Source organism: Shinella pollutisoli (genome assembly GCF_024609765.1).
In the GTDB taxonomy this organism is placed as follows: Bacteria; Pseudomonadota; Alphaproteobacteria; order Rhizobiales; family Rhizobiaceae; genus Shinella; species Shinella pollutisoli.
In genome coordinates this window covers 1-46,590 of record NZ_JANFDG010000036.1, presented here as the reverse complement: position 1 = coordinate 46,590, position 46,590 = coordinate 1, and the positions used below count along the sequence as shown (strand labels likewise).

At 65.4% G+C, this 46,590-nt stretch carries 45 protein-coding genes and 1 tRNA gene; 21 read left to right on the top strand and 25 right to left on the bottom strand.

Features of this window, described 5'->3' with window-relative positions:
• Positions 1-185: 185 nt before the first annotated feature.
• Positions 186-1,190, bottom strand: a complete 1,005-nt coding sequence (locus NNZ72_RS22760; RefSeq protein ID WP_257317976.1) for a 2-hydroxyacid dehydrogenase — start codon at positions 1,188-1,190, stop codon at positions 186-188.
• 169 nt (positions 1,191-1,359) lie between these two features.
• Between NNZ72_RS22760 and NNZ72_RS22755 the strand changes: the two genes are divergently transcribed.
• On the top strand, positions 1,360-1,887 hold the full coding sequence (locus NNZ72_RS22755; protein ID WP_371747811.1) for an SH3 domain-containing protein: 528 nt from the start codon (positions 1,360-1,362) through the stop codon (positions 1,885-1,887).
• Between the two features lie 134 nt (positions 1,888-2,021).
• On the opposite strand, the gene NNZ72_RS22750 is transcribed toward NNZ72_RS22755, so the two are convergent.
• Positions 2,022-3,014, bottom strand: a complete 993-nt coding sequence (locus NNZ72_RS22750; RefSeq protein WP_257317975.1) for an adenosine kinase — start codon at positions 3,012-3,014, stop codon at positions 2,022-2,024.
• 134 nt (positions 3,015-3,148) lie between these two features.
• Complete coding sequence (efp, locus tag NNZ72_RS22745) at positions 3,149-3,718, bottom strand: elongation factor P (protein ID WP_257317974.1); 570 nt, start codon at positions 3,716-3,718, stop codon at positions 3,149-3,151.
• Positions 3,719-3,894: 176 nt separating this feature from the next.
• Between efp and epmA the strand changes: the two genes are divergently transcribed.
• Positions 3,895-4,959, top strand: a complete 1,065-nt coding sequence (gene epmA / locus NNZ72_RS22740) for an EF-P lysine aminoacylase EpmA (protein WP_257317973.1) — start codon at positions 3,895-3,897, stop codon at positions 4,957-4,959.
• Positions 4,956-6,005: a lysine-2,3-aminomutase-like protein gene (locus NNZ72_RS22735; RefSeq protein ID WP_257317972.1), complete on the top strand. Its 1,050-nt coding sequence runs from the start codon at positions 4,956-4,958 to the stop codon at positions 6,003-6,005. Before epmA ends, NNZ72_RS22735 begins: the two co-directional genes overlap by 4 nt.
• Before the next feature lie 191 nt (positions 6,006-6,196).
• On the opposite strand, the gene NNZ72_RS22725 is transcribed toward NNZ72_RS22735, so the two are convergent.
• The gene (locus NNZ72_RS22725) at positions 6,197-8,218 is read right to left on the bottom strand and encodes a HAMP domain-containing methyl-accepting chemotaxis protein (RefSeq protein ID WP_257317970.1); all 2,022 of its coding nucleotides are present in this window, start codon (positions 8,216-8,218) and stop codon (positions 6,197-6,199) included.
• Positions 8,219-8,478: 260 nt separating this feature from the next.
• On the opposite strand from NNZ72_RS22725, the gene NNZ72_RS22720 reads away from it, so the two are divergent.
• Positions 8,479-9,198 (top strand): sulfate transporter family protein, encoded by a 720-nt coding sequence (locus NNZ72_RS22720; RefSeq protein WP_257317969.1) that lies wholly within the window; start codon positions 8,479-8,481, stop codon positions 9,196-9,198.
• On the opposite strand, the gene NNZ72_RS22715 is transcribed toward NNZ72_RS22720, so the two are convergent.
• Entirely contained in the window at positions 9,187-9,612 is a 426-nt protein-coding gene (locus tag NNZ72_RS22715; RefSeq protein WP_257317968.1) for a VOC family protein, read from the bottom strand. The two genes, NNZ72_RS22720 and NNZ72_RS22715, sit on opposite strands and share 12 nt — an antisense overlap.
• Positions 9,613-9,697: 85 nt before the next feature.
• Between NNZ72_RS22715 and NNZ72_RS22710 the strand changes: the two genes are divergently transcribed.
• Entirely contained in the window at positions 9,698-10,273 is a 576-nt protein-coding gene (locus tag NNZ72_RS22710; RefSeq protein ID WP_257317967.1) for a TetR family transcriptional regulator, read from the top strand.
• Here NNZ72_RS22710 and nth read toward each other — a convergent pair.
• Positions 10,263-11,006, bottom strand: a complete 744-nt coding sequence (gene nth, locus NNZ72_RS22705) for an endonuclease III (RefSeq protein ID WP_371747810.1) — start codon at positions 11,004-11,006, stop codon at positions 10,263-10,265. The two genes, NNZ72_RS22710 and nth, sit on opposite strands and share 11 nt — an antisense overlap.
• Before the next feature lie 22 nt (positions 11,007-11,028).
• Between nth and NNZ72_RS22700 the strand changes: the two genes are divergently transcribed.
• Positions 11,029-11,529 (top strand): DUF2244 domain-containing protein, encoded by a 501-nt coding sequence (locus NNZ72_RS22700; protein WP_257317965.1) that lies wholly within the window; start codon positions 11,029-11,031, stop codon positions 11,527-11,529.
• A gap of 61 nt (positions 11,530-11,590) precedes the next feature.
• Positions 11,591-12,463 (top strand): methylated-DNA--[protein]-cysteine S-methyltransferase, encoded by an 873-nt coding sequence (locus tag NNZ72_RS22695; protein WP_257317964.1) that lies wholly within the window; start codon positions 11,591-11,593, stop codon positions 12,461-12,463.
• A 593-nt stretch (positions 12,464-13,056) separates the two neighbouring features.
• On the opposite strand, the gene NNZ72_RS22690 is transcribed toward NNZ72_RS22695, so the two are convergent.
• On the bottom strand, positions 13,057-13,773 hold the full coding sequence (locus tag NNZ72_RS22690) for a pyridoxamine 5'-phosphate oxidase family protein (RefSeq protein WP_257317963.1): 717 nt from the start codon (positions 13,771-13,773) through the stop codon (positions 13,057-13,059).
• A gap of 39 nt (positions 13,774-13,812) precedes the next feature.
• Between NNZ72_RS22690 and pdxR the strand changes: the two genes are divergently transcribed.
• Positions 13,813-15,246: a MocR-like pyridoxine biosynthesis transcription factor PdxR gene (gene pdxR, locus NNZ72_RS22685; protein ID WP_257317962.1), complete on the top strand. Its 1,434-nt coding sequence runs from the start codon at positions 13,813-13,815 to the stop codon at positions 15,244-15,246.
• Here pdxR and NNZ72_RS22680 read toward each other — a convergent pair.
• The 4 genes from NNZ72_RS22680 to NNZ72_RS22665 all read right to left on the bottom strand — a co-directional run bounded on the left by NNZ72_RS22680 (position 15,243) and on the right by NNZ72_RS22665 (position 18,000).
• Positions 15,243-15,944, bottom strand: coding sequence for a type 1 glutamine amidotransferase (locus NNZ72_RS22680; protein WP_257317961.1), 702 nt, complete (start codon positions 15,942-15,944; stop codon positions 15,243-15,245). The genes pdxR and NNZ72_RS22680 overlap by 4 nt on opposite strands.
• A gap of 122 nt (positions 15,945-16,066) precedes the next feature.
• Positions 16,067-16,243 carry a hypothetical protein gene (locus NNZ72_RS22675; RefSeq protein ID WP_257317960.1) on the bottom strand — a complete coding sequence of 59 codons (177 nt, stop codon included), beginning with the start codon at positions 16,241-16,243 and terminating at the stop codon, positions 16,067-16,069.
• Positions 16,244-16,342: 99 nt separating this feature from the next.
• On the bottom strand, positions 16,343-16,771 hold the full coding sequence (locus NNZ72_RS22670; protein ID WP_257317959.1) for an RbsD/FucU family protein: 429 nt from the start codon (positions 16,769-16,771) through the stop codon (positions 16,343-16,345).
• Positions 16,771-18,000 carry an ROK family transcriptional regulator gene (locus NNZ72_RS22665; RefSeq protein WP_257317958.1) on the bottom strand — a complete coding sequence of 410 codons (1,230 nt, stop codon included), beginning with the start codon at positions 17,998-18,000 and terminating at the stop codon, positions 16,771-16,773. The genes NNZ72_RS22670 and NNZ72_RS22665 overlap by 1 nt, the downstream gene beginning before the upstream one ends.
• 297 nt (positions 18,001-18,297) lie before the next feature.
• Between NNZ72_RS22665 and NNZ72_RS22660 the strand changes: the two genes are divergently transcribed.
• The 5 genes from NNZ72_RS22660 (at position 18,298) to pyrC (ending at position 23,124) form a co-directional block, all read left to right on the top strand.
• Positions 18,298-19,323 carry a sugar ABC transporter substrate-binding protein gene (locus tag NNZ72_RS22660; RefSeq protein WP_257317957.1) on the top strand — a complete coding sequence of 342 codons (1,026 nt, stop codon included), beginning with the start codon at positions 18,298-18,300 and terminating at the stop codon, positions 19,321-19,323.
• Between the two features lie 192 nt (positions 19,324-19,515).
• Positions 19,516-20,616 carry an ABC transporter permease gene (locus NNZ72_RS22655; RefSeq protein ID WP_257317956.1) on the top strand — a complete coding sequence of 367 codons (1,101 nt, stop codon included), beginning with the start codon at positions 19,516-19,518 and terminating at the stop codon, positions 20,614-20,616.
• The gene (locus NNZ72_RS22650) at positions 20,616-21,395 is read left to right on the top strand and encodes an ATP-binding cassette domain-containing protein (protein WP_257317955.1); all 780 of its coding nucleotides are present in this window, start codon (positions 20,616-20,618) and stop codon (positions 21,393-21,395) included. The genes NNZ72_RS22655 and NNZ72_RS22650 overlap by 1 nt, the downstream gene beginning before the upstream one ends.
• Entirely contained in the window at positions 21,392-22,021 is a 630-nt protein-coding gene (locus NNZ72_RS22645; protein ID WP_257317954.1) for a nucleoside triphosphate hydrolase, read from the top strand. Before NNZ72_RS22650 ends, NNZ72_RS22645 begins: the two co-directional genes overlap by 4 nt.
• 56 nt (positions 22,022-22,077) lie before the next feature.
• A complete protein-coding gene (gene pyrC / locus NNZ72_RS22640; protein WP_257317953.1) occupies positions 22,078-23,124 on the top strand; it encodes a dihydroorotase in 1,047 nt (348 codons plus the stop codon).
• Positions 23,125-23,182: 58 nt separating this feature from the next.
• Here the strand turns inward: pyrC and NNZ72_RS22635 are convergent, their stop codons facing one another.
• On the bottom strand, positions 23,183-23,632 hold the full coding sequence (locus NNZ72_RS22635) for a DoxX family protein (protein ID WP_257317952.1): 450 nt from the start codon (positions 23,630-23,632) through the stop codon (positions 23,183-23,185).
• 192 nt (positions 23,633-23,824) lie between these two features.
• On the opposite strand from NNZ72_RS22635, the gene NNZ72_RS22630 reads away from it, so the two are divergent.
• Complete coding sequence (locus NNZ72_RS22630) at positions 23,825-24,124, top strand: Rdx family protein (RefSeq protein WP_257317951.1); 300 nt, start codon at positions 23,825-23,827, stop codon at positions 24,122-24,124.
• Between the two features lie 52 nt (positions 24,125-24,176).
• On the opposite strand, the gene NNZ72_RS22625 is transcribed toward NNZ72_RS22630, so the two are convergent.
• Positions 24,177-24,491 carry a BA14K family protein gene (locus NNZ72_RS22625; RefSeq protein ID WP_257317950.1) on the bottom strand — a complete coding sequence of 105 codons (315 nt, stop codon included), beginning with the start codon at positions 24,489-24,491 and terminating at the stop codon, positions 24,177-24,179.
• 186 nt (positions 24,492-24,677) lie between these two features.
• Here NNZ72_RS22625 and NNZ72_RS22620 point away from each other — a divergent pair, with 186 nt between their 5' ends.
• From NNZ72_RS22620 to NNZ72_RS22610, 3 genes are all read left to right on the top strand, one after another.
• Positions 24,678-26,105 (top strand): phosphohexomutase domain-containing protein, encoded by a 1,428-nt coding sequence (locus tag NNZ72_RS22620; RefSeq protein WP_257317949.1) that lies wholly within the window; start codon positions 24,678-24,680, stop codon positions 26,103-26,105.
• A gap of 81 nt (positions 26,106-26,186) precedes the next feature.
• Positions 26,187-26,271, top strand: a tRNA-Leu gene (locus tag NNZ72_RS22615).
• A gap of 162 nt (positions 26,272-26,433) precedes the next feature.
• Positions 26,434-27,693, top strand: a complete 1,260-nt coding sequence (locus NNZ72_RS22610) for a tyrosine-type recombinase/integrase (protein WP_257317948.1) — start codon at positions 26,434-26,436, stop codon at positions 27,691-27,693.
• A gap of 284 nt (positions 27,694-27,977) precedes the next feature.
• Here NNZ72_RS22610 and NNZ72_RS22605 read toward each other — a convergent pair whose 3' ends face one another.
• The 3 genes from NNZ72_RS22605 to NNZ72_RS22595 all read right to left on the bottom strand — a co-directional run bounded on the left by NNZ72_RS22605 (position 27,978) and on the right by NNZ72_RS22595 (position 30,473).
• Positions 27,978-28,709 carry a helix-turn-helix domain-containing protein gene (locus NNZ72_RS22605; protein WP_257317947.1) on the bottom strand — a complete coding sequence of 244 codons (732 nt, stop codon included), beginning with the start codon at positions 28,707-28,709 and terminating at the stop codon, positions 27,978-27,980.
• A 901-nt stretch (positions 28,710-29,610) separates the two neighbouring features.
• The gene (locus tag NNZ72_RS22600) at positions 29,611-29,808 is read right to left on the bottom strand and encodes a hypothetical protein (RefSeq protein WP_257317946.1); all 198 of its coding nucleotides are present in this window, start codon (positions 29,806-29,808) and stop codon (positions 29,611-29,613) included.
• A 74-nt stretch (positions 29,809-29,882) separates the two neighbouring features.
• Positions 29,883-30,473: a phage integrase N-terminal domain-containing protein gene (locus tag NNZ72_RS22595; RefSeq protein WP_257317945.1), complete on the bottom strand. Its 591-nt coding sequence runs from the start codon at positions 30,471-30,473 to the stop codon at positions 29,883-29,885.
• A 240-nt stretch (positions 30,474-30,713) separates the two neighbouring features.
• Here NNZ72_RS22595 and NNZ72_RS22590 point away from each other — a divergent pair, with 240 nt between their 5' ends.
• Positions 30,714-30,995 carry a hypothetical protein gene (locus NNZ72_RS22590; RefSeq protein WP_257317944.1) on the top strand — a complete coding sequence of 94 codons (282 nt, stop codon included), beginning with the start codon at positions 30,714-30,716 and terminating at the stop codon, positions 30,993-30,995.
• A gap of 426 nt (positions 30,996-31,421) precedes the next feature.
• On the opposite strand, the gene NNZ72_RS22585 is transcribed toward NNZ72_RS22590, so the two are convergent.
• The 9 genes from NNZ72_RS22585 to NNZ72_RS22545 form a co-directional block, all read right to left on the bottom strand.
• Complete coding sequence (locus NNZ72_RS22585) at positions 31,422-32,348, bottom strand: LysR family transcriptional regulator (protein ID WP_257317943.1); 927 nt, start codon at positions 32,346-32,348, stop codon at positions 31,422-31,424.
• Positions 32,349-32,504: 156 nt separating this feature from the next.
• Complete coding sequence (locus NNZ72_RS22580) at positions 32,505-33,104, bottom strand: invasion associated locus B family protein (protein ID WP_257317942.1); 600 nt, start codon at positions 33,102-33,104, stop codon at positions 32,505-32,507.
• Positions 33,085-33,648, bottom strand: a complete 564-nt coding sequence (locus NNZ72_RS22575) for an RrF2 family transcriptional regulator (RefSeq protein WP_257317941.1) — start codon at positions 33,646-33,648, stop codon at positions 33,085-33,087. The genes NNZ72_RS22580 and NNZ72_RS22575 overlap by 20 nt, the downstream gene beginning before the upstream one ends.
• 73 nt (positions 33,649-33,721) lie before the next feature.
• A complete protein-coding gene (locus NNZ72_RS22570) occupies positions 33,722-35,077 on the bottom strand; it encodes a serine hydrolase (RefSeq protein WP_257317940.1) in 1,356 nt (451 codons plus the stop codon).
• Positions 35,078-35,158: 81 nt separating this feature from the next.
• The gene (locus NNZ72_RS22565; RefSeq protein ID WP_257317939.1) at positions 35,159-36,265 is read right to left on the bottom strand and encodes a siderophore-interacting protein; all 1,107 of its coding nucleotides are present in this window, start codon (positions 36,263-36,265) and stop codon (positions 35,159-35,161) included.
• On the bottom strand, positions 36,262-38,040 hold the full coding sequence (locus tag NNZ72_RS22560) for an ABC transporter ATP-binding protein/permease (protein ID WP_257317938.1): 1,779 nt from the start codon (positions 38,038-38,040) through the stop codon (positions 36,262-36,264). Before NNZ72_RS22560 ends, NNZ72_RS22565 begins: the two co-directional genes overlap by 4 nt.
• Positions 38,041-38,072: 32 nt before the next feature.
• Positions 38,073-40,562 carry a TonB-dependent receptor gene (locus NNZ72_RS22555; RefSeq protein ID WP_257317937.1) on the bottom strand — a complete coding sequence of 830 codons (2,490 nt, stop codon included), beginning with the start codon at positions 40,560-40,562 and terminating at the stop codon, positions 38,073-38,075.
• A gap of 172 nt (positions 40,563-40,734) precedes the next feature.
• Complete coding sequence (locus tag NNZ72_RS22550; RefSeq protein WP_257317936.1) at positions 40,735-41,796, bottom strand: FecR family protein; 1,062 nt, start codon at positions 41,794-41,796, stop codon at positions 40,735-40,737.
• Between the two features lie 48 nt (positions 41,797-41,844).
• A complete protein-coding gene (locus NNZ72_RS22545; RefSeq protein WP_257317935.1) occupies positions 41,845-42,333 on the bottom strand; it encodes an RNA polymerase sigma factor in 489 nt (162 codons plus the stop codon).
• Positions 42,334-42,894: 561 nt separating this feature from the next.
• Between NNZ72_RS22545 and NNZ72_RS22540 the strand changes: the two genes are divergently transcribed.
• From NNZ72_RS22540 to NNZ72_RS22530, 3 genes are read left to right on the top strand one after another with little or no spacing between them, the layout of a single operon-like run.
• Complete coding sequence (locus NNZ72_RS22540; RefSeq protein WP_257317934.1) at positions 42,895-44,115, top strand: SIR2 family NAD-dependent protein deacylase; 1,221 nt, start codon at positions 42,895-42,897, stop codon at positions 44,113-44,115.
• Positions 44,115-45,899, top strand: a complete 1,785-nt coding sequence (locus NNZ72_RS22535) for an ATP-binding protein (RefSeq protein WP_257317933.1) — start codon at positions 44,115-44,117, stop codon at positions 45,897-45,899. Before NNZ72_RS22540 ends, NNZ72_RS22535 begins: the two co-directional genes overlap by 1 nt.
• Positions 45,900-46,112 carry a KTSC domain-containing protein gene (locus NNZ72_RS22530; RefSeq protein ID WP_257317932.1) on the top strand — a complete coding sequence of 71 codons (213 nt, stop codon included), beginning with the start codon at positions 45,900-45,902 and terminating at the stop codon, positions 46,110-46,112.
• Positions 46,113-46,590: the final 478 nt, after the last annotated feature.

The window sequence follows — 46,590 nt, the reverse complement described above, 5'->3', positions numbered from 1 at the left end:
GCAATCATCCGAGACGGAAAACCATGGCAAAACGCTTGACGGCTAAGACAGTCGCTCTCCCCGTAAACGGGGAGAGGGGACTTGCCCGACGGAACGTGATTGATCGAGGAAACCGGTGCGGCATATTCCTTCGCCCCGTTTACGGGGAGAAGGTGGCCGGCAGGCCGGATGAGGGGCTGGCGGCGCTAGACCCGCCCCGGCAGCACCCGGTCCGGCGGGCGGTGGCCGTCGAAGAAGGTGCGGATGTTGATAACCACCTTCTCGCCCATGTCGATGCGGCCCTCCAGCGTCGCCGAGCTCATGTGCGGCAGCAGCACGACCTTGCCCTCGGAGGCGAGCTTGACGAGCTTCGGGTTGACGGCCGGCTCGTGCTCGAAGACGTCGAGGCCGGCGCCGGCGATGCGGCCCTCCTTCAGGCACTTGATCAGCGCCGCCTCGTCGATGATGCCGCCGCGCGCGGTGTTGACGATGTAGCTCGTCGGCTGCATCAGCTCCAGCCGCCGGGCCGAGAGCAGATGGTAGGTCGCCGGCGTCGAGGGGCAGTTGACGGAGACGATGTCGACGCGGGCGAGCATCTGGTCGAGGCTGTCCCAGTAGGTCGCCTCCAGCGCGTCCTCGGTGTCGGGGCGCACGCGGTTGCGGTTGTGGTAGTGGATGGAGAGGCCGAAGGCCTTGGCGCGGCGGGCGACGGCGGTGCCGATGCGGCCCATGCCGACGATGCCGAGCCGCTTGCCCCAGATGCGCCGCCCGAGCATCCAGGTCGGCGACCAGCCGGCCCACTCGCCCTTGCGGTCGGTGATGATGCGCGCGCCCTCGGCGAGCCGGCGCGGCACGGCGAGGATCAGCGCCATGGTCATGTCGGCGGTGTCCTCGGTCAAGACGTTCGGCGTGTTGGTGACGGTGATGCCGCGCTTCGCCGCCGCCTCGACGTCGATGTTGTCGACGCCGTTGGAGAAGCAGGCGATCAGCTTCAGTTGCGGCCCCGCCTGCTCGATCAGCGCGGCGTCGATCCGGTCGGTCAGCGTCGGCACGATGACGTCCGCCGTCCTCACCGCGGCGACCAGCTCCGGCTGGGTGCGCGGCGTGTCGTCGATGTTGAGCTCGGCGTCGAACAGCTCGCGCATCCGGGTCTCGACCACGTCGGGCAGGCGGCGGGTGATGTAGACCTTCGGCTTTTTCTTCTGTGTCATGGGATGTTCCGGCGTCCTGTTGACGGGTCCTTAACCAAGTTGGGCAAGGATTGCTTCATCAGGGGCATTTTCTACCAGACCCGGTCGCGAAGACAATCCGCCCTCGCGATCCGTGATGCCTGCGGCCGGTACGGCAGTCCATGCCCGCCCTGCGTTAACGGATATTGCCATGTCCCATTCCGTCCTCCGTCTCGGCCTCGCGGGCCTCGTCCTCGTCATGGGAACCGGGCTCGCCCATGCGCAGGCCGCCAAGGGGCCGAGCGGCCTGCCGCTGCCCCGCTTCGTCAGCCTCAAGGCCAAGAGCGTCAACCTCCGCATCGGCCCGAGCGTCGACTATGCGGTCGCCTGGCGCTATCTCAAGTCCGGCGTGCCGGTGGAGATCATCCAGGAATACGACAACTGGCGCCGGGTGCGCGACGCCGACGGCACCGAGGGCTGGGTGAACCAGGCGCTGCTGTCCGGCGACCGCACCGCCGTCACCGCGCCGTGGATGCGCGGCAAGGGCGACGACGTCTTCGTCAACATGCGCCGCGAGGCGCTGGCGAACAGCACCGTCGTCGCGAAGCTCCAGCCGGGCGTCGTCGTCAAGGTCGGCGAATGCAACGGCGACTGGTGCCGCGCCGAGGTGGAGGGCGTCTCCGGCTGGGTCTCGCAGAACGAGATCTGGGGTGCCTATCCGGGCGAGGCGTTCAAGTAAGGGAACCCCCCTCATCCGGCCCTTCGGGCCACCTTCTCCCCAGCGAGAGAAGGAATATGTCGCGACGTCTCGTTCTTCCCCCTTCTCCCCGTCGGGGAGGAGGTGCCGGCAAGCCGATGAGGGGGCTTGCCGCTTTACAGAAGCCCCGCCTTCCTCGCCTCGTCGGCGAGCGACAGCATCGGGCGCGGGCCGACCTGCTGGATGACGAGGCCGGCGGCGAGGCTGCCGAGCCGGCCGCAATCGGCAAGCGAGCGTCCCGCGGTGTAGCCGTGGAGGAAGCCCGACGCATAGAGGTCGCCCGCCCCGGTCGTGTCGACGACGCGCGGAATCTCCAGCGCCTCCACCTTCGTGCGCTCGCCCTGGTGGAGGACGACCGAGCCCTTCTCGCTCATCGTCACCACGGCGAGCCGGCAGTCCTGCGCGATGCGCGCGAGCGCCTCCTCGAAATCCTCCGTCTCGTAGAGCGACAGCGCCTCCGCCCGGTTGGCGAAGACGATGTCGACCGTGCCGGAGCGCATCAGCTCGAGGAACTCGCCGCGGTAGCGGGCGACGCAGAAGCTGTCGGAGAGCGTGATCGCCGTCTCGCGGCCGTTGGCATGCGCGATGCGCGCGCATTCGCGGATCGCGTCCTTGGCGCGCGGCGGGTCCCAGAGATAGCCCTCGAAATAGGTGACCCTGGCGGCGGCCACCACGTCGGGCTCGACGTCCTCGGGCCCAAGCTCGACGCAGGCGCCGAGATAGGTGTTCATCGAGCGCTCGCCGTCCGGCGTCACGAAGATCATCGAGCGGGCCGTTGGCGGCGGGCCGGCGAGCGGCCGCGTCTCGAAATGCACGCCCTGGGCGCGGATGTCGTGGGAAAAGATCTCGCCGAGCTGGTCGTCGGCGACCTTGCCGAAATAGGCGGCGCGCGCGCCGAAGCTCGCAACCCCTGCCGCCGTGTTGCCGGCGCTGCCGCCGGAGGCTTCGAGCGCCGGGCCCATGCGCTCGTAGAGCAGCTCGGCCCGCTCGGCGTCGATGAGGTTCATCGCCCCCTTGATGATGCCGTTGTCGGTGATGAAGGCGTCGTCGCAGCGCGCGATGATGTCGACGATGGCGTTGCCGACCGTCAGCACGTCGAATGTGGTCATGCGGATGTCCCGTCCCCAGTCATGAGAGCCGGAAACCGGTCATAACGGATTTTGCCGCAGATGGAAGGAAGGGAGGCAAGAAAAAGGCCGCCCGGCCGTTTCCGGCGGGGCGGCCCGTGCGTCCGGAGGCGGGATCAGTCCTTGGCGCGCTCGACGTAGGAGCCGTCTTCCGTCGCGATGACGACGCGGGTGCCGGCGGAGACGTGCGGCGGCACCATGGTGCGGATGCCGTTCGAGAGGATCGCCGGCTTGTAGGAGGACGACGCCGTCTGGCCCTTGACGACCGGCTCGGTCTCGACGATCTCCAGCGTCACGTGGCGCGGCAGGTCGATGGCGATGGCCACGCCCTCGTGCACCGAGAGCACCACCGTCATGCCTTCCTGGAGATAGGCCTTGAGGTCGCCGATGTCCTCCGCCGACATGGTGAGCTGGTCGTAGGTCTCCGGGTTCATGAAGTGGAAGCCGTCGCCGTCCTCGTAGAGGAAGTTGTGCTCGCGGTCCTCGACGAAGGCGCGCTCGACCTGCTCGGTCGTGCGGTAGCGCTCGGAGACCTTCGTGCCGTCGGAGATGCGGCGCATGTCGATCTGCGTGACCGGCGTGCCCTTGCCGGGGTGGAAGTTCTGCGCCGTCAGCACGACATAGAGCTTGCCGTCGACGTCGAGCACATTGCCCTTGCGGACGGAAGAGGCGATGATCTTTACCATAGGTGTTCCCTGTAACTGGCCTGAAACTGGGTTGTAACCGGGCCTGCCGCGTCGTAGAGGACGACCCCGACGGGTTTCCCCCCGGACGCCAAAAATGCGTTTTCGGGGCGCAACTACCCTATATTCCGGCAAAACGCCAGTCCGTCCGCCGGAACGGCCGAAGAAACCTTTTAGAGATGAACCGACCTGCCCCCCGACCCTCGCCCTGGTGGACGCCCGACGTCCATGCCGACCGCCGGCCGTTTCTCCTGGCGCGCAACCGCGTCCAGGCGGCGCTGAGGGCCTGGCTTTCCGCGCGCGATTTCGTCGAGGTGGACACGGCGACGCTGCAGGTCTCGCCCGGCAACGAGGCGCACCTGCATGCCTTCGCGACCGCCGCCGTCGGCCATTCGGGCGAGGAGACGCCGCTCTACCTGCACACCTCGCCGGAATTCGCCTGCAAGAAGCTGCTGGCCGCCGGTGAAACCCGCATCGCCTGCTTCGCCCATGTCTACCGCAACCGCGAGCGCGGGCCCCTGCACCATCCGGAGTTCACCATGCTCGAATGGTACCGCGCGGGCGAGCCCTACACGGCGCTGATGGCGGATTGCGCGGCGATGCTGCGGCTTGCGGCGGAGGCGGCGGGCGCCTCCGTGCTGACCTATCGCGGCGCCGTCTGCGATCCGGCGCTGGAGCCCGAGCGGCTGACGGTGGCGGATGCCTTCGCCCGCTTCGCCGGCATCGACCTTCTCGCCTCCGTCGACGCGGACGGGGCGACGGACCGCGGGCGGCTCGCCGCCGCCCTCGCGCAGGCGGGACTGCGCGTGGCGGCGGACGACACCTGGGCCGATCTCTTCAGCCGGGTTCTGGTGGAGAAGGTCGAGCCGGCGCTCGGCTTCGGCCGGGCGACGATCCTCTGCGAATATCCGGTGGCGGAGGCGGCACTCGCCCGTCCCGCGCCGCACGACCGGCGCGTCGCCGAGCGCTTCGAGCTCTATGCCTGCGGCGTCGAGCTCGCCAATGCCTTCGGCGAGCTCACCGACCCGGCCGAGCAGCGCCGCCGTTTCGCGCTGGAGATGGCGGAGAAGGCGCGTATCTACGGCGAGACCTATCCGCTCGACGAGGACTTCCTCGCGGCGCTCGCGGTCATGCCGGAGGCGAGCGGCATCGCGCTCGGCTTCGACCGGCTGGCGATGCTGGCGACGGGAGCGGGCCGCATCGAGCAGGTGCTCTGGGCGCCCGTGGCGGAGACGGCGCCGTGACGGCGGAAAAAAGCCTCAGGACGGCGGACGAGCTCGTGGCCGCGGGCCTCGTTCCCGAGGCGCGCCGTGCGGATGCCGCGGCGGTCGCCGGGCGCTATGCGGTCGCGGTGACGCCGGCGATCGCCGCGCTGATCGATCCGGCGGACGCGGAGGATCCCGTCGCCCGGCAGTTCCTGCCCGACGCGGCGGAGCTCGTGACGCTGCCGGAGGAGCGGGCCGACCCGATCGGCGACCTCGCGCACAGTCCCGTGGAGGGCATCGTCCATCGCTATCCGGACCGGGTGCTGCTCAAGGCCGTGCATGTCTGCCCGGTCTATTGCCGCTTCTGCTTCCGCCGTGAGATGGTCGGGCCGGAGGGTCTCGGCACGCTTTCCTCCGAGGCGCTGGACGCGGCCGTCGCCTATGTCGCCGAGCGGCCGGAGATCTGGGAGGTGATCCTGACCGGCGGCGATCCGCTGGTGCTGTCGCCCCGCCGCCTGCGCGAGATCCTCGAGCGGCTCGCGGCGATCGCCCATGTCAAGGTCGTCCGCGTCCACACCCGCGTGCCGGTGGTCGATCCGGAGCGCGTGGATGCGGATCTGACCGCGGCGCTGAAGGCCTCGGGCAAGACCGTCTACGTGGCGCTCCACGCCAACCATCCGCGCGAGTTCACCGATGCGGCGCGCGCGGCGATCGCCTGCCTCGCCGATGCCGGCTTCGCGCTCGTCAGCCAGACGGTACTGCTGAAGGGCGTCAACGACGACGCGGGCGTGCTCGCCGCGCTGATGCGCACCTTCGTCGAGAACCGGGTGAAGCCCTATTACCTGCACCATCCGGACCTCGCGCCCGGAACGGCGCATTTCCGCCTGACGCTTGCCGAGGGCCGGGCGCTGGTGGCGGCCTTGCGCGGCCGCGTCTCCGGCCTCTGCCAGCCCGCCTACATCCTCGACATCCCCGGCGGCCACGGCAAGGTCCGCGCGGATTCCGCGGCCGTCGAGGAAGCGGGCGACGGCCGTTTCCGCGTGCGCGATTTCCGGGGTGGGACGCATATCTATCCGCCGAAGTAGGCGGTAGCCGCACCCCCCTCTGGCCTGCCGGGCATCTCCCCCTCAAGGGGGGAGATTGGATGGGGCGCCATTTCGCCTATCTCCGACGTCGCTGTTTGAGCAAGGTTTCTGCTTCTTGCCGATCTCCCCCCTTGAGGGGGAGATGCCCGGCAGGGCAGAGGGGGGTGTAGAGGCGGATGCGAAAAACCGTCTCAGAACTCCTCCCAGTCGCCGTCATTACCCTTGTCCTGGCGCACGCCGAGCGCGCCGGCGAGCTTTTCGCCGAGCGCCAGCGCCGGCGAGGTGACGGGACGCGAGGCCGCGGTGGCGGACTTGACGGTCCACTGGCCGGGGGATTTCCGCGCCGGCCTCGCGGCGGGGGCCGCCGGCGGCGTGGCGACGACGTGGAGATGCGGCGGCGCGTGCGCGGCGCGGGTCTGGCCGGTGCCGGCGCCGACGTTGAAGCGGGCGATCAGCGCGTTCAGCGCCTGCACCTCGGAGGCGAGCCCGTGGCTCGCGGCGGTCGTCTCCTCGACCATGGCGGCGTTCTGCTGCGTGCCCTGGTCCATCTGGTTGACGGCCGTGTTGATCTCCGTGAGGCCGCTCGACTGCTCGCGCGCGGCCTCGACGATCGCCTGGACGTGGCCGTTGATCTCCTGCACCTCGACGACGATGGTGCGAAGCGCCCGGCCGGTCTCGCCGACGAGCGACACGCCGCTCTTGACCTGCTCGCCGGAGGTGGTGATCAGCGCCTTGATCTCGCGCGCCGCCTTGGCCGAACGCTGGGCGAGCTCGCGCACCTCCTGCGCCACGACCGCGAAGCCCTTGCCCGCCTCGCCGGCGCGCGCCGCCTCGACGCCGGCGTTGAGCGCCAGGAGGTTGGTCTGGAAGGCGATGTCGTCGATGACGCCGATGATGCTGGTGATCTCCTGCGAGGACTTCTCGATCGCCTGCATGGCGGTGACGGCGCGCTCGACGACCGCGCCGGATTTCTCCGCGCCGTCGCGCGTGCGGGTGACGAGCACGCCGGCCTCCTCCGCGCGCTTCGTCGAATCGCGCACCGTCGTGGTGATCTCCTCCAGGGCCGCGGCCGTCTCCTCGACGGAGGCCGCCTGCTGCTCGGTGCGGCGCGACAGGTCGTCGGCGGCGGCGCGGATCTGGCTGGCGCCGGCGTCGATGGCGCGCGCGTTCTCGCCGACCTCGCGCAGCGCGTCGGCAAGGTGCTGGACGGAGGCGTTGAAGTCCTCGCGCAGCCGGTCGAGGTCGCCGTCGAACGGCTTGTCGATGCGGCAGGTCATGTCGCCGGCCGCGAGCCTGCCGAGCGCCTCGCCGAGGTGGGAGACGGCCTCCTGCACGCGGCCGCTGTCGCGGGTGCGCTCGGCCTCGCGGGCCTGGCGCTCGCCCTCGGCGCGGCGGCGGTCGTCCTCGCCCTGGCGCTCCAGCCGCTGGCGCTCGGCCGCGTTGTCGCGGAAGACGGCGACGGTGGCGGCCATCTCGCCGATCTCGTCCTTCCGCTCGGCATGCGGGATCGTCACGGCCGTGTCGCCGCCGGCAAGCCGCTTCATCGCCCCGGCGAGCGCGTCGATCGGCCTCACCACGCGGCGGTTGACGAGGACGATCGCGGCGAGCGCCAGGCCCGTCGAGACGGCGAGCGAGGCCCAGGTCAGCGCGAAGGCGAAGCCCTCCTCCGCCCGCGCGGTGCCGATCGTCTCCTCCGTGACCTTCTGGTTGCGGGCGACGAGGTCGTTGAGCGAGGCGGCGATGGCGTCGGCGCTTGCCTGCATCGGTCCCTTGTAGACCTCCAGCGCCGGCCCCTTGGCGGCGATCGCCGAGAACTGGATGAGCTTTTCCGAGTCCGCGGCATAGGTCGCAAGCGTCGCCCTGATGCCGTCGACCTCGGCCACCGTCGCCGCATCGCCGCCGTTCGCCGCGCCGTAGGCGTCGATCATGCCGGAGAAGGCGTCGGCGCGTGCCTTGATGCGCGCCTCGATGCGGCCGATCTCGTCGGGGTCCATCGACAGCAGGTGCTCGGAATAGGTGGCGTGCAGCTCGGAGAAGGCGTGGCTGAGCTGCAGGATGGCGCTCATTTGCGGCATGCGCTCGGCGCCGATCCGCTCGATATGGCCGGTCATGGCCGAGAGCGAGCGGAAGGCGACCGCCCCCTGCAGCCCGCCCAGCACCACCATCAGGACGAAGAGCGCAGGCAGGAGCCTGCTGATCCGGAAATTACGCATGACGGTTCCTGACTTCCTCTGGCGATACGTTTCGCGCGTGGCGCGGAGTCTAGGCCGCCTCGTTTAACGGCGGCTTAATGGCGCCGTCTTGCCGCCCGCCCGGCGGCACCCTACATGCCGGCCATCCGCACAGGGCGGTCGCGCGTCCGGCCCGCCCCTCACCCCCTCTTCCCGCCTGCGGGGAGACGGCGGCCGGCAGGCCGGATGAGGGGCAGGGCCGCCGAGGCGATCGTCCCGTCACCGACAGGGAGCGCCCCCGCATGATCCTCGACGCCGCACGGCTTTCGCTCGCAAACCTCTTCGCGCCCGAGACGCGCGGCGTGTTCTGGAAGGTGATCGGCCTCACGCTGCTGGCGCTGGTGGTGCTGTGGTTCGCGCTGCGCGAGAGCTTCGTCGCCTTCGCGCTGCCCTTCCTCGAAGGGCTGGTGCCGGCCGGGATGCCGGACTGGGCGGGCCTCCTCGCCGTCGTCTTCGGCATGGCGGCGAGCATCGGGCTCGCGCTCGTGCTGGCGCTCCTGCTCGCCCCGGTGACGGCGATCATCGCCGGCTTCTTCCTCGACGACGTGGCGGAGGTGATCGAGACGCGCGACTATCCGGCCGAGCCGCCGGGCACCGCCCTGCCGCTCGGCGCGGCGATCCTCGGCTCGCTCAAGTTCCTCGGCATCGTCGTCCTCGGCAACCTCGTGGCGCTGGCGCTGCTCCTCGTGCCGGGCGTCAACCTCGTCGCCTTCTTCCTGGTCAACGGCTACCTGCTCGGCCGCGAGTTCTTCGAGTTCGCGGCGATGCGCCACCGCCCGCCGGCCGAGGCGCGGCTGTTCCGCGCCAAGCACGCCTCGACGGTGCTCATCGCCGGCCTGCTGATCGCCGCTTTCCTCGCCGTGCCCGTCGTCAACCTCTTGACGCCGCTCTTCGCCGCCGGGCTGATGGTGCATCTGCACAAGGCGCTGTCGCGCCGCGACCCGGCCTTCTCAGCCGGGTAGGGCGGCCGCGTCGTAGAGGGCCGCGAATTCGGGCGAGGGGGCGATCGGCGTGATCACGTCGATCAGCACGCCGTTCGGGTCGGCCGTGATGAAATGGCGCTGGCCGAAATCCTCGTCGCGGATGTCGAGCAGCAGGGGCAGGCCGGCGGCGCGCAGCTCCCGGTAGACCGCGTCGACGTCCTCCACCTCGAAATTGAGGATCAGCCCGCCGACCCGGCCCCGCGCGGCCGCGGGGATCGTCTCGTGGCCGCCGTCGAGGATCGCGAGCGTCGCCTTCCCGTCCTCGGCCGATTGCAGGTGCACGTACCAGTCGGCGGCGAAAAGTGGCTCGAAGCGGAAATGGGTCCGGTAGAAGGCCGCGGTGCCGGCGACGTCGCCGGTCATGATCACGGGATAGTAGCCGGTCGTGCGCATGCTCTTCTCCTTCGGTCTCGGTTGACATACAATCTGCATGTATCCGCTCATTAACATACATACTGAATGTATGTAAAGGAGAGAAATGGCGCGCAGCAACCGGGAACGCACGCAGGCGACGCGCCTTGCGCTGATCGACGCCGCACGGCGGCTCTTCGTGGAGAGGGGCTATGCGGAGACGGCGACGCCGGACATCGTCGCGGCGGCCGGCGTCACGCGCGGCGCGCTCTATCACCATTTCGAGGACAAGAAGGCGCTGTTCCGCGCCGTGCTGGAAGGGGAGGCGGCGGCCGTCGCCGCGGATATCGAGGCAAGGGCGGCGCCGGCGGCCTCGCCGCGCGCGGCGCTGCTGCTCGGTGCGGCCGCCTATTTCGACGCCATGGCCGTGCCCGGCCGCACCCGCCTGCTGCTCCTCGAGGCGCCGGCGGTTCTCGGCGTCGAGGCGCTCGGCGCGATCGACCGGGACCATGCGGAGGGCGCGTTGCGGGCGGGCCTTGCGGCCCTGCTCGGCGGGCGGGCGGAGAGCGGGCGGCTCGACGCGCTCGCGGCCCTGCTCTCGGCCGCCTTCGACCGCGCGGCGCTCGCCATAGAGGCGGGCGCGGACCGCGCGGCCTACGAGGCCGCCATCGCCGCCCTCCTCGACGGCCTCGTCAGGCCGTAGCGCCGATGACCTGCGGCGGCAGCTCGACGAGCGGTGCGGGGATGTCGCAGGTCTTCTCCGGCGATTTGCACAGGTCGGCGATGATACAGTGCTCGCATTCCGGCCGGCGCGCCTTGCAGACGTAGCGCCCGTGCAGGATCAGCCAGTGATGGGCGTGGTAGAGGTACTCGTCCGGGATGATGCGGATCAGCTTTTCCTCGACCTCGTCGGGCGTCTTCCCGGGCGCCAGGCGAATCCTGTTGGCGATGCGGAAGATATGCGTGTCGACGGCGAGCGTCGCCTGGCCGAAGGCCATGGAGAGCACCACGTTCGCCGTCTTGCGGCCGACGCCGGGAAGCGTCACCAGCGCGTCGCGCGTGCGCGGCACCTCCCCGCCGAAATTCTCCACCAGCATGCGGCTGAGCGCGATGACGTTCTTCGCCTTGTTGCGGTAGAGGCCGATGGTCTTGATGTAGTCGCGCAGCCGTTCCTCGCCGAGCTCCAGCATCTTCTCCGGCGTGTCGGCCACCTTGAAGAGCGCCCGCGTCGCCTTGTTGACGCCGGCGTCCGTCGCCTGCGCGGAGAGCGCCACGGCCACCAGCAGCGTGAACGGGTTGATGTGCTCCAGCTCGCCCTTCGGCTCCGGCCGCTGCACGCAGAAGCGGCGGAAGATCTCGCGGAGCTCCTCCTGCGAATAGAGGCTTTTCGGGCGTCTCGGCGCGGATTTGCGCTTTTTCAGTTTCGCGTTTTCCATCTTGCTTCTATAGTCGGCGGCCATGATGCAAGGCAACGCCGACATGACGATGAACGAGCTGCCGCTGTTCTCGGCGGAGCTCCATCCGCATCGCTCGCTCGGCCGCAACGGCCACCGCGTCTTCTTCCTGATCGCCGGTGCCCTGAGCGTCGCCCACATGGCGGTGTTCCTGATCTCCGGCGCCTGGCCGATCGTGCTGTTCTTCGGCCTCGACTTCGCCGCGCTCTACGGCGCCTTCTGGCTCAACAACCGCGCGGCCAGGGCGCGCGAGATCGTCTCGCTCTCGCGCACCAATATCCTGATCCGCAAGATCAGCCCGTCGGGCCGCGAGACGGACTATGCCTTCAATCCGTTCTGGGCGCGCTTCAACGTCGCGCGCAAGCCGAAGATCGGCATCACCGCGATGCATGTCGCGGGGCAGGGCCGCCGCACCGACGTCGGCACCTTCCTGCCGCTCGACGACCGCGAGCGCTTCGCCACCGCCTTCTCCGGCGCGCTCGCCCGGGTGAAGCGCGGCTACTGATCGTGAATCGGGTGGCGGCCCTGCCGCGGGCGTGCTTTGCTTGCGGCAAAGGAGAAGAACGATGAACATTGCCGCGACACTTGAGACCGACGTCACGCCGGACGGCGACGACTACGAGACCGTGCGCCGGATCATCGAGATGATCACCGAGGACTATCGCGACCAGCCGGGGCTGGAGGCGCTCGCCGCCCGGCTCGGCCGCACGCCGGCGCAATTGCAGAAGACCTTCACCCGCTGGGCCGGGCTTTCGCCGAAGGCCTTCCTGCAGGCGGTGACCCTCGACCACGCCAAGCGCCTGCTCCGTCAGGAGGCCCTGCCGCTCCTGGAGACGAGCCTCGAGCTCGGCCTGTCCGGGCCCGGCCGGCTGCACGACCTCTTCGTCACGCACGAGGCGATGTCGCCCGGCGAATGGAAGGCGCGCGGCGAGGGCCTGACGATCCGCTACGGCCTGCATCCCTCGCCCTTCGGCGGCGCGCTGGTGATGGTTACCGACCGCGGGCTCGCCGGCCTTGCCTTCACCGACGCGCCGGACGGGCGCGACGCCTTCGAGGACATGTCGGCGCGCTGGCCGAACGCGACCTATGTGGAGGATCGGGCGGCGACGGCGGCCTATGCGGCGCGCATCTTCGATCCCGCCCGCTGGCGGCCGGAGGAGCCGCTGCGCGTGGTGCTGATCGGCTCGGATTTCCAGGTCCGGGTCTGGGAGGCGCTGCTCCGCATCCCGATGGGCCGCGCCGTCACCTATTCCGCCATCGCCGAGGGGCTCGGCCAGCCCGCCGCCTCGCGCGCCGTCGGCGCCGCCGTCGGCCGCAATCCCATCTCCTTCGTCGTGCCCTGCCACCGCGCGCTCGGCAAGAGCGGCGCGCTCACGGGCTATCACTGGGGGCTGACGCGCAAGCGCGCGATGCTCGGCTGGGAGGCGGGCCGGGCCTGAGCGGCGGCGGATTTCCGCCGCGATTTTCCCCGCCCCCCGGATCTGTGCCTACAATCCAACCATCCCGCCGCGGATACACCGCAAGGCGTTGCGGCGAGGCGGGGTCGGCGCGGGCCGTGGGGAAGGGACGCAGAGCCCCCCGGTCCGGGTCCGCGGAAAATGGTCTCCCTCCGGCGACACGGGGGAAGCGGCGGGGATGTCGGACCGGCCCCGCGGCTTCATCCCCGAACGGCGCGCCGGGCGTGCCTGTGCGGCACACAGGGTGGCGGGACGGCCCGTGCGGCGTCCGAGGGCCTTTGTCCGGCCCGGCCCGCACGGCGCAGGTGGAAGACGGTGCCGACCGGCAGTCGTGGCTGCGGCACCGTAGGCCTGAGAGCGTGCATGACGCCCTCTGCGGAGGGCCGCGCAACCGTTCCCACAAACCCCGTCCATCGCAGAGGGACCGGAGTCGCGGGCACAAACCGCCGAACGGGGCGCTGAACGGTGCCATGCTTATAGAATTCAGATGAGGCAGCGTCAGCGCCCCGTCCGAAGATCCCCCCGAACCCACGGCAGGAAGCTGCGCGTGGACGCCGGCGCGTTCAAAGGATCGCTCAGGTCTTCTCGTAGGCCCGCTGCCCGGCGAGGAGCGCATCGTCCAGCCGCCCGCCCTCGGGAAAGATCGACAGCGTCTCCGGCCTCTCCACGCCGGGCACCAGCCGGGAACAGGGCTCGACGGCGCCGATGACGGTCGTCACCGGGATGACGCCGGCCCAGATCGGCAGGGCGAAATCCGCCTCGTCGTCGCCCACGCCCTTGGCGCGCACCTTGGCGGCGGCCTCCTCGATGGTCATGGCGATGATCGTCGTCGCCTTCGCCTCCTGCGCCGTGATCGGCCGCACCAGCGCGCTGCGGCCCGGATAGAAGCGGTCGACCACGTCGGCCATCGCCTCCGCCTTCTCGCCGGCGTCCTCGACGAGCCGCGCCGTGCCGAAGCACATGGCGGAGCGGTAGTTGGCCGAATGGTTGAAGCCGGAGCGGGCGAGCACCAGCCCGTCGAGATGGGCGACGGTGAGGCAGGCCGGCACGCCCGCCTTCAGGTGGCGCAGCATGCGGCTTGCCGAGGAGCCGTGCCAGTAGAGCGTCTCGCCCTTGCGCCAGAACAGCGTCGGCGTCGCATAGGGCTGGCCGTCGATGACATAGGCGACGTGACAGAGCATGGCGGCGTCGAGCACGGCGTGCACCGCCGCGCGGTCGTAGCTGCCGCGCTCGTGCAGGCGCTTCACCCGGTTGCGGGGCGTGACGGGATAGGTGGCGGTGTCCGTGCTCATGCTGCTTGCCTTTCGGAAAATGGAGCGCCATGGTGCGCCATGGCATTGGACCGGAAAAGCACCAATTCTGTCCGGAAAACCCGGACCAATCCGTCGGACTGGTCGGCGCTCGTCCCCGTGCTGCCCGCGGCCGGCCGGCGCACGCCGGCGCTCTACCGGGAGCTGCGCCGGCTGATCGAGGCGGGCGACGTGCCGCCCGGCAGCAAGCTGCCGCCGACGCGCGATCTCGCCGCGCGGCTGAAGACCTCGCGCGGCAGCGTGGTCGCCGCCTTCGAGATCCTCGTCGCCGAGGGCTACGCCGTCGCCCGCCCCGGGGCCGGCACCTTCGTCGCCGACCGGGTGCCGCAGGTGAGGCCCGCCGCCGCGGCGGATGCCGCCGAGCCGCAGGCGCCGGCGATGCCGCTGCCCGGCACGCTCGGCGTCGCGGTCGCCGACGGGCGCACGCTCGCCCTCTTCCGCCGGCTCGTCGCCCGCCACCTCGCCCGGCCCGGCCCGGAGCATTTCCACTACGGCGACCCGCGGGGCGGGCTCCGGCTGCGCGAGGCGATCGCCGCCTATCTCCGCCAGGCGCGCGGCGTGCGCTGCGAGGCGCGCTCGATCGTCGTCACCACCGGCACCCAGCAGGGGCTCGACCTCTTCATCCGCGCGGCCCTCGCCCCCGGCGACCCGGTGCTGGTCGAGGACCCGTGCTACCCGAGCGCGCGCGCCGCCTTCGCCGGCGCCGGCCTGCGGCTCTCGGGCCTTGCCGTCGACGCCGAGGGCGCGGATATCGGCGGGGCCCCGCCGGATGCCCGCGCCGTCTACGTCACGCCCTCGCACCAGTTCCCGCTCGGCGTGACGATGAGCATGCGCCGGCGGCTGGCGCTGCTCGACTGGGCGCGGGCGACGGGCGGCTTCATCGTCGAGGACGATTACGACAGCGAGTTCCGCTATGCCGGCCCGCCGCTCGCCGCCATGCAGGGCATGGACGACGGCGGCCGCGTCGTCTATCTCGGCACCTTCTCGAAGGTCCTCTTCCCCGGGCTGCGCCTCGGCTACGCGGTGCTGCCCGACCCGCTGCTCGCCGCCGTCACGGCGCTGCGCGCCCGCACCGACCGCAGCCCGCCGACGCTCGCCGAGGCGGCGCTCGCCGATCTTCTCGACGAGGGCCACTTCGCCGCGCACCTGCGCCGGGCGCGGCGGCGCATGCAGGCGGCGCGCGACGCGCTGGTGGCGGGGCTGTCGGCAAGCCGGGAGCTTGCCGTGACGGTGCCGGACCAGGGCCTGCACCTCGTCGTCGGCCTGCCGGCGGATCTGGCGGATACGGCCGCGGCGGCGCTCGCCCGCGAGGTCGGGCTCGGCGCGCGGGCGCTCTCGGCGATGGCCGTCACGGAAGGGCCGCGGCAGGGGCTCGTCGTCGGCTTCTCCGGCTTCGCGCCCGAGGTGCTGCAGGCGGCCGCCGCCCGCTTCGCCGCGGGTGTCGCGCGCCGTTAGGCGATCGTGGCGATCCAGGCCCGGGCGATGGCGAGCCCCGTCGCGTCGGCCTCCGGCCCGTGCGCGGCGGCGAGCGCCTCGCGCTCGGCGAGCCAGCCTGGCTGGATCGTCTCGATCAGCTCGGGAAAGGTCTCCGCCCACATGTCGACCACCGGCCGGCTCGCCTCGAAATGGAACTGCGTGCCGTAGGCGGCGCGGCCGATGCGGAAGGCCTGGTTCTCGGCCGCGCCGTTGGCCGCGAGCCTGACGGCGCCGTCGGGCAGCGTGAAGGTATCGCTGTGCCACTGGAAGACGGAGAAGGCCTCGGCCGCCGCCGAGAGCACCGGGTCGCCGCGGCCCGCCTCCGTCAGCGTCACGCCGCGCCAGCCGAATTCCGGCGCCGCGCCGATCAGGTTCTCCGCCCCGTGGGCACGGGCAAGCAGCTGGCTGCCGAGACAGACGCCGAGCACCGAGCGATCCCGTTCGGTGAAGCGCTCCATCAGCCGGGCGAGCGCCGGCAGGTAGGGATGGCGGGCGTCGTCGCGCGCGTTCTGCGGCCCGCCCATGACGACGAGCGCGTCGTGGCCGCTCTCGTCGGCGGGCAGCGGGTCGCCGGCATGGGGACGGCAGACGTCGATGCTGGCCCCCGCCTCTTCCAGCGCGACGCCGATCTGGCCGAGCGCCGTCACCTTGTCGTTTTCCACCACCAGGACCCGCATGCGATACTCCCCTTGCCGAAATGTCGCGACACAATCACGGCGCGCGGCCGCTTTCAAGGACAAAGAGGCCCGGTTCGCGTGGAACCGGGCCGAGGCGGGGAGGATCGGCGAAGGGGAAGGGATCAGCGGCAGACGCGGACCTTCCTGACGACGAGGTTGCCGTAGTGGTCGTAGGATTTCACCTTCTTGACGAAGCAGTGCTGCTGGTAGCCGTAGCTGTAGTAGCCGGCCTGCGAGGGCGCGGCGAAGGAAACGGCGGCGACGACGGCGACGGCGGCGGAAACGACGATCTTGCGCATGGGGGTCTCTCCAGGTCTCTCTTGAGGGACGAGCCTCTCTCGTCCAGTGACCCGACTGTCCCATATCGGCCGGCTTCGCGCTGTTTCCCGCGGAACAGGTCAGGGGCGGACGACGCCCTTGCGCAGGATGACGTTGCCGTAGAGGCGCGGCTCGCTCGTCTGGACGACCGTGTGGGCGGCGCGCACGCGCGCGTAGAAATCGGCGGGGCCGAGCGGCACGACGGCGCGCTCCGGCTCGTGCCGGCCGCAGCAGGCGACGATCTCCCGGTGCACCGGGTCGAGCGCCTCGAGGTCGCCGCGCACCGTCGCGCGGAAGATCGCCGCCTCGACGAAATCGTCGACCGGCAGCACCGACAGCACGGCGTTCAGCACCGGCACGAGCGGCAGGCCGTCGAGCCGTACGAGCCTTCGGCCGTGCTCCAGCCCCGGATAGTTGCCGTCGACGAGGGCGATCTCGTCGCCGTGGCCCATGGCGCGCAGCGTCGAAAGCAGCTCGGGGCCGAGGATCGGGTCTATTCCTTTCAGCATCAGTCGCGTTCCTTGAAGAGGACATTCTGGTCGAGCAGGTAGCGGGAGAAGAGCGGCAGGCTGGCGCCGCCGATGGAGCGGGCGCGGCTGCCGACCGCGCCCTCGAGGATCTCCGGCAGCAGCACGCCCTGCAGGTCGAGCCGGTCGACGGCCGCGCGCGTGGCGGCGACGATGCGCTCGCGCACCCAGCCGGGAAAGCCGCCGTCGACGATGGCGGCGGCAAAGTCGATGAGCGAGGCCGCGGCGACGACGGCCTGGGCGAGCGCCGCCGCCGTGTCCTCGATCCACAGGTCGAGCGGCCGGCCGAAATCGACCCAGTCGTCCGGCGAGTACCAGAGCGGCTTCGGATCGATGCCGTCGGCGCGCAGCAGGTTCTCCAGCCGGAAGATCGAGGCGATCTTGAGGAGCTGCACCGTCCTGCCGTCGCGTCCCTGCACGGGCAGCGAGCCGATCGCGCCGGCCGTGCCCGTCCGCCCGGTGAACAGCGCCGAATTGAGCACCACGCCGCCGCCGACGAAGGAGCCGATGAAGACGTAGAGGAAATCGGGATATTGCGGCCCGAGGCCGAAGACCAGCTCGGCCGCGCAGGCGCTCGTCGCGTCGTTCTGCAGCACGACCGGCCAGGGCACGCGCCGGGCGATCTCCGCCTGCAGGTCGACGTCGCGCCACAGGTCCATCTCGGCCTGCGGCGCGCCCACCTCCGGCGCCCAGCTCCACAGGTCGAAGGGTGCCGCCACGCCGAAGCCGGCGATGCGGGCGCGCTCGGCCGGCGAAAGCGTCGCCTCGATCTCGGCGAGCCCCGTCTCGACGAAGGCGAGGAGCGGCCCCGGCATGGGATAGGCGAAGGTCGCGCGCGCCTGGCGGCGGATGGTGCCGACGAAATCCATCAGCACGAGCTCGGCGCTGCGCCGGCCGATCTTCAGGCCGAGCGAGAGGACGGCGTCGGGGTTGAGGTGCATCGGCGTCGAGGGCTGGCCGACGCGCCCGCGCAGCGGCGCGCCGCGCAGGATCAGCCCCTCGGCCTCCAGCTCGCGGATGATGACGGTGACGGTCTGGGCGGAGAGGCCGCTGCGCCGCGCGATCTCGGCCTTCGACAGGCCGCCGTGCCGGCGCACCAGCGTCATGACGAGCCGCTCGTTGTAGGCGCGCACGCGCGTCTGGTTGGCCCCGCCGCTCGGATCGAGGATTTCGGCCGGCACGGCGGGCGCCGCCTCCGCGTTTTCTCCCATGACGTCCTCCCCGGAACCGGCCTGCCGTCCCACCCGCACGGCTCCGGCCCGGTCCTCTTATCGACCCTCCCCGCGTCCGTCCACGCCAAAGGCGCGGTGCGGGAAGATGGTCCTGCTTTTCCACGAGCATGCCACATCCGATTAATAATTCAATTCGATTTATTTATTGACAGGGTCGCCGTTTGGTGGTCTCCTCAAGGCCGGAAGCGCGACCGGCCCCGGAGGAGACCGGTACGGCGCGCGACCGGACGGCTCCACGGAGAGGGGCGCGTCCCGTTCAGTCCTTGGGAGGATTCCATGAAGAAAACCGTTGTTTCCGCCGCTCTCGCCGCGCTTGCGCTCGGCGTCGCCTTCTCGTCGCCGGCCGCCGCCGCCGACGTTTCCGCCTGCCTGATCACCAAGACCGACACCAATCCCTTCTTCGTCAAGATGAAGGAAGGCGCGGAGGCAAAGGCGGCCGAGCTCGGCGTCTCGCTGAAATCCTACGCCGGCAAGATCGACGGCGATTCCGAAAGCCAGGTCGCGGCGATCGAGACCTGCATCGCCGACGGCGCGAAGGGCATCCTGATCGCCGCCTCCGACACGGCCGGCATCGTGCCGTCGGTGCAGAAGGCGCGCGACGCCGGCCTGCTCGTCATCGCGCTGGACACGCCGCTCGAGCCGCTCGACGCCGCCGACATGACGTTCGCCACCGACAACCTGCTCGCCGGCGAGCTGATCGGCAAGTGGGCGGCCGCCACGCTCGGCGACGCCGCCAAGGACGCGAGGATCGCCTTCCTCAACCTCACGCCCTCCCAGCCATCGGTCGACGTCCTGCGCAACCAGGGCTTCATGAAGGGCTTCGGCATCGACGTGAAGGACATCGGCCGCATCGGCGACGAGGACGACCCGCGCATCGTCGGCCACGACATCACCAACGGCAACGAGGAAGGCGGCCGCACCGCCATGGAGAACCTCCTGCAGAAGGACCCGTCGATCAACGTCGTCCACACGATCAACGAACCGGCCGCGGCCGGCGCCTACGAGGCGCTGAAGGCGGTCGGCAAGGAAGGCGACGTGCTGATCGTCTCGGTCGACGGCGGTTGCCCGGGCGTGCAGAACGTCATCGACGGCGTGATCGGCGCGACCTCCCAGCAGTATCCGCTGCTGATGGCGGCCCTCGGCGTCGAGGCGATCAAGACGTTCGCCGACACCGGCGAGAAGCCGAAGGCGACCGAAGGCAAGGATTTCTTCGACACCGGCGTGGCGCTCGTCACCGACAAGCCGGCCGAAGGCGTCGAGTCGATCAGCACGGCCGACGGCAAGGCCAAGTGCTGGGGCTGATGCCCTAGCCGGCCGGCCCGTCGGGAACGGGCCGGCCATCCGCAAGGCGGGACGGCGCCCGCAACGCGCCCATTTCGACGATCGCGACAGGATGCGGGCATTTTTGCTTCCCCGCAGGCGGCGGTGGCGTATCATGCCCGCCAGGGAGAGCCGCGGTGCCCGGTGCGCGCCGCGGGAGGGAGGAACAGGATCATGAGTGAGACAACGACGGCCTCGCAGGGTTCGCAACCCTCGCAGCCCTCGCAGGAATTCGAGAAGGTGCTGTCGGGCAGTTCGACGCAGGTCGCGTCCTTCGACACGCACGACAAGACGGCATTGCAGAAGTTCCAGCATTTCCTGCACGGCAGTCCCTCGGCGGTGCCGCTGATCGTGCTCGTGCTGTCGCTCGCCATCTTCGGCGTGGTGCTCGGCGGAAAGTTCTTCTCCGCCTTCACGATGACGCTGATCCTCCAGCAGGTGGCGATCGTCGGCATCGTCGGCGCCGCCCAGACGCTGGTGATCCTGACGGCCGGCATCGACCTGTCGGTCGGCGCCATCATGGTGCTCTCCTCGGTGGTCATGGGCCAGTTCACCTTCCGCTACGGCCTGCCGCCGGCGCTGTCGGTCCTCTGCGGGCTTGCCGTGGGCGCGCTCTGCGGCTACGTCAACGGCCTGCTGGTCGCCCGCATGAAGCTGCCGCCCTTCATCGTCACGCTCGGCATGTGGCAGATCATCCTCGCCTCCAACTTCCTCTATTCGGCCAACGAGACGATCCGCTCGCAGGACATCGCCCGCGACGCGCCGCTCCTGCAGTTCTTCGGCAGCAGCATCCGCATCGGCGGCGCGGTCTTCACCTACGGCGTCATCGCCATGGTGCTGCTCGTGGCGGTGCTCTGGTACGTGCTGAACCGCACCGCCTGGGGACGCCACGTCTACGCGGTCGGCGACGACCCGGACGCGGCGGAGCTCGCGGGCGTCAACGTCCGCTACATGCTCGTCTCCGTCTACACGCTGTCGGGCCTCATCTGCGCGCTCGCCGGCTGGGCGCTGATCGGCCGCATCGGCTCGGTCTCGCCGACCGCCGGCCAGTTCGCCAACATCGAATCGATCACCGCCGTGGTGATCGGCGGCCTGTCGCTGTTCGGCGGGCGCGGCTCCATCCTCGGCATGCTGTTCGGAGCCCTCATCGTCGGCGTCTTCTCGCTCGGCCTGCGCCTCATCGGCACCGACCCGCAATGGACCTATCTCCTGATCGGCGTCCTTATCATCACGGCCGTCGCGATCGACCAGTGGATCAGAAAGGTAGCAGGCTGATGGCACAGGAACCCATTCTCACCGCGCGCGGCCTCGTCAAGCGCTACGGCCGCGTCACCGCCCTCGACCATGCCGACTTCGACCTCTATCCGGGCGAGATCCTCGCCGTGATCGGCGACAACGGCGCGGGCAAGTCCTCGATGATCAAGGCGATCTCCGGCGCCATCACGCCGGACGAGGGCGAGATCCGCCTCGAGGGCAGGCCCGTCACCTTCCGCTCGCCGATCGAGGCGCGCAAGGCCGGCATCGAGACCGTCTACCAGAACCTCGCGCTGTCGCCGGCGCTCTCCATCGCCGACAACATGTTCCTCGGCCGGGAGCTCCGGAAGCCCGGCATCATGGGGCAATGGTTCCGCAAGCTCGACCGCACGGCGATGGAAAAATTCTCCCGCGACAAGCTCTCCGAGCTCGGCCTGATGACGATCCAGAACATCAACCAGGCGGTGGAGACGCTCTCGGGCGGCCAGCGCCAGGGGGTGGCGGTGGCGCGCGCCGCCGCCTTCGGCTCCAAGGTCATCATCCTCGACGAGCCGACGGCGGCCCTCGGCGTCAAGGAGAGCCGGCGCGTGCTGGAGCTCATCCTCGACGTGCGCCGCCGCGGCATCCCGATCGTGCTCATCTCGCACAACATGCCGCACGTCTTCGAGGTGGCCGACCGCATCCACATCCACCGCCTCGGCCGGCGCCTCACCGTCATCGACCCGAAGGACTACACGATGTCGGACGCGGTGGCCTTCATGACGGGGGCCAAGGTCCCGCAGGAGGCGATCGCCGCATGACGGCCACGGCGCTCGACGCCATCGTCGGGGAGACCCTGCGGCGGGCCGGCGATGCGCGCCGCTTCCTCGTCGCCATCGCCGGCCCGCCGGGCGCGGGCAAGTCGACGCTCGCCGACGCGCTGCGCGACGCGCTTCTCGCCCGCGGCGAGAGCGCCGAGGTGCTGCCGATGGACGGCTTCCACATGGACAACGGCATCCTCGAAGCGCGCGGCCTGCTTCCCCGCAAGGGCGCCCCGGAAACCTTCGACGCCCGCGGCTTCATCGACGTGGTCGAGGCGATCCGGGCCGGCAAGGAGGAGGTGCTGGTGCCCGTCTTCGACCGTTCGCGCGAGATCGCCATCGCCGCCGCCCGCGCCGTACCGCCTGATACCCGCTTCATCCTCGCCGAGGGCAACTACCTGCTGCTCGACGAGGCCCCTTGGGACCGGCTTGCCGGCCGCTTCGACTTCACCATCTTCGTCGGTCCGTCCTATGACGTCCTGGAGGAGCGGCTGCGCCGGCGCTGGGTCTTCTACGGGCTTTCCGAGGAGGAGATCCGCTGGAAGCTCCACGGCAACGACCTGCCGAACGGCCGGCGCATCGTCGAGAACACGCGCGCCGCGGATCTCCGCATCGAGAGCTTCTGATTGTCCTTGCCGGCCGCGGATGGTATCGCGTCCGCGACGAAGCGGGAGACGACCTCATGAGCACCACCGAACTGACGATCCGCCGCCCGGACGACTGGCACCTGCACCTGCGCGACGGGGCGATGCTGGAGGGCGTGATCGCCGACACGAGCCGCCATTTCGCCCGCGCCATCGTCATGCCGAACCTCGTGCCGCCGGTCGTCACCACGGCGGAGGCCGCCGCCTATCGCGACCGCATCCTCGCGGCCCTTCCCGAGGGCGACCGCTTCGAGCCGCTGATGACGCTCTACCTCACCGAGCACACCGACCCCGACGACGTGCAGGCGGGCTACGAAAGCGGCCTCATCCGCGCCGTGAAGCTCTATCCGGCGGGGGCGACGACCAATTCCCACGGCGGCGTGCGCGACATGGCGAAGGCGATGCCGGTGCTGGAGCGCATGGCGGAGATCGGGCTGACGCTCTGCGTGCACGGCGAGGTGACGACGCCCGAGGTCGACATCTTCGACCGCGAGGCCGTCTTCATCGACACCGTGCTCGAGCCGCTGCGCGCCCGCCTTCCGGAGCTGCGCGTCACCATGGAGCACGTGACGACGAGGAACGGCATCGACTACATCAGGGCGGCGAAGGAGAACCTCGCCGGCACCATCACCACGCACCACCTGATCATCAACCGCAACGCCATCCTCGTCGGCGGCATCCGCCCGCACTACTACTGCCTGCCGGTCGCCAAGCGCGAGGAGCACCGCCTGGCGCTGCGGGCCGCGGCGACCTCCGGCGACGCCCGCTTCTTCCTCGGCACGGATTCGGCCCCGCATGTCGACCCGATGAAGGAATGCGCCTGCGGCTGCGCCGGCATCTACACCTCGATCAACACGATGAGCTGCCTCGCCCATGTCTTCGAGCAGGAGGGCGCGCTCGACCGGCTGGAGGCCTTCGCCTCGCTGAACGGCCCGGCCTGGTACGGCCTGCCGGTCAACGCGGAGACGATCCGCCTGGTGCGCCGCGCGGAACCGGTCGCCTTCCCGGCGAAGCGGGAGACGGGCGCGGGAACGGTGACGGTGTTCGACCCGATGTTCCCGCTCCACTGGGATGTCGTGGAGTAATTCCAGCACAAGTGCGAAGCGGTTTTGCGTCCGGAATTACGGGAAGGCATCGGACCGGCTAGAACTGGCGGCCGAGCCTGGCGTCGACCGACTGGCTGTTGGCGCCGCGGATGACGAAATAGAAGGTGATCGCCGCCCACAGGATCGACTTCTCCGCGCCGCCGAGGCCCTGGTCCTGGACGATCCAGTGGAAATAGACGGTGACGAGCAGCACGATCGTCGCCGCGAAGGCGGCGGGACGGGTGAGGAGGCCGATGGCGATCAGGATGCCGCCGAAGAACTCCGTGACGGCGAGCAGCGGCGACCAGAACGCGCCGGGATAGAAGCCGAGGCTTTCCACCATGCCGCTGGCGCCGAACGGGTTGAGGATCTTGCCGTAGCCGTGGGTCACGAGCAGCAGGCCGGCGACCACGCGCAGCAGCGTCTCGGCGCTCTCGCCGAGCCTGTCGTAGAGGCCGCCGAGGCGGGGCACGATGAGGCGGGAGCGGCCGGAAGCAAGGTCGGTCATGATTTCAGTCCTTGAGCATATTGCGATGCAGCATCGTATTTTACAGGACCGGGCCGCACGCAAGATGGGGCCGGTAAAAACTTGACCGGACAAGTTGACATTATCGTGAGCGGCCGTCGCGGCCGGTGCGACGGTTTCAAACGCGGGCGCTTGCTGTAGGATAAGGGTCCCGACGACACCGGAACGAAGCCCATGACGACAGAAAAGCCGCGCGTCTCGATCCTCTACTGCACGCAATGCAACTGGCTGCTGCGCGCCGGCTGGATGGCGCAGGAACTGCTTTCGACCTTCTCCGACACGCTCGGCGAGGTGGCGCTCGTTCCCGGCACCGGCGGCAATTTCGAGATCCGCGTCGGCGACGTGCTCGTCTGGGAGCGCAAGCGCGACGGCGGCTTCCCCGGCCCGAAGGAAGTGAAGCAGCGCGTGCGCGACGTCATCGAGCCCGGCCGCGACCTCGGCCACACCGACCGGGCGGGCGGCGAGGCCCCCTGAAGCGAAACGGCGGGCCGATGGCCCGCCGTTCCGTCTTGCCGTCCTGCCCGACTCAGCGATAGGGCGAGTAGCAGATGCGGTAGACCCCGCCGCCGGCATGGTAGCGGTTGGTGTAGGGATCGTAGGTGCGGTAGCGGTTCAGGCACCAGCGCACATGGGCGTTGCGCCCGCCGCCGTAGTAGCGCGGCCGCTCGTAGCGCGGGCGGTAGTAGCGGCGATGGCCGTAATAGTGGCGCGGGCGGTAGTAGCGCGGCCGTTCCCAGTCGCAGCCGTAACCGAAGCAGAAGCTCTGCGCCTTGGTCACGTCGCTCTTCGTATCGACCTTCAGGTCCGGAACCGCGAGCGGAACGGCGCCTGCCGCACCCATGGGCGCAATTGCGGAGGCAATGGTCATTGCACAGCCGAAAACGACATTTCGAATCCTGGACATGGTGATCCTCACTGTTGCTGCGGGTTCATCTCCCCGTTGCGTCCCTGGTTTGCATTACGTACAGGCATTTTGTTTTATTCATGATCTCCCCCGCCGCGCGCGGGGCAAGCCCGGAGGATGCGGATGAGCCTCAAGTTCGGCACCAGCGGCCTGCGCGGCCTCGCCGTCGATCTCGAAGGACCGGCGACGGCCCTCTACGCGCGCGCCTTCGCCCGCCACCTCCTCGCCACGGGCCGGGCGCGGCCGGGCGACAAGGTGCTGGTCGGCCGCGATTTCCGCGCCTCGAGCCCGGCGATCGCGGCGATCGCCCTCGCCGCCTTGGGCGATGAAGGCCTCGTCCCCCTCGACTGCGGCGCGCTGCCGACGCCGGCGCTCGCCCTCTACGGCCTTGCCCGCGGCCATGCGAGCCTGATGGTCACCGGCTCGCACATCCCCGCCGACCGCAACGGCATCAAGTTCTACCGGCCGGACGGCGAGATCGACAAGGCGGACGAGGCGGCGATCACCGCCGCCGCGGCGGCGATCCGCGCGGGCGGCATGCCCGAGGCGGCGCGGGCTGCGGCCGAGGACCGCGGCGCCGAGGCCCTCGCGCTCTATGCCGGGCGCAACGAGGCGCTGCTGCGGGCGGCAAGCCTCGCGGGCCTCAGGATCGGCGTCTACCAGCATTCGACGGTGGCGCGCGACCTCTTCGTCTCCGTCCTCGCCGGTTACGGCGCGGACGTCGTCGTGCTCGGCCGCTCGGAACAGTTCATCCCGGTCGACACCGAGGCCGTCTCCGCCGCAACCGTCGCGCTGCTCGCCGGCTGGGCGGCGGAACACCGGCTCGACGCACTCGTCTCCGCCGACGGCGACGGCGACCGGCCGCTCGTCGCCGACGAGACCGGGACGCCGCTGCGCGGCGACCTCCTCGGCCTCGTCGCCTGCCGTTTCCTCGGTGCGCGGACGATTGCGACGCCGGTCACCTCCAATTCCGGCATCGAGGCGGCCTCCGGCGCCCGGGTACTGCGCACGCGCGTCGGCTCGCCCTTCGTGATCGCCGCCATGGACGAGGCCGTCGCCGCCGGCGGGACGGCCGTCGCCGGCTTCGAGGCGAACGGCGGCACGCTGACGGCGACCCCCTTTGCCGTCAACGGCCGCGCGCTCGCGCCGCTGCCGACCCGCGACAGCCTGCTGCCGGTGCTGGCCGTCATGGCGCTGCGCGCGGCGCAGCGCCGACCCCTCTCCGAGGTCGCGGCGGGCTTCGCGCTGCCGGCGGCGGCGAGCGACCGGCTGGAGAATTTTCCGGTCGAGACGAGCGCCGCGCTGATGGCGGAGCTGCGCTCCGGCGCGGGGCCGCTCGCCGCCTTCCTCGCGCCCCTCGGCGTGCCGGCCGCGGCGAGCGACGTGGACGGCCTGCGCGTGACGCTCGAGGACGGCGCCGTCATCCATTTCCGCCCTTCGGGCAACGCGCCGGAAATGCGCTGCTACGTCGAGGCGGCGGACGAGGCCGCCGCCGTCGCCCTGCTTTCGGCCGGCCTCGCGCGCATCCGCGACTGGACCGAAGGCCGCTGAACGGGGAAACGGCAAACCGTTGCAGAAACTTCAAAATGCCTGTTGACACCGGCAGGCACTCCCCGTACATGCGTCTCCGTCGCCCAGATGGCGGAATTGGTAGACGCGCAGGTTTCAGGTACCTGTGCCGCGAGGCGTGGAGGTTCGAGTCCTCTTCTGGGCACCATTTCCTAGTTTTTCAACGTCCAAGGACGTCTGAGAAATCCGAAATTCTCAAGGAATTTCACCGGCATACGTCCAAGGACGTTTTCTGGCGTCCGTTGGCATCTGCAAAATTTGTTGGTATGATTGTTGGCATCGGCATAACGGTACCAACAGGCACCAGCACATGACGACGGACAGACTCAGCGATACGGCGATCCGATCCATCAAGCCGCGCGACAAGCAATTCAAGCTGACGGACGGCGGCGGCCTGTTCCTGCTCGTAAATCCGAACGGCAGTCGGCTGTGGCGGCTGGCTTATCGTTTCGGAGGTCGCCAGAAGCAGCTCGCTCTCGGTTCATATCCGGCAACGCTGCTTGCCGACGCGCGGGAAGCACGCCGCAGGGCGAAAGGGCTGCTTGAGGCCGGCATCGATCCGGGCGAGGAAAAGAAAGAGCGCAAGGTCGCCGTAAAGGCTGCCAAAGAGGCTGCGGAGAACACCTTTGCCGCTGTCGCAGAAAAATATCTCACCAAGGCGGAGAAGGAAGGGCGAGCGGCCATCACGATGAGCAAGGCCCGCTGGCTGCTGATCGACCTTGCGAAGGGCTTGGCGGACAAGCCGGTGCACGAGATCGCACCGAAGGATGTTTTGGCGGTGCTTCGCCCTGTCGAAGCCAAGGGCAACCATGAAACCGCCCGACGCATGCGCTCGACGATTGGCCGCGTCCTGCGGTTTGCCGTCGCCAACGGCTGGGCGGAACGGGATGCGACGGCTGATCTCAGAGGAGCGCTGACGGCCCCTAATGTTCAACATCGTGCCGCAATCGTGAAGCCGGAACCGCTCGGCACACTGATGCGCGCTATCTATTCGTGGGAAAGCGGCCAGCCGACCACGATCGCCGCGCTGAAGCTTATGGCGCTTCTTGCCCTTCGGCCCGGCGAAGTCCGGGCGGCACGGTGGGACGAGATCGATTTTGAGAAGAGGACATGGACCGTTCCGTCAGGGCGCATGAAAATGCGGCGGATACACGCTACACCCCTGCCAGATCAGGCGATCGCGATTCTCAAGGAATTGCACCCGCTGACAGATCGGGGCGAATCCTCGCTCATTTTCCCATCCACCACGTCATCCAAAATCCCGATTTCGGAGAACACCACAACGCTTGCCCTGCGTCGGCTGGGCTTCGGCCAGGACCAGATGACCAGCCATGGTTTCCGCGCCGCATTTGCCACCCTTGCAAACGAAAGCGGCAAATGGTCGGTCGATGCTATCGAGCGCCAGCTCGCGCACATGGAGGGAAGCGCCGTTCGCCGTGCATATGCGCGCGGACAATATTGGGATGAGCGCGTTGCAATGATGCAATGGTGGGCGGACTATCTCGATCAGCTTCGGGAGGGCGCAAAAAACATCCCTCTTGAAGACAAGCGAAGAACGAAGCGGCGATAGCTCCAATGATCCTTCACAGGAGGAGCATTCCAGAGGCGGTTCCTTTTGCCTTTTGCCCGCCTTTTCGAGATAGGGCCATTTCCCTTACACCCCATTCCCTTGAGCCATCCCTTTAAACCCATTCCTTGCCGTTTCTCACCATGGCCCAGTCCAGCAACATCTTTTGCCGGCTACCACAGGCGTAAACGCTGCAGTTTCAGATTGGATGGATACTGCGATGGCTGTCTCTTGCACGAACCGGAGCCACTTCCGGCCGCGCTTGAGGCTGGGGCAGCGTTTGCCGGCTAATCCGGTGCAGGTTTTATAGAATCAGTTCGGGATTCATCCCGCCCGGCGGACTCGCGCTGGTCGTTCCGTTTCTTCCGATCGATTCCCCTGCTAAGCCGCGCAAGCGCCCGTGCCAAACGATCGTCCTCGATCCCAAACGAGGCCCGTTCTTCGCATGGGAGCGATTTCCGGTACCGCTCCAGCTCGGCCGTGCGAACCTCATGGGTGTGTTCGCAGTCTTCGGGAATTGGCGAAGAGACGCCGAAGTGCTCAAGATGCCGTCTGGCGCGCTCCGGGAGGAGCAGACGATAAGCATTGCTCACCTGCCGGACCTGCGGGCCGTGTCCCTTGTTGCCCGTCGGCTCGTAGCGCCTGATCCAGGCGAGGAAGCCATGCCGGCGCAGGTTCGCAAGCGCCCGCACGATGGCGTCGCGCGATCTCTTTAGCCGGCGCATCATCGTATCAATCGACGGCTCCAGACGGCCGGTTTTGTAATCCACGACATTGACGAGATATTCCAGAACCTCGATCGCAACAGAACCGAGCGGCCCGTTGCGCCGACCCGGCCGCCGCTCGATCCGCTCGTAGCGCTTTGCCGCAAGCAGGATGCGCTGGACCTCCTGCCAGTTCGTCCGTCTCCAGAACGTGGCTTCGCAATAGCCGCGCTGGTAACTGTTTCCTCTGACGGGCACGCGCGAGCGTTGCCCGTCCAGCACTCTTCCGAGCACCGTCCCGATCTGTTCGAACATGGGGTTCCACCCTTCCCGTTAGGGTGGGCGCGGCCGGGCAGTGGGCGAGGCATGGTCGAGACAGCGCTTCGCCCGTCCCACAAGAGGCAGCTCTTGCAGGCTCGTGAACGCTCAGCTGTTTCGGAAGTGAAATCGAGCTACCCGAAAGCCTGCGTTGTCGACTGACCGGAAACCTCCCCTCGTCGGCACGAGGAGAGGTTTTCCATACGCTCACCGCTGTTTCAGCGAACTTGCGTCCCGCAATGGAGCGGGCGAGCTTTTCCAAGCCGATGAACAGGGTGCGTGCGGCGTGACAGCCGCTGCCGCAGGGACGAGAATGGCGATGCCGCCGCCGTGCCGTGAGCGCGCTCGCGTTACCGCAGGCACGACAACAGACGGCGGCGTTCCGGCGAAAACCGGAAGCCGATGGAAGAACGATGCCCCGAGGTAGATGCCGGGGCTATGAACAAGATGCCGGCATCCGCTGTGACGAAGGTCCGGCTGGGACAAGTATGGCTCCACCCTGTGGCAGGGCGACACGCTCGAGGGGAGCGGAGCGCGTCCGGGATGGCCGGCTGGATACGGCCTTGCGGCAGGATATGCGCCTGCGGGCACGACCGTCTGCTGCGCCGGTCAAAAAAATCCGCCCGAAGGTCAGTACCCAATCATCATAGCAAACCGTCGCTCTGCCTTCATCACGAAACGCGATGGACCGTGCCGAATCCAGCGCCTTCCAGAGCGATATGGTCAGGGCCAAAATGGTTTGTGCTGCGGCGAACTCACCTTTTTTGCGCACCGGATTTTTGCGCGTCGGACGCCGAAAGTGCGAATCGGCGCGGGTGCGATCTTGGTGGCGGCCGGGCAGCTTCACCGGCTCCGGACACACGGCATCGCTGCACGGGTTTCGTGCATGACGGATGCATCACCGTCCGAGATAGACGGCGGTGATCTGGATGCGCTCGTGTCCCAACTCGCGGCTGATCTGCTGGCGGGCTTCGGTATCGACAAGGCGCTGCTCCGGCGTCAGCGCGTCTTTGCCGGGACCGCCTGCGGCTGGTGGTTTCCAGCCGGTCAGTGCCTCGTAGCGGGATTGCGCATAGGCATGGCGCAGCCCATGCATGTTGCTAAGGCCAGCGGCCTTGCACTGGCCGTCATAGACATGGCGCTGCTGGATGTAGCTCCTGTGCGTCGGGATCAGCGAGCCGGAGCCGGCAGGGCATGGGCCTCAGTGAGAATGGAGCGCTGTTCCGCCGTGGTGATCGGAACCATCCGTTCCCGCCCGCCCTTGGTCCATGAACCCTTCAGCGCGATATGATCGCCCCGGTCGGCGTAAGCGGGCTGGAGCTTGATCGCCTCTTCCCGCCGCAGGCCGAACGCCTGCTGCAAGCGAAGGCTCATGCGGACATGCGGATCGGTGACGCGCTCCAGACGGTCGCCTAGATCGGTCGCCTTGTTGTTTCCGGTGACGAACTGGCGCTGCTCAATGCCGAGCCTTGCGTTGTCGGCGGGTATGACGCCTGCCTTGCCGACCTTCTCGGCCCACCAGCGCAGATGCGACAGCCGGTTCTTGATCGTGCCGGCCGAAAGGTTCCCACCCTCCCAGCGCTCCAGCAGCGCATCGACGTGTTTCCCCTTCAGCGACGAGGTGTGCATGTTGCGGAAGCCCGCCTGCTTCAACTGTCGGGCGATGGCCGCCAGCGACCCCATCCGCTGCGCCTGGGTCATGGCTCCGCCATCCTTGTTGCGGCGGCAGAGCTGCTTCAGCTCATAGGTCAAATCGTCCATGCTTCATCCTCCGAACGAAATCGTCATCGAACCCCGGCGGGCGGGGATCTGCGGTGGTCTCTCTCCAGTTTCCGAGCGGATGCGTTGGGTCAGTGTTCATGCCATCACCGCATGAAGCGGGATGCCCCGAAGGGCCGAGGGGCCGGGTGCGCTCGATCACCTGTTGCCTCGAATGAGGCGTCCATCCTCCTTCCTGTGGGAAGGCCAGACGGAAGGGGCGCGGGATAAGGCCGCGCTGGGATGATCGAGACGCGAGGGTCGGAAAAAGCCGCACGTCATGGCGGATGCTACGTTGGTGTGCTGCCGCAGCATGACGAGAGGCGCGAGAAGATGCCGTTCTGGTGCATTGGAGAATCTCCTTTGAGATGTGGATGGACGATGACGGCTGCCGCAGGCGGCACGCCAAAGGGCAGCGACGAGAGAATTGCCGCAGCAGGCGCGAAGCTGGTGGAGACGACGCAGCAGCGAAAGAACGCTGTCGCAGATGAGCAGGGGAAGATTGCTGCCGCAGTCCGGCGATAGTCGGAGACGGCCGACGATGACGGTTGCCGCAGCACCGATAAGACGCGCGGCGAAAAATCCTGCTTTTGCAGCAGGGTCCCCGGGACGATGCGGCCGATAGCGGCTGCGACAGGATCAGGCTCCACCCTGTTGGCAGGGACGACACGCGCGAGGGAGCCGGAGCGCGTCTGGCAATGGCCGGTTGGCTACGGCCTTGCAGCAGAGATATGCCCGCAGGCACGACCGCTTGCTGCGCCGGTCTCCGGTGTTCATACCCGCCGGAAGGTCAGTGCAGGATCAAATTACCACACCCATCATCATGAGCCCATCAATTAATTGGACCAGGCTTCGCGCCTTGTCTTTGCGGCAGTTCCCCGCATCGTCACTGCGGAACCCCAGTGACGGTGCGGAGGCAAATCCGGTTGCGGCAATCATCACGTATCCCGATCAGCCGGCCGGCTTGGCTGCACCATCATCCTTCGGCCGGGGCTTTCCGCCGATCTGCCTTGCCCGTTCGATGAAGCGTTGCAGCTCCGGCGAGTGGGGAAGGTCGTTCGTCACGATATAGGTCGAGGCGCTCAATACCTCCTCGGTAAGGGGCCGGATGACGATATCGTGGTGGGCATACAGCGCCGCCTGCGATTCCAGGCCGAAACCGAGCCCGTATCCGGCCGCGACAAGCAGCATCATCGGCTCATGGCCGGAGATGTATTCGGCGACGGTCGGAAGCGTCTGGCCGCTTTCCTTCAGCATCTGCCGGAACAGCTTGTAGCCGCCGGCGCACTTTTCCGGATGGCAGACAATCAATGGGTGCCGCAGCACTTCCTCCAGCGGAAGCTTGTCGTAAGACAGCAACGGATGCTGCCGGGGCAGGACGACCACCAGGCGCTCGGACCAGACGGGTTCCCTGACAATGCCCTCGACCTCTTCGCCATCCACCGTGATGCCGACGTCGATCAAATCGCGATTGAGGCCGCCAAGCAGTTCACCGGCCATCATCTCGGTGATGCCGATGCTCGTCAGCGGTTCCTGTTCACGGCACATCGCCAGAAGCCTCGTCAAACGCGGCTGGGCGAGGCTGTCGGCGATCCCGATCCGGATGCGGCGACCGCCTGCGGCCGTCCGCTTCGCGTAGTTCCTAGCGTCGTCGAAGAGTGCGAGCAGGCGGCGGGCGTCCTTGCAGAAGACTTCCCCCGCCCAGGTGAGCCGGAGCTTGCCTCTGGACCGATGGAGCAGGGAGATCCCGAGGTCTTCCTCCATGTCCCGAATTGCGCGCGACAATGGCGACGGTTCGACGTGGAGCCTTGCCGAGGCGCGGCTGAAGCTCAGCTCTTCCGCAACGGTGATGAAGTATCTCAAATGCCGCAGTCTCATCTGGTGCCTCCGATCGTTGATGGATATTCCTTCGCCAGATTGCCGGAACGACTGGTGTCGCGTCGGGAACGGTATTCTCGTGCGGGGCAAAGCCCTTAATTCGCGAGCGCGTGCTCGGCCGAGATGGAAGTGCGATTGTTTTCCTGCCCCAGCCTCCTATCGTGCGAGTTCCGCCGCCCGGTTCATGGCGCTGGTGAAGCCATTGAGCGAGACGTTGAAGGTGGAAGGTTCGCCCGTGTCGTTGCGGGTGGCGCTGACGATCAGCTTTTCGCCCTTGCGCAAAGCGTCGGTGGCGGCCTTCGGGAACGAGACCGGGACGACGCAGCCGGCCGGCACGCAGGTCGAGAAGCGAGCACCCTGACCAAGCGCCTGTTCATCGATCTTCAGCTTGATCCCGTCATCGAGCTTGAGACCGAAGGGCAGCAGCAGCACACCATCCGTCTGTCCTGCAGGTGTAGCCGCCTGAAGTTCAATGCCGAACAGCCGCTGGCCGGTCTGGGCGTTGCCCTGGTCCTGGCTGAACACGCAGGTTTTGCGGTTATCGGCGATGGCGCAATTGACGATCCAGTCGCCATAGGTCTCGTTGATCGACGTGGCGCCGTTCGGCAGGGATACGCTCGTGCTCGACGCCCGGCTACCCTTGGAGGCGGGCTGTTCCGCATCCTGCGCCGATGCGACTGTCGCGATGGACAGGCAGGCGAATGCGGCGAGGGTCGCGAAGGTGGAGCGAGTGGTTTCAGGAAGAGATATCAGCATGGCGGTGGTCTCTTTCGGGTTTCGTGCGCTGCACGGAGAGAAGGCCGGTTCTGGCGTCATCGTGAGGCGGCACGGAATGCTGCCGACCGGGTTTGCGACGGGCCGGGTTCAGCAGCTCGCAATCCAGGCAATTGAGCCGCTGGTGTGCGGACTGGCCGACAAGATCGGCCACCGAGAAGCGGTCGAGGAAGGTGAGGAACGTCGCTTCGGCCGCGCCAAGGATGGCGTTGAACATCAGGCCCACTGTTTCCAGCCGATCCCTGTTGCGCTCGTCGGCGTGCAGACCCAGATCGGGCTGGGTCGCCCGCAGGACGTCGCCAAGGAGGATCTCACGGGCGGGGACAGCGAGTTTGATGCCACCGTTTCGTCCCCGCATCGCTTTGATGAAGCCGGATCGAGCAAGCAAATTGACGATCTGGGCGGCGGCGTCCTTGCTCGCTCCTCCGGATTCGGCAGCGCGCGCTGTATTGGTCGAGGTCGCCCCGCTGCGCGCGCAGGCGGCGAGGATTTCAAGGGCGATCTCGGATTGTCGGGTCAGGCGCATGACTGAACTCCTCCTCTCAGGCTTGACGGCGCCCACCACTGTTGGGTTTAGACGTCGGCTCCAGCCACAATTATTAGGTGTCGAGACGGAATGCTGTCCTATCGCGACCGCCCTGATGCAGCGTGAGGCGTTCTGCATGGCTCTGGCCAGATTCTTCAAAGCTGATTTGGGCATTCACGTTTTTACAAAAGAATTCCCGCTTGCTTTCCGGGAAAAGCTCCACCCGGTCTTGACCACTCGCCTGTACAAAGAGGCGGCTGTCTTCCTGGCTCACATTCAGGATGAAATCGTCCGCCAATCGATACCGGCCCACGTATCGATGATAAAGATTCGGATCGACTTCGATCGCCACGCGCTGCTTCGGCGGTATTGCAAGCGGCACCTCCGGATTGAGCAGATGCATCGCGATGTCGTCGACCCCGAGATCTGCGGATGTATTGGAGAGGACGACGACGCCGATCCGCGATTGCGGGACAAACCCCACGAAGGACCGATAGCCGCCAGTTCCGCCACCATGGCGGACAAACTCGGTGTCGCCGTTCCTTGCGATAGGCCATCCGAGCGCCATGCTATTGTCGTCCGTTCCGATTGGTCGTCGCGTGGCAAGTTGCCCGTTCAGCGCATCACGGAGTGGCGTATCGAGGATACCCAACGCCATCTCAAGATAAGTGAGCATGTCGTTGACGGTGGAGCGTAGCGCTCCCGCACCGGCTAGTGTCGGCAGATCCCAGTTCGGAACGGCTTCCAACGACGCGCTGTGGCCGATGGCGAGCCTCGACCGCATGTCGGTCGAGAGGGTGACGGCGGTGTTCGTCATACCCAGCGGCACAAGGATACGGTCACGGACCAAAGTTTCGTAGTCGCAGCCGGCGCGGAGCGCGAGGACATGGCCCAACAGCCCGTAGCCGAGGTTGGAATACTCCCAACTTGCTCCAGTGTCCCGCCTTGGTTGGTGGTTCGACAGGAAGTCGTAGAGTAGATCGAGAGTGTAGTCGGCGTATGGATTGCTGCGGTCACCGAAAGGCATATTATCCGGTAATCGCGGCAGGCCGGAAAAGTGCGTCGCGAGATCGGCCAGCGTAATTGCCTTGTCGGCCCGTTCCGGAACCGTCACTCCTTTTGGGAGATAATGCGCGACCGGATCGTCGAGTCCGATTTCGCCGCGGATGGACATCTCGGCGAGGAGAAGGGCCGTAAAGGTCTTTGTGACTGACCCGATCTCGAACACCGTTTCACCATTGACCGGGCGGGGGTCCATTACTCCAAGAGAGCCGTGGCTGACAACTCTACGACCTTTCGGTGAAACCATGCCGACAACGATGCCAACGGCCTGCTTCTGTTCGTCGATTCGTTGCACGAGGATACGACGAACCTCTGAATCGGTAGGGAATTGGACACTCGGCAACGAGTTACAAATCTTGACGGTCATCAAACATTGCCTTTCGGGCTTCCTCTTTGGGTTCCGGCTCACCGCTCCCAGTCAACGCCACTATTTCCATCACGGGGTAGCTCATGCTTCCGCTACGCCCTTGCGCCAATAGCAGGCGACGAGGCTCTCTCCCTTTTTCAGACCGCGTTCCTTGCGCAGATATGCACGCATTTCCTTGAAGGCGTCGATTTCGCACGCAGCCCAAGCGAACAAAGAAGCGCCTTCGGCTGGGAAGTGCGTTCCGCGCACGGCATCGACCAGCAGGTTGGTCGCACCGGGGCACGCGCCATTGCGATGTAGCCAGCGGACTTCGATGCCCGATCTGGTTGCGATCGGCTGCTCCTCGGCAGCGTCTGCAACTTCGATGAAGGCGACGCCACGCGCGCGCTCGGGCAGGGCTTCGAGGATGCGCGCTATCGCCGGGATTGCCGTCTCATCCCCAGCCAGCAGATACCAGTCGCGGTCCAACGGCGCTGCTGCGCCGGCGGGGCCGAGAAGACCGACGACGTCGCCTGGTTTCGCCCGTTCCGCGAAGGCCGATCCCGGTCCCGCGTCGTCGTGAACGACAAAGTCGATGTCCAACGTTCCGGCCGCGGTATCGACCGAGCGGATCGTATAGGTCCGCGTATCTGGAGCATCATCTCCTTGCGGCAGAATCAACCTGCCGTCCGGACTCAAGGTAATGGACAGGGATAGAGCAGCTGTGTCCTGCTTCCGAGGGATCACGAGCCCTACATGCAATCCGTCCAGGGTGGCGAAACGGTCAAGGTCTTCCCCGATTAAGGTTAACCGCTTCATATGCGGCGTGACGTTGCGCGTCGATACCACCCGCATGAGCCGGAAACCCGGATGGGTAGTCAATTCGCTGGCGTCTCCCTGCCAGATGATGGAAGGGCTGTGCGGCTCCGCGTATTTCAGGAGCTGCGATGCCATGAAGGATTTAATACCGATAAGCCGGTCCAGATTTTTCGCCGTTGCGTCCAGACCGAAATCGTCGCCGGTGGCCGTGAATATGGCGCGAAACGATCGATCACCTTCCGGAACCGCTAGCGACACCGCTGCGCCGTCGCGAGAAACCGTAGCCCCATCTTCTACCTCCGCGAAGCGCTTTGTGAAATCCTCAAAGATGGCGTCACGCGCGGCTTCCGCGCAGGGAAAATGAGCGGTGGCATGAGCCCTGAAGTTCATCTTGCTGTTTCCTTTTCATCAGCGTGCAGGTCGGCCAGGAAGGCCCCGCTTTCGGACGGGATAAGTTCAAGCGTCCGCGTGTGAAGTGCCGCGAGGGAAGCGCGATGCCCAACGGTAAGCACCGCCGTTTGCGGCAGGCGTTCCGCAATCAAGCGGTAAATTTCGCGCTCTGATGGTTCGTCGAGAGCGGAGGTGGATTCGTCTAGCAACAGAATATCCGGTCGCTGTATCAAGGCCCGCGCGAAGGCAATGCGCTGGCGCTCGCCGCCGGAGAATCCGTTGGCTTCCTCGATTTCCTCGTCAAGCCGATTGGACAGTGCCGACAGTCCAACCGCCGTGAGCGCCTCACGGATGCTTGCGTCAGATATCAAACCGGATACATCGGGCCAGGTCAGCGCTTCACGGAATGTACCAAGAGGAAGGTAGCTCCGCTGTGGCACGACCATGAGGCTCGCGCCTTCTCGAAGGCTTATGGTGCTTTCGGCGAAAGGCCAGATTCCCGCAAGTGCACGGACGAACGTGGTCTTGCCGAGCCCAGAAGCTCCGGTCAGAAGCACCCGCTCGCCACGATCGAGACGAAATGCAGGGAAATTGGCAATCACTTGGCCAGTCGGTAGTCGCAGCGTGACGTTGCGGGCGTCTAGCATCATGTCAACATCCGCATGCTTTGCATGCTGGACACGGCCAACTTCATCATAGACTGATTCCAACGCAGTCTCGAAACCGTGTAGCCGTCCAATCACCGACCCAAGATAGGCGAGCTTCGTGTAGCTGCGGGCGAGAAAGGAAACATCAGTTCGGACGCGGCCGAAAGCTCCGGCAGCCTGTGTCAAGCCGCCCAGTTGGATGCCGCCAGCGAAATAGACCGGAGCGACCAGGAGATGCGGAAGCACGCCTCCACCACGATTAAAGATTTCTTGTACGAACGTAAGCAGGCGTTCGCGCGCTAAGAGTGCATACCAGTTTCCGATCACACGCTCAAAACGCCGGTCGAGATCAGCCCGCTCGGCTGTCGCTGCGCCGCCTCCGAGCACAACTTCCTCAGCGTTTTCGCGCAGGCGTGCGAGGCTGAAACGAAAGTTCGCCTCCGCCCTCTGCTGGTCAGCGCCAAGGCTGACCAACGGGCGCCCAATCAGATGGGCGGCCCATGTATAAATGATGGCATAGAGAAAGGCGGCTCCGACCAGCAGAGCCGGCAAAGGCACCGTCAGGCCCAGCATTTCGTAGTGCGCGCCGCTTGGGATTGTCGCTAAGATATAGGTGAAGGACGCTAGCGAAAGTAACGCGGTCAACAGACCCATGGACAACTCTAATGTGTATTCAATGAAAAGACGCACATCGTCAGCGATACGTTGGTCGGGGTTGTCTGGTGCATCCAATTCGAATTGCATCGGGTAGAGTGCGCCAGTCGATAGCCACCTATCGAGATAACGTGCCGTCAACCATTGTCGCCATTGAATCACGAGCCACTTGGTGATGGTCAGTTGGACAACTGAGTGGGCGAGAAACGCAAACGTAATTACGCCAAATATGACCACACCCTGAAAAATGAAGGCGTTCCAGTCTTTAACGCCAAGCGCATTGAAGAAAGCGGCATTCCAGTAGCTTGAAACCACGGTCAATCCGACCCCGGCCAAATTCGACCCGATCACACCGGCCAACAGCCAGCACGCGGTTAAGCGTTCTCCCGACCGAAAATAGAGCGCACCGATACGCCAGCCGGCCATGGCCACATCGGTGACGCGAAAAATATCCTTCGTATGCTGGCCGCTCATATGCGGCCAGCGCTTCGCAATCTCTCCCCGCATCAGAACTTGAATGTCGTCGACAGCCGGAATGTCCGTGGCGCACCGAGATAGAGGCTGTTGGATTGTGCTGTCGACCAGTAATTCTTGTCGAACACGTTATCTATGCTGGCGCGGACAGTGATCGGCTGGTCGTTCCAAGGGGAATTGAACGTGTAGCGTGCGCCAATATCGACGATCGCCCAATCCGGAATTTTCAGATTCTCGTTGTCGTTATTGACAACCTGCTCGCCGGTGTAGGTGACACGGCCGGTCAGCGTGAGTCCTTCCATGAATGGAGTGTCCCATTCTGCACCAACGACCGCGCGGAAGGCTGGTGCGCCATTTGCTCTTTTTCCGTCATTGGTGCCATTAGCAGTTCTTGTCTGGCGAGCATCGAGAAGGGTCAGACCGCCAAGGAGACGTACGCCCGGCGAAATCTCGCCGTAGGCATTCAGTTCGATGCCGCGGTTCCGTTGCTCACCGTCAAGGGCTCTAACCAGCGCTCCAGATGCGTCAACATAACCATAGTAGTTGGCCCGCGTGATTTGGAATGCTGAGAGCGTCGTTATGACGTTGCCCCAGTCGACCTTAACGCCCGCCTCATACTGCTCGCTGACAAACGGCGGAAACACCTCCCCGGCGTTGACATATGGAGGTTGAACAACCTCACCAACCTGCAAGTCCTGCATATAGTTGGCGTAGAGTGAAGCATTCTCCCAAGGTTTGACGACCAGCCCGAAGGCTGGCGTCCAAGCATCGTTTTCATAGCTGGTGGTTAGCTCACCAGTGATCCTATTGAAAACATCGGATTTTACATCCTGGTAGCGGAGTCCTGCTGTAAATTGCAGCCGATCGTCAAACATCGACATAGTGTCGGCGATGGCGATGCTGGACATCCTTGTTTTGCTGGACCTCACCGTTTCACCCAGGTCACGGAAGGCCGGAGCCGGGCAGAAAACAGGATCGTAAATGCTCGTGGTGCAAGCATAGGGCGCCGTGAACAACGCACGTTTCCACTCCATCCCAGCCTGCGACACGTTGAGGCTCAGAGCATGATCGACCAGGCCCGTATTGAACGTGGCCCTCACTCCGCCCTGCATAGACAACACGTCTCGGATATACTCAGCTTGCGTGTGGCCCGACTGGCTGTACTGACCATCCATATCGAGTAGCTGCGGGACGTTCGGCGAAAAGAGGTAGTAGTCGTTTCTTTGCATTCCGATCGCCGCATAGGCGGTTACATTTTCGGTGATGTCGACTTCGCCCCGGATCATGCCCAATGTGGTTTTGACCTTGTGCTCACTCCAAGGCGGCATGAAGTTGGTGTCTCCATCCGGAGCCCTTGGTACGACGCCAAGGCCCGCAACACGAGCAATGTTGATCAGTTGCGAGTTTGCCGGACTAGCCTCGTTGGATTGATGCACGAAGTCTGCGCTTATCCGTACGCGCTCGCCACGGTAGTCCAGATTGAGCGCGGCCGATCCGATCTCCGTCGACTGTGTATCCAGGGGAGTATCGCCCTTGCGGAATGCGCCATTGAAGCGAACGCCGAACTGCTTCTCCGCACCGAAGCGGCGACCGACATCGATATGTGCGCCGATCTGCGAGCGGGAATCGTAGCGTGTGGTGATCTGTGTTAGTGGCTCGTCGCTGGCCTGTTTGGTGAAAAGATTGACGGAACCTCCGATGCCTCCCAAACCTGACGCAGACATACCGTTCAGCAAAGCGCCCGGCCCCCTGAGCACCTCGACCCGCTCAAGATAGTCCGTATCCGGCGAATGCAGAGGCGCCATGCCAACCAAGCCGTTCAGGCTCTTTGAGCCGTTTACCCCGGTGTCGATGAAGCCGCGGATCGTAGTTATTTCGTCGTTGTTCCCTGCTGTTTGGGTATTGGTTAGTATGGACGGATCGTTGGAGAGCACGTCCTGAACGGTCTGCGCCTGCTGGTCTTGAATCTTTCTGTTTGTATAGCTCGTTTGGCTGAACGGCGTGTTCATCGTATCCCGATTGCCGAGCATTCCAACCTGCCCACCCGTGGCCACCTGACCGCCGGCATATTCTTCCGGCAGATTTCCGATTGTGGAGTTGGGATTGCCTTGGCCCTGGATAACAATCTCTTGGAGCATCGTTGAGCCATCGTCAGCAACGCCACCGTCAGCACTAATACGCCTTGCATCGAATATGGTGACGGTATTGCTGCTGGTGAACCTGTAGGAAAGACCCGTTCCTGACAGCAAGGCGGCGACTGCTTGCGACGGGGTCAGTGTTCCGCTGACCGGCTTGCCAACGGCAGAGGCAGCAGATGTCTCGGAAAAGACAACATCGATACCGCTGACACTGACGATATCGTTCATCGCCTGACGAATGGGCTTGGCGGGGATGTTGAACCGATAGACCTGTGCGGTCTGTGCGAATGCCACCCGATGGGCAACCCCGTTTCCGCCGACCGCCGTCAATATGGTCGTCGCCAACAGAACAATCATTCTGCTGCTCTTTGCCTTGCCCATCATGCGCCACCCTTCTCCACAAATCGAAACAACGAGAGCGGGTCGTGCTTTGAATACGTTCTTCCCTGACCTCTCATATTCGATATCGCCGGAGAGGTGGTCGTACCCTCAGGGTAGAGGCAAAAAAATTGCCGCGACCTCTAAAATATTTTCGGAATGGGCACGGAAGTACCCGTCATGGCCCGATCAACACCACCTTTCCCCCGAGCTTGGTCATGCGAAAGCCGATGGAGGACTTCATCGCCGCAAGTGCGGTTTCCGTATTTTCGAGAGAAATGTTGCCGCTGACGCGCTTTTCTCCCACTGCCGTTCCGAGCAGGACGATCCTGCCGTCCCGATAGCGCCCGATCTGTGCCAGAATATCGGCAAGGCGGGCATTGTTGAATATCAACCGCCCGTCATGCCAGGCCATGCTTTCTGCAATGTCCACGGTCTTCACCGCGCTTAGACCGGCCTTATTGTATTCGACACTTTCTCCCGGCTTCAAAACGACCTTTTTCCCATCACTGGCGGAAGAAACCTCCAGACTGCCGCGGGACAAGGTCACGGTGACATTGCTGTTCTCCGCCAGAACCACGTCAAATTGGGTGCCGAGTACTCGCGCCTCGCCATTTTCCGCTTCGACGATAAACGGAATGCCGGATGGGCTGACCGTGAAATATGCGCCTCCCCGCAGAAGACGAACCCGCCGTACGTCGGCTGAGAGGTCGGCATCGATCGCGCTATCTGCATCCATCAGTACCGTGGAGCCGTCGGCAAGGGTCACACTGCGTCTTTCGGCCTTCGCGGTGCTGAAATCCGCGCCCATATTCTGTAGAAAATGGGGATGCTCCAGCCAGATCCAGGTTCCGGCGACAAGAACGGCGAGACAGCTTGCAATGATTGGCCCGGTTTTGGCCCTCCTCTTTTCCCGACGAAAATGGGTGATTTTTTTGAGTGGCTCCGTCAGGTCGTCCCCTGTCTTGTCCGAAACCTTGTCCGCGACCGCACCAAGATCGCTCCACAGCGAACCGACCTCGTTATACGCCTGCGCATGATCCGGCGACATGGACATCCAGTTTGCGAAATCACGCCTTTCAGCTTTCGTCGGCTTACCGTTCATCCGCGTGAACCATGCGACGGCTTCCTTCTCGATAAGCGCCTTGTCGCGGGGTTCAGCAGCCTCATCGTTGTCCATGGACTCTTTCACTTCCAGCAATGATTGGTGATCGGCAAAAGCATCGCCTTGCCGCTTCATAAAAGATATCGCCTGAATCCAGGATTTACCTTCAGAAGCCGTTGGAGACTATCTTGCGCCCTTGCAGGCCATGATTGCCTTGGCCATTTCCCGCTCAACGGTACTGTAGGAGATATCGAGGCCAGCGGCGATCTCCTCATAGGTGCAACCATGCATTCGATTGAGGAGAAATATTTGCCGTGTCCGTGTAGGCAAGGCTATCACCGTCTCCTCCAATCGCTTTAGATCCTCGCGGGCGGAAACGATCTGATCCGGCATGGCGACTGGAGCCGAATACTGTTCTTCGGTTATGCCGGCAAAGAATACCACCCGCCGGCGTTCCGAGCGAAAACGACTGATCGCCGTGAATTTAGCTGCCTGTGAGAGATAGGAAGGGGAGAGCTTCACATGCTCTTTCGCTCTCGACCATACTGCCGCAAACACATCCTGCACAACATCTGCGGCGTTGCTGGCACCCACCTTGCCGACAACCATACGCTCAAGGCGCAGTCTTTCCGAGTTGTATAAGGCTTCGATTTCTTCTGATCTGCTCGACATTGCCGGCACCACGGGCTTTGGGGCTCCGGCGCTAGGCCATCGTCCAACCTGGATCGCTCATTCGATATCCGATGCAAATGTCGAGACAAAAAGTCAAGTTTATAATTCAGCTTGCCTGAAAGTGCCCCTTGGGAACACAACCGATCCCTGCTCGATAGATGCAAAATTGTAACGTGCCGTATACTAGGAGAGGGCAAGAGTTTGATAGGCAAGGCTCGCTATCAATATGGCTTCGTAGCCTACCGTAGGAACCAGCCCCCCGGACCAGGCTCTCCTCTAATATTGGAGTCATTTAGCGTGCAAGGTCCCTGCTGTAATGACTGCCTCGAGGCCGCTTTCGGACCGGCTGCTTCTAGGGCCTTATTGTGTGAGCGGACGTTCCAATCACTCGGAGCGCTTGCCTTCGCGCGAGTTGCCTCTCTCCGCGTCTACGTATCCGAAAGTGCTGGTTAGCCTCAATCTACGTAAATTGTGTTGACTCAGCATGGCATGGTGCAATTTAGGCGAGAATCAATTTATCGTTTAGATCAAGAAGGTGCCATAGCCATCATTGGGGAAACTATGCCGAGCGAGATCGTACACAATCCTGATCAATACATGACTGCCCTCCGTACGATTATAGCCGGGGGCCGAAAGAGGATCGGGTTACTGCTTGGCGCCGGCGCATCGGCAGGAATGAAGAAGGCAGACGGCACCTACCCCCTGATCCCGGCGGTCGCCGGTTTGACCAAACTTGTCCTCGATATACTCGAGACAGAATATGGGAAGCAGATCGCAGAGCTGAAGAAGGAACTCGCGCCCAAGGATGACATCGAGACGCTCCTATCCAGGATTAGGTCGCTCGCGAAGGTAATAGGGCCGGCCAAGATCCATGACTTGGACGGACCCGGATATGCGAAGTTTGGCGAGCGCGTATGCGAGGAGATCGGGAAGGTCGTCGCCGTAACTTTGCCCGAGAGCGGCTCGGCCTACAGCGACATCGTAACCTGGATCACGGGTGCCGGTCGTGATCATCCCATAGAGATTTTCACGACGAACTACGATCTGCTGCTTGAGGAAGCTCTTGAGCGCGTGCGGGCGCCGTACTTCGACGGCTTTACGGGTGGCCGTGAGCCATTCTTCGACCCTGTCACTGTCTCCAACAACGACCTACCGGCAAGGTGGACACGCCTCTGGAAGCTGCACGGATCGCTGGGGTGGTGTTCTAACGTCAAAGACGAGGTGATCCGTTCCGGCAAGGATAACGCCCGGCACCTCGTATTCCCCGAGCACCTCAAGTACGAACAGACTCAAAAGGCTCCTTACGCAGCACTCCTCGACAGGTTGCGCGCCTTCCTCGCTACGCCGGACACGCTACTGATCTCGATCGGGTTTTCGTTCGCTGACGCTCATATCTCAGCGCGTATCGATGAGGGACTCGCGGCGAACCCATCCGCTAGCGTGTTCGCGTTCCAGTTCCAGAAGCTCGGTGACGAGATTTGCGCTAGAGAGCTCGGTCGCCGACTACCTAACTTCAGCGTCTACGCACGTGACGCCGCGCTGGTGAATGGTTCGGAGGGTTCTTGGCGTGTGCCTTCGGAGCTTCCTTCAAAGGACTGGGGACCAATCCGGTCCTCGTACTGGTCGGAACCCCAAGGAGGCGGCCAGCACGAGTTTACGCTCGGGGCAATAGAGGCATTCGCTCGGTTCTTCTCCGCGTCGCGTTCAACGCAGGTCTTCGTGACACCTTGCGCATCCGCTGCGGCGGCCGCGGCGGCCGCATCCGCCTCCACGGTGGCGTAATGAGCGCACCAACCCTTCTCGGTCACGTCGGAGCTGTCGCGGGCGCGACGATCAACGTGCGACAGTTCGAAGGAACCGCCTCGGGTATTGCTATCATTGGCGGTCGCAGTTACCGCATTGGCCAGGTCGGCAGCTTCGTCCGCATCCCGCAGGGCTATCACGACCTGTACGGTATCATCTCCGACGTCGGTGCTACTGCCACGCCTGAGACACTGGTCGACAGCGGGGCGAGAGGGGACCGCTGGATCAAGGTGCAACTCGTCGGCGAGGTTTTAGAAGCGACCTTCGAACGCGGGATTAGCCAATATCCCGCGATTAACGACCAGGTGCATCTCGTCGTCGAGGAGGATCTCGCCCGCATCTACGGGACCGCTGACACGGGTCAGGTGACCATCGGTAGACTGTCGGGAGCCGAAAGCATCCCCGTCCGTATCGATCTGGACAAGCTCGTGACGCGCCACTCTGCGGTGTTGGGATCGACGGGCGCTGGCAAGTCGACGACGGTCACAAGCCTGCTGCGTTCCCTTTCGGTTGGTCAGGGTGACCACTCCAGCTTTCCAAATGCACGGGTGCTCCTGATGGACATCCATGGTGAGTACGGCCGCGCGCTTGGTGAGGTCGCCAAAGTCTTTCGCGTGAACCCACTCGAGAATGAGGAGCGCCTTTACGTTCCTTATTGGGCACTCGATCTGGACGACCTGTTGACGTTCCTTCTCGGGAAGACCGAGGAGAAGGCGCTAACGGCGATTCAGGACCGCATTCTCAGAGAGAAAACTGCAGTCTTAGCTCAGATGAACTATCCCGGTGTCGATGCTAACTCGCTGACCGCCGGCAGCCCTCTGCCGTTCAGCCTGAAATCGCTTTGGCTCCATCTGATCGACCCGGAAATCAAGACGTGGGTGGAGAACACTCAGCAGAATTCGGCTCAGACCGCTCCGGGCGATGCTGAAACACTAACGGCGCCTACTTATCCACTGCCTGGCCAAGGTAATACGTCGCCGTTCGCAAACAAGACGAACGTGCTGTCGATCCGGCGACAGCTCGAACAGCTCCGGTCACGACTACTGGATCGACAGTATGACTTCATGCTCCATCCTGGACCTTGGGAACCGAGCCTCGATGGGGTTACGCAGAGCGACCTGCCGCAACTGCTCGAGAGCTGGCTTGGACACGATCGACCGATTACGGTGTTAGATCTGTCGGGCGTGCCGAGTTCGATCCTAATGCGACTCATTGGAGGCATCCTAAACATCATTTACGAGGCCCTCTTCTGGAGCCGCGAGATGCCCGAAGGCGGGCGGGCGCGCCCTCTGCTTGTGGTTATGGAGGAGGCACATCGGTATCTGGGTCGGGACGATGCCAACCTTGCACGAGATGCCGTTCAGCGCATCGTAAAAGAGGGCCGCAAGTTCGGCCTCGGCGCAATGATCGTGAGCCAGCGCCCATCCGAGATCGACGAAACCATTCTCTCCCAGTGCGGGACTTTCTTTTCGCTCCGCCTCTCCAACTCGTCGGATCGCAGCAAGGTTCAGGCGGCCCTACCTGACAGTCTGAGCGGAATCGTGGATAGCTTGCCTGTACTTCGTACGGGCGAGGCTGTGATCACCGGCGAGGCTGCCAAGCTGCCTGTGCGGTGCAGGATTACACTTCCCGAGGAAGGCAAGCGCCCCACCAGCGAGGATCCGCACGTTGCCCAAAACTGGAGTAAGGAACGCAGTAACGAGAATTACGTGAACGTTACGGCTGCGTGGCGATCCCAAAACCCAAGATGGAAGGAGGAATGAATGGAACGACAGTCAGTAAATTCGTCGAGTTTGGCTTCGGTTGGCTATGATCCTGGTTCGGAGATTCTTGAGGTTGAGTTCGTTGCCACCGGAAAGGTCTATGAATACTACAACGTCCCCCAGTTCATGTACGATCGACTATTGGACGCCTCCTCTATTGGGCAGTTCTTCAATGCTGAGATCAGGAACGCTTATCCGTGCAACCCGATCTGATCGGCCAGTTCTGGTCGATGCCGTTAAGTGAGGTGAATTGTCAATGTTCGCAATCGGGCAGGTGTAATGCGGCTCGAACGACCGACATGAAGGCGCGTAGGGGGAATCGTTTCCGCTGTTAGAGCGGGATGCACTCACGCGCATTCACGCCACCGCTCTATCTGTTTGTTTTTGCCGCGTTTGTGCAGCGTCAGGTGATTCCACCTGACTGCAAAATACTTTATTGGCTAGTGGCTACAAAAGGAAGTCGGAAGAAGATCGTCCGCCTTCGGTTCTGCTAATAAGAATCTCAGCGTTTCAGAGTGTAGTACGTACGAAGGGTTGCCTACCCCTCGACTGCTGGGTCGCCGAGACCCGATGCTGCTCTTTCAGATACAGCGCTGTCCAGTGAGGAACGGTCCTGTCCCTGCCAAATGTAAGCGGTGTTTTCCTCGCACATTGACCAAGCTCGATTGGGCATCCCGAAAAATGCCACTAC

Bases quoted from the DNA above. Each gene is read 5' to 3' on its own strand.
- NNZ72_RS22600 (WP_257317946.1), bottom strand. From the start codon at position 29,808: ATGCATGGGCTGCGCCATGCCTATGCGCAATCCCGCTACGAGGCACTG.
- NNZ72_RS22540 (WP_257317934.1), top strand. From the start codon at position 42,895: ATGCCGAGCGAGATCGTACACAATCCTGATCAATACATGACTGCCCTC.
- NNZ72_RS22560 (WP_257317938.1), bottom strand. From the start codon at position 38,040: ATGAGCGGCCAGCATACGAAGGATATTTTTCGCGTCACCGATGTGGCC.
- NNZ72_RS22695 (WP_257317964.1), top strand. From the start codon at position 11,591: ATGAACATTGCCGCGACACTTGAGACCGACGTCACGCCGGACGGCGAC.
- NNZ72_RS22585 (WP_257317943.1), bottom strand. From the start codon at position 32,348: ATGAGACTGCGGCATTTGAGATACTTCATCACCGTTGCGGAAGAGCTG.
- NNZ72_RS22720 (WP_257317969.1), top strand. From the start codon at position 8,479: ATGATCCTCGACGCCGCACGGCTTTCGCTCGCAAACCTCTTCGCGCCC.
- NNZ72_RS22725 (WP_257317970.1), bottom strand. From the start codon at position 8,218: ATGCGTAATTTCCGGATCAGCAGGCTCCTGCCTGCGCTCTTCGTCCTG.
- efp (WP_257317974.1), bottom strand. From the start codon at position 3,718: ATGGTAAAGATCATCGCCTCTTCCGTCCGCAAGGGCAATGTGCTCGAC.
- nth (WP_371747810.1), bottom strand. From the start codon at position 11,006: ATGGAAAACGCGAAACTGAAAAAGCGCAAATCCGCGCCGAGACGCCCG.
- NNZ72_RS22605 (WP_257317947.1), bottom strand. From the start codon at position 28,709: ATGTTCGAACAGATCGGGACGGTGCTCGGAAGAGTGCTGGACGGGCAA.
- NNZ72_RS22760 (WP_257317976.1), bottom strand. From the start codon at position 1,190: ATGACACAGAAGAAAAAGCCGAAGGTCTACATCACCCGCCGCCTGCCC.
- NNZ72_RS22550 (WP_257317936.1), bottom strand. From the start codon at position 41,796: ATGAAGCGGCAAGGCGATGCTTTTGCCGATCACCAATCATTGCTGGAA.
- NNZ72_RS22675 (WP_257317960.1), bottom strand. From the start codon at position 16,243: ATGCGCAAGATCGTCGTTTCCGCCGCCGTCGCCGTCGTCGCCGCCGTT.
- NNZ72_RS22680 (WP_257317961.1), bottom strand. From the start codon at position 15,944: ATGCGGGTCCTGGTGGTGGAAAACGACAAGGTGACGGCGCTCGGCCAG.
- NNZ72_RS22575 (WP_257317941.1), bottom strand. From the start codon at position 33,648: ATGCGCCTGACCCGACAATCCGAGATCGCCCTTGAAATCCTCGCCGCC.
- NNZ72_RS22690 (WP_257317963.1), bottom strand. From the start codon at position 13,773: ATGAGCACGGACACCGCCACCTATCCCGTCACGCCCCGCAACCGGGTG.
- NNZ72_RS22655 (WP_257317956.1), top strand. From the start codon at position 19,516: ATGAGTGAGACAACGACGGCCTCGCAGGGTTCGCAACCCTCGCAGCCC.
- NNZ72_RS22590 (WP_257317944.1), top strand. From the start codon at position 30,714: ATGATCGAGACGCGAGGGTCGGAAAAAGCCGCACGTCATGGCGGATGC.
- NNZ72_RS22630 (WP_257317951.1), top strand. From the start codon at position 23,825: ATGACGACAGAAAAGCCGCGCGTCTCGATCCTCTACTGCACGCAATGC.
- NNZ72_RS22625 (WP_257317950.1), bottom strand. From the start codon at position 24,491: ATGGGTGCGGCAGGCGCCGTTCCGCTCGCGGTTCCGGACCTGAAGGTC.
- NNZ72_RS22750 (WP_257317975.1), bottom strand. From the start codon at position 3,014: ATGACCACATTCGACGTGCTGACGGTCGGCAACGCCATCGTCGACATC.
- epmA (WP_257317973.1), top strand. From the start codon at position 3,895: ATGAACCGACCTGCCCCCCGACCCTCGCCCTGGTGGACGCCCGACGTC.
- NNZ72_RS22570 (WP_257317940.1), bottom strand. From the start codon at position 35,077: ATGACCGTCAAGATTTGTAACTCGTTGCCGAGTGTCCAATTCCCTACC.
- NNZ72_RS22700 (WP_257317965.1), top strand. From the start codon at position 11,029: ATGATGCAAGGCAACGCCGACATGACGATGAACGAGCTGCCGCTGTTC.
- NNZ72_RS22710 (WP_257317967.1), top strand. From the start codon at position 9,698: ATGGCGCGCAGCAACCGGGAACGCACGCAGGCGACGCGCCTTGCGCTG.
- NNZ72_RS22565 (WP_257317939.1), bottom strand. From the start codon at position 36,265: ATGAACTTCAGGGCTCATGCCACCGCTCATTTTCCCTGCGCGGAAGCC.
- NNZ72_RS22535 (WP_257317933.1), top strand. From the start codon at position 44,115: ATGAGCGCACCAACCCTTCTCGGTCACGTCGGAGCTGTCGCGGGCGCG.
- NNZ72_RS22635 (WP_257317952.1), bottom strand. From the start codon at position 23,632: ATGACCGACCTTGCTTCCGGCCGCTCCCGCCTCATCGTGCCCCGCCTC.
- NNZ72_RS22645 (WP_257317954.1), top strand. From the start codon at position 21,392: ATGACGGCCACGGCGCTCGACGCCATCGTCGGGGAGACCCTGCGGCGG.
- NNZ72_RS22715 (WP_257317968.1), bottom strand. From the start codon at position 9,612: ATGCGCACGACCGGCTACTATCCCGTGATCATGACCGGCGACGTCGCC.
- NNZ72_RS22555 (WP_257317937.1), bottom strand. From the start codon at position 40,562: ATGATGGGCAAGGCAAAGAGCAGCAGAATGATTGTTCTGTTGGCGACG.
- pyrC (WP_257317953.1), top strand. From the start codon at position 22,078: ATGAGCACCACCGAACTGACGATCCGCCGCCCGGACGACTGGCACCTG.
- NNZ72_RS22660 (WP_257317957.1), top strand. From the start codon at position 18,298: ATGAAGAAAACCGTTGTTTCCGCCGCTCTCGCCGCGCTTGCGCTCGGC.
- NNZ72_RS22595 (WP_257317945.1), bottom strand. From the start codon at position 30,473: ATGGACGATTTGACCTATGAGCTGAAGCAGCTCTGCCGCCGCAACAAG.
- NNZ72_RS22665 (WP_257317958.1), bottom strand. From the start codon at position 18,000: ATGGGAGAAAACGCGGAGGCGGCGCCCGCCGTGCCGGCCGAAATCCTC.
- NNZ72_RS22620 (WP_257317949.1), top strand. From the start codon at position 24,678: ATGAGCCTCAAGTTCGGCACCAGCGGCCTGCGCGGCCTCGCCGTCGAT.
- NNZ72_RS22755 (WP_371747811.1), top strand. From the start codon at position 1,360: ATGTCCCATTCCGTCCTCCGTCTCGGCCTCGCGGGCCTCGTCCTCGTC.
- NNZ72_RS22610 (WP_257317948.1), top strand. From the start codon at position 26,434: ATGACGACGGACAGACTCAGCGATACGGCGATCCGATCCATCAAGCCG.
- NNZ72_RS22580 (WP_257317942.1), bottom strand. From the start codon at position 33,104: ATGCTGATATCTCTTCCTGAAACCACTCGCTCCACCTTCGCGACCCTC.
- NNZ72_RS22670 (WP_257317959.1), bottom strand. From the start codon at position 16,771: ATGCTGAAAGGAATAGACCCGATCCTCGGCCCCGAGCTGCTTTCGACG.
- NNZ72_RS22545 (WP_257317935.1), bottom strand. From the start codon at position 42,333: ATGTCGAGCAGATCAGAAGAAATCGAAGCCTTATACAACTCGGAAAGA.
- NNZ72_RS22650 (WP_257317955.1), top strand. From the start codon at position 20,616: ATGGCACAGGAACCCATTCTCACCGCGCGCGGCCTCGTCAAGCGCTAC.
- pdxR (WP_257317962.1), top strand. From the start codon at position 13,813: ATGGCATTGGACCGGAAAAGCACCAATTCTGTCCGGAAAACCCGGACC.
- NNZ72_RS22530 (WP_257317932.1), top strand. From the start codon at position 45,900: ATGGAACGACAGTCAGTAAATTCGTCGAGTTTGGCTTCGGTTGGCTAT.